This is a genomic window from Pseudomonas sp. GL93 (assembly GCF_003408955.1).
Classification (GTDB): Bacteria; Pseudomonadota; Gammaproteobacteria; order Pseudomonadales; family Pseudomonadaceae; genus Aquipseudomonas; species Aquipseudomonas paracarnis.
On the sequence record NZ_NKRF01000036.1, the window covers coordinates 1 to 57,671 of the forward strand.

Annotated in this window: 44 protein-coding genes, 4 tRNA genes and 1 pseudogene (1 of these 49 running past the window's edge); 24 read left to right on the forward strand and 25 right to left on the reverse strand. The window is 60.2% G+C overall.

Features of this window, described 5'->3' with window-relative positions; translation table 11 throughout:
* Positions 1-460 precede the first annotated feature (460 nt).
* Positions 461-1,324 (reverse strand): MBL fold metallo-hydrolase, encoded by an 864-nt coding sequence (locus CER19_RS06075; protein ID WP_116665755.1) that lies wholly within the window; start codon positions 1,322-1,324, stop codon positions 461-463.
* Between the two features lie 107 nt (positions 1,325-1,431).
* Here CER19_RS06075 and CER19_RS06080 point away from each other — a divergent pair, with 107 nt between their 5' ends.
* The 6 genes from CER19_RS06080 (at position 1,432) to CER19_RS06105 (ending at position 11,113) form a co-directional block, all read left to right on the forward strand.
* Positions 1,432-1,767 (forward strand): helix-turn-helix transcriptional regulator, encoded by a 336-nt coding sequence (locus tag CER19_RS06080; RefSeq protein ID WP_003174875.1) that lies wholly within the window; start codon positions 1,432-1,434, stop codon positions 1,765-1,767.
* A 51-nt stretch (positions 1,768-1,818) separates the two neighbouring features.
* A complete protein-coding gene (locus CER19_RS06085; RefSeq protein WP_116665756.1) occupies positions 1,819-3,063 on the forward strand; it encodes an FAD/NAD(P)-binding oxidoreductase in 1,245 nt (414 codons plus the stop codon).
* The gene (locus tag CER19_RS06090) at positions 3,064-3,870 is read left to right on the forward strand and encodes a sulfite exporter TauE/SafE family protein (protein ID WP_116665757.1); all 807 of its coding nucleotides are present in this window, start codon (positions 3,064-3,066) and stop codon (positions 3,868-3,870) included.
* Between the two features lie 238 nt (positions 3,871-4,108).
* Positions 4,109-8,197, forward strand: coding sequence for an SET domain-containing protein-lysine N-methyltransferase (locus CER19_RS06095; RefSeq protein ID WP_116665792.1), 4,089 nt, complete (start codon positions 4,109-4,111; stop codon positions 8,195-8,197).
* Between the two features lie 130 nt (positions 8,198-8,327).
* Entirely contained in the window at positions 8,328-9,971 is a 1,644-nt protein-coding gene (locus CER19_RS06100) for an MFS transporter (RefSeq protein WP_116665758.1), read from the forward strand.
* Positions 9,968-11,113, forward strand: coding sequence for an HlyD family secretion protein (locus CER19_RS06105; RefSeq protein ID WP_003192298.1), 1,146 nt, complete (start codon positions 9,968-9,970; stop codon positions 11,111-11,113). The genes CER19_RS06100 and CER19_RS06105 overlap by 4 nt, the downstream gene beginning before the upstream one ends.
* Before the next feature lie 103 nt (positions 11,114-11,216).
* On the opposite strand, the pseudogene CER19_RS29010 reads toward CER19_RS06105, so the two are convergent.
* The 9 genes and pseudogenes from CER19_RS29010 to copC all read right to left on the reverse strand — a co-directional run.
* Positions 11,217-11,434 (reverse strand): annotated as a pseudogene (locus tag CER19_RS29010) (hypothetical protein); the annotation flags it as partial.
* Positions 11,435-11,688: 254 nt separating this feature from the next.
* Positions 11,689-12,969 (reverse strand): TRAP transporter large permease, encoded by a 1,281-nt coding sequence (locus CER19_RS06115; RefSeq protein ID WP_116665759.1) that lies wholly within the window; start codon positions 12,967-12,969, stop codon positions 11,689-11,691.
* 1 nt (position 12,970) lies between these two features.
* Positions 12,971-13,498 (reverse strand): TRAP transporter small permease, encoded by a 528-nt coding sequence (locus CER19_RS06120; protein WP_116665760.1) that lies wholly within the window; start codon positions 13,496-13,498, stop codon positions 12,971-12,973.
* Between the two features lie 64 nt (positions 13,499-13,562).
* Positions 13,563-14,525 (reverse strand): TRAP transporter substrate-binding protein, encoded by a 963-nt coding sequence (locus CER19_RS06125; RefSeq protein WP_116665761.1) that lies wholly within the window; start codon positions 14,523-14,525, stop codon positions 13,563-13,565.
* A gap of 45 nt (positions 14,526-14,570) precedes the next feature.
* On the reverse strand, positions 14,571-15,446 hold the full coding sequence (locus CER19_RS06130; RefSeq protein ID WP_116665762.1) for an SMP-30/gluconolactonase/LRE family protein: 876 nt from the start codon (positions 15,444-15,446) through the stop codon (positions 14,571-14,573).
* 26 nt (positions 15,447-15,472) lie between these two features.
* Complete coding sequence (locus CER19_RS06135) at positions 15,473-16,291, reverse strand: NAD(P)-dependent oxidoreductase (RefSeq protein WP_116665763.1); 819 nt, start codon at positions 16,289-16,291, stop codon at positions 15,473-15,475.
* Between the two features lie 211 nt (positions 16,292-16,502).
* Positions 16,503-17,765, reverse strand: coding sequence for an OprD family porin (locus tag CER19_RS06140; protein ID WP_034127961.1), 1,263 nt, complete (start codon positions 17,763-17,765; stop codon positions 16,503-16,505).
* Between the two features lie 276 nt (positions 17,766-18,041).
* Positions 18,042-18,899 carry a copper homeostasis membrane protein CopD gene (gene copD / locus CER19_RS06145; protein ID WP_116665764.1) on the reverse strand — a complete coding sequence of 286 codons (858 nt, stop codon included), beginning with the start codon at positions 18,897-18,899 and terminating at the stop codon, positions 18,042-18,044.
* Positions 18,900-18,902: 3 nt separating this feature from the next.
* Positions 18,903-19,268, reverse strand: coding sequence for a copper homeostasis periplasmic binding protein CopC (gene copC / locus CER19_RS06150; protein WP_116665765.1), 366 nt, complete (start codon positions 19,266-19,268; stop codon positions 18,903-18,905).
* Positions 19,269-19,384: 116 nt separating this feature from the next.
* Between copC and CER19_RS06155 the strand changes: the two genes are divergently transcribed.
* Complete coding sequence (locus CER19_RS06155) at positions 19,385-20,005, forward strand: TetR/AcrR family transcriptional regulator (protein ID WP_014719000.1); 621 nt, start codon at positions 19,385-19,387, stop codon at positions 20,003-20,005.
* Positions 20,006-20,047: 42 nt separating this feature from the next.
* On the opposite strand, the gene preA is transcribed toward CER19_RS06155, so the two are convergent.
* The 3 genes from preA to hydA all read right to left on the reverse strand — a co-directional run bounded on the left by preA (position 20,048) and on the right by hydA (position 24,283).
* On the reverse strand, positions 20,048-21,322 hold the full coding sequence (preA, locus tag CER19_RS06160; RefSeq protein ID WP_116665766.1) for an NAD-dependent dihydropyrimidine dehydrogenase subunit PreA: 1,275 nt from the start codon (positions 21,320-21,322) through the stop codon (positions 20,048-20,050).
* A complete protein-coding gene (locus tag CER19_RS06165) occupies positions 21,322-22,689 on the reverse strand; it encodes an NAD(P)-dependent oxidoreductase (RefSeq protein WP_116665793.1) in 1,368 nt (455 codons plus the stop codon). Before CER19_RS06165 ends, preA begins: the two co-directional genes overlap by 1 nt.
* 154 nt (positions 22,690-22,843) lie before the next feature.
* On the reverse strand, positions 22,844-24,283 hold the full coding sequence (gene hydA, locus CER19_RS06170) for a dihydropyrimidinase (RefSeq protein WP_116665767.1): 1,440 nt from the start codon (positions 24,281-24,283) through the stop codon (positions 22,844-22,846).
* 593 nt (positions 24,284-24,876) lie between these two features.
* Here hydA and CER19_RS06175 point away from each other — a divergent pair.
* Both CER19_RS06175 and CER19_RS06180 read left to right on the forward strand, forming a co-directional pair.
* Complete coding sequence (locus CER19_RS06175; protein ID WP_116665768.1) at positions 24,877-26,364, forward strand: NCS1 family nucleobase:cation symporter-1; 1,488 nt, start codon at positions 24,877-24,879, stop codon at positions 26,362-26,364.
* Between the two features lie 176 nt (positions 26,365-26,540).
* Positions 26,541-27,824, forward strand: a complete 1,284-nt coding sequence (locus tag CER19_RS06180; protein WP_116665769.1) for a Zn-dependent hydrolase — start codon at positions 26,541-26,543, stop codon at positions 27,822-27,824.
* 119 nt (positions 27,825-27,943) lie between these two features.
* On the opposite strand, the gene CER19_RS06190 is transcribed toward CER19_RS06180, so the two are convergent.
* Genes CER19_RS06190 through CER19_RS06200 form a run of 3 tightly spaced genes read right to left on the reverse strand, consistent with a single transcriptional unit; the run spans position 27,944 to position 33,723 of the window.
* Positions 27,944-29,359, reverse strand: a complete 1,416-nt coding sequence (locus CER19_RS06190) for an efflux transporter outer membrane subunit (protein ID WP_116665770.1) — start codon at positions 29,357-29,359, stop codon at positions 27,944-27,946.
* Positions 29,343-30,512, reverse strand: a complete 1,170-nt coding sequence (locus tag CER19_RS06195; RefSeq protein WP_116665771.1) for an efflux RND transporter periplasmic adaptor subunit — start codon at positions 30,510-30,512, stop codon at positions 29,343-29,345. Before CER19_RS06195 ends, CER19_RS06190 begins: the two co-directional genes overlap by 17 nt.
* On the reverse strand, positions 30,502-33,723 hold the full coding sequence (locus CER19_RS06200; RefSeq protein ID WP_116665772.1) for an efflux RND transporter permease subunit: 3,222 nt from the start codon (positions 33,721-33,723) through the stop codon (positions 30,502-30,504). The genes CER19_RS06195 and CER19_RS06200 overlap by 11 nt, the downstream gene beginning before the upstream one ends.
* Before the next feature lie 206 nt (positions 33,724-33,929).
* On the opposite strand from CER19_RS06200, the gene CER19_RS06205 reads away from it, so the two are divergent.
* Positions 33,930-34,340 carry a hypothetical protein gene (locus CER19_RS06205; RefSeq protein WP_034127951.1) on the forward strand — a complete coding sequence of 137 codons (411 nt, stop codon included), beginning with the start codon at positions 33,930-33,932 and terminating at the stop codon, positions 34,338-34,340.
* Here CER19_RS06205 and CER19_RS28740 read toward each other — a convergent pair.
* Positions 34,337-34,498 carry a hypothetical protein gene (locus CER19_RS28740; protein ID WP_165861607.1) on the reverse strand — a complete coding sequence of 54 codons (162 nt, stop codon included), beginning with the start codon at positions 34,496-34,498 and terminating at the stop codon, positions 34,337-34,339. The genes CER19_RS06205 and CER19_RS28740 overlap by 4 nt on opposite strands.
* 211 nt (positions 34,499-34,709) lie before the next feature.
* On the opposite strand from CER19_RS28740, the gene CER19_RS06210 reads away from it, so the two are divergent.
* On the forward strand, positions 34,710-35,372 hold the full coding sequence (locus tag CER19_RS06210) for a cysteine peptidase family C39 domain-containing protein (RefSeq protein WP_116665794.1): 663 nt from the start codon (positions 34,710-34,712) through the stop codon (positions 35,370-35,372).
* 111 nt (positions 35,373-35,483) lie between these two features.
* Here CER19_RS06210 and pbpG read toward each other — a convergent pair whose 3' ends face one another.
* Both pbpG and folD read right to left on the reverse strand, forming a co-directional pair.
* Positions 35,484-36,407, reverse strand: coding sequence for a D-alanyl-D-alanine endopeptidase (gene pbpG, locus CER19_RS06215; RefSeq protein WP_116665795.1), 924 nt, complete (start codon positions 36,405-36,407; stop codon positions 35,484-35,486).
* A 207-nt stretch (positions 36,408-36,614) separates the two neighbouring features.
* A complete protein-coding gene (gene folD / locus CER19_RS06220; RefSeq protein WP_014718989.1) occupies positions 36,615-37,469 on the reverse strand; it encodes a bifunctional methylenetetrahydrofolate dehydrogenase/methenyltetrahydrofolate cyclohydrolase FolD in 855 nt (284 codons plus the stop codon).
* A gap of 275 nt (positions 37,470-37,744) precedes the next feature.
* Between folD and CER19_RS06225 the strand changes: the two genes are divergently transcribed.
* The 10 genes from CER19_RS06225 (at position 37,745) to CER19_RS06270 (ending at position 47,169) form a co-directional block, all read left to right on the forward strand.
* Positions 37,745-37,821, forward strand: a tRNA-Arg gene (locus tag CER19_RS06225).
* Between the two features lie 32 nt (positions 37,822-37,853).
* Positions 37,854-37,929, forward strand: a tRNA-His gene (locus tag CER19_RS06230).
* A 57-nt stretch (positions 37,930-37,986) separates the two neighbouring features.
* Positions 37,987-38,071: transfer RNA gene (locus CER19_RS06235), tRNA-Leu, on the forward strand.
* 77 nt (positions 38,072-38,148) lie between these two features.
* A tRNA-His gene (locus CER19_RS06240) sits at positions 38,149-38,224 on the forward strand.
* A gap of 401 nt (positions 38,225-38,625) precedes the next feature.
* Entirely contained in the window at positions 38,626-39,936 is a 1,311-nt protein-coding gene (tig, locus tag CER19_RS06245) for a trigger factor (protein WP_116665773.1), read from the forward strand.
* Between the two features lie 91 nt (positions 39,937-40,027).
* The gene (clpP, locus tag CER19_RS06250) at positions 40,028-40,663 is read left to right on the forward strand and encodes an ATP-dependent Clp endopeptidase proteolytic subunit ClpP (protein ID WP_003192255.1); all 636 of its coding nucleotides are present in this window, start codon (positions 40,028-40,030) and stop codon (positions 40,661-40,663) included.
* Between the two features lie 112 nt (positions 40,664-40,775).
* Positions 40,776-42,059, forward strand: a complete 1,284-nt coding sequence (clpX, locus tag CER19_RS06255) for an ATP-dependent Clp protease ATP-binding subunit ClpX (protein WP_003192254.1) — start codon at positions 40,776-40,778, stop codon at positions 42,057-42,059.
* Between the two features lie 188 nt (positions 42,060-42,247).
* Positions 42,248-44,644 carry an endopeptidase La gene (gene lon / locus CER19_RS06260; protein ID WP_003192252.1) on the forward strand — a complete coding sequence of 799 codons (2,397 nt, stop codon included), beginning with the start codon at positions 42,248-42,250 and terminating at the stop codon, positions 44,642-44,644.
* A 149-nt stretch (positions 44,645-44,793) separates the two neighbouring features.
* Positions 44,794-45,066: an HU family DNA-binding protein gene (locus CER19_RS06265; RefSeq protein WP_003174819.1), complete on the forward strand. Its 273-nt coding sequence runs from the start codon at positions 44,794-44,796 to the stop codon at positions 45,064-45,066.
* Positions 45,067-45,294: 228 nt separating this feature from the next.
* Positions 45,295-47,169 (forward strand): SurA N-terminal domain-containing protein, encoded by a 1,875-nt coding sequence (locus CER19_RS06270; protein WP_116665774.1) that lies wholly within the window; start codon positions 45,295-45,297, stop codon positions 47,167-47,169.
* 159 nt (positions 47,170-47,328) lie between these two features.
* On the opposite strand, the gene nhaA is transcribed toward CER19_RS06270, so the two are convergent.
* Both nhaA and CER19_RS06280 read right to left on the reverse strand, forming a co-directional pair.
* Positions 47,329-48,672: a Na+/H+ antiporter NhaA gene (nhaA, locus tag CER19_RS06275; protein ID WP_116665775.1), complete on the reverse strand. Its 1,344-nt coding sequence runs from the start codon at positions 48,670-48,672 to the stop codon at positions 47,329-47,331.
* Between the two features lie 117 nt (positions 48,673-48,789).
* Positions 48,790-49,971 (reverse strand): MFS transporter, encoded by a 1,182-nt coding sequence (locus CER19_RS06280; protein ID WP_116665776.1) that lies wholly within the window; start codon positions 49,969-49,971, stop codon positions 48,790-48,792.
* Between the two features lie 116 nt (positions 49,972-50,087).
* On the opposite strand from CER19_RS06280, the gene CER19_RS06285 reads away from it, so the two are divergent.
* Positions 50,088-50,993: a LysR family transcriptional regulator gene (locus CER19_RS06285; protein WP_178088102.1), complete on the forward strand. Its 906-nt coding sequence runs from the start codon at positions 50,088-50,090 to the stop codon at positions 50,991-50,993.
* Positions 50,994-51,075: 82 nt separating this feature from the next.
* Positions 51,076-51,897 (forward strand): DUF2242 domain-containing protein, encoded by an 822-nt coding sequence (locus tag CER19_RS06290; RefSeq protein ID WP_116665778.1) that lies wholly within the window; start codon positions 51,076-51,078, stop codon positions 51,895-51,897.
* A gap of 1 nt (position 51,898) precedes the next feature.
* Here the strand turns inward: CER19_RS06290 and aceE are convergent, their stop codons facing one another.
* Positions 51,899-54,559 carry a pyruvate dehydrogenase (acetyl-transferring), homodimeric type gene (gene aceE / locus CER19_RS06295; protein WP_116665779.1) on the reverse strand — a complete coding sequence of 887 codons (2,661 nt, stop codon included), beginning with the start codon at positions 54,557-54,559 and terminating at the stop codon, positions 51,899-51,901.
* Positions 54,560-54,703: 144 nt separating this feature from the next.
* Here aceE and CER19_RS06300 point away from each other — a divergent pair, with 144 nt between their 5' ends.
* Positions 54,704-55,174: a MarR family winged helix-turn-helix transcriptional regulator gene (locus CER19_RS06300; protein ID WP_116665780.1), complete on the forward strand. Its 471-nt coding sequence runs from the start codon at positions 54,704-54,706 to the stop codon at positions 55,172-55,174.
* Between the two features lie 55 nt (positions 55,175-55,229).
* Here the strand turns inward: CER19_RS06300 and CER19_RS06305 are convergent, their stop codons facing one another.
* The 3 genes from CER19_RS06305 to CER19_RS06315 all read right to left on the reverse strand — a co-directional run.
* Positions 55,230-56,234, reverse strand: a complete 1,005-nt coding sequence (locus CER19_RS06305; protein ID WP_116665781.1) for a pyruvate dehydrogenase — start codon at positions 56,232-56,234, stop codon at positions 55,230-55,232.
* A gap of 328 nt (positions 56,235-56,562) precedes the next feature.
* Entirely contained in the window at positions 56,563-57,597 is a 1,035-nt protein-coding gene (locus CER19_RS06310) for an AraC family transcriptional regulator (protein WP_116665782.1), read from the reverse strand.
* A gap of 4 nt (positions 57,598-57,601) precedes the next feature.
* On the reverse strand, positions 57,602-57,671 hold the end of the coding sequence (locus tag CER19_RS06315) for a carbon-nitrogen hydrolase family protein (RefSeq protein ID WP_116665783.1). 1,061 nt of this gene lie beyond the right edge of the window; the window shows 70 of its 1,131 coding nt (coding positions 1,062-1,131); the start codon falls outside the window, past its right edge; it ends in the stop codon at positions 57,602-57,604.

Consider the following 57,671-nt stretch of genomic DNA (forward strand, 5'->3'; position numbering starts at 1 on the left):
CTTTTTTCTCAAATCGAGCAAGTACATCGGCCCACATCTTTCGGGTATCCCTGACTGAAGTTTCAGAGGATTTTACCTAAGACCTTGAAAGGGATGGCTTTTACAGCGGGTCACTTTTGGAAGGACCCAAAAGTAACCAAAACGCCCTTGCCCCACCACTCGGCACCTCGCCTAGGCTCGGTGTGCCCGTAATCCGCCAGTGATTTGGGGGGCCGCCGCCACGCGCCATCCATGGCGCGGGGCGGCTAAACCGGCATCCCTGCCGGTTTACCCCCCAAATCCCTGTCGAATTCCGGCCAGCGTGGTTTAACGGGGCGCCTTAGATCAAAATCAAAAGCAGATCAAGAGCGACTCGCTTCGCATCGTGGTTACTGTTGGTCGTTATTGAGCTGTATATCGGGCAAATAGGTCAACTGACCCACCGCTATCGCAGGCCAGCTCCCACAGGGGATCGGTGTTTCTAGAGTTGGTTGAGGGGGATCTTCAGGTAGGTCACGCCGTTTTCTTCCGCCGGCGGCAGGTTGCCCGCCCGCACATTTACCTGGATCGCTGGCAGCAATAAGGTCGGCATCCCCAACCCTGCATCGCGAGTGGTGCGCATCTGTACAAACGCCGCTTCATCCACGCCATCATGCACATGAATATTCCCCGCTCTTTGTTCCGCTACGGTCGTTTGGCACTTCGCCTCTCGACCCTCGGGCGGGTAGTCATGACACACGTACAACTTGGTGTCCGAAGGGAACGCCAACAGCTTGCGCATCGATGCGTACAACTGCCGCGCATCGCCGCCGGGAAAATCGCAACGGGCGGTGCCGACGTCGGGCATGAACAGCGTGTCGCCCACCAGGATCAACCGGCCGTCGATCAGGTAAGCCATGTCCGCCGGGGTGTGCCCCGGCACATGCAGGGCCTGGGCCTTCAAGTTGCCGATATGAAAGATTTCATCCGGTGCAAACAGGTGATCGAATTGCGAGCCGTCCACGCGAAATTCCGGCTCCAGGTTGAACAGGTTTTTGAACACACCCTGCACCTTGCTAATGGATTCGCCTATCGCGATCTTGCCGCCCAAGGTGCGACGCAGGTAGGGCGCGGCGGACAGATGATCGGCATGAGCGTGGGTTTCCAGCAGCCACTGCACCTGCAAGCCATGCCCGCGCACAAAGGCAATGACCTTGTCGGCCTGGGCGGTATCGGTGCGCCTCGACGCCGGGTCGTAGTTGAGCACTGAGTCGACAATGGCGCAGGGGCCGCCATCGGCTTCATAGACGATATAGGTGTAGGTCGACGATGCGTCATCCAGAAAGGCTTGAATCAACGCTGGCATGGCGGCCGCCTCTGTTAGGAAAAACTGTTGAAGAAAAAAGTGGTTACAATCAGTTTACGTTTACACATAATGTTTTGAGCTTAAGTGACATAAAGGACCCGAGGCAAATGGAATCTACGTTGAGTGAGGGCGAGGTCGCCCAGTTGCGTGCGTCGGCGTCCAAGGCCTGTGCCTTGCTCAAGGCCCTGGCCAATGAAGACCGCTTGTTGATCCTGTGCCAGTTGACCCAGGGCGAGCGCAACGTCGGCGAGCTGGAGGCCCTGACGGGCGTACGCCAGCCCACCCTGTCACAACAGTTGGGCATCTTGCGCGATGAAGGGTTGGTCGCCACCCGTCGGGAAGGCAAATACATTTTCTACGGGCTGGCCAGCCATGAAGTGATTCAAGTGATGAAGACCCTGTCCGGCCTGTATTGCGGCGCGGTCATAAAAAGCTGGGCGTGACGCCATCCGGCAGCGACCCTTGTGTGCATTGACTCAAAAAGGCAGTAGACAATGACCGAACAACACTGGGGACCCACCATCAGTGGCGATATTGTAGTCATCGGCGGCGGCTCGGCAGGCATCGGCCTGCTGGCCAGCCTCCTCAAGCGCGACCCGCAGTTGAACATCATCCTGATCGAACCCAACGACTATCACAGCTACCAACCAGCCTGGACCCTGGTCGGCGGCGGTGCCTACGACCTGCAAAAGACCCGCCGCCCCCTGGCCGATGTGCTGCCCAATGGCGTCAGTTGGGTACAGGCCGCCGTTAGCGAACTGCTGCCCGATGAAAACACCCTGGTGCTCGACAGCGGCCAGCGCGTCACCTGGAAGAACCTCATCGTCTGCCCCGGCCTGCGCCTGGCCTGGGAAAAAATCGAAGGCCTGCAAGACACCCTCGGCCAACACGGTGTCACCTCCAACTACAGCTATGAGCACGCCGCCTACACCTGGCAGTTGGTGCAGCAGCTCAAGGGCGGCAAAGCGTTGTTCACCCAGCCGGCCATGCCGATCAAGTGCGCCGGCGCGCCGCAAAAAGCCATGTACCTGTCCTGCGACCACTGGCTCAAGCAGGGCGACCTCAAACACATCGACGTCGAATTCAACCTGGCTGGCGCTGCGCTGTTTGGCGTGCCAACGTTTGTGCCGCCGCTGATGAAGTACGTCGAAAAATACAACGCTCGCCTGGCGTTCAATTCCAACCTGGTGAGAGTCGACGGCCCGGCGCGCAAAGCCTGGTTTGAAGTCAAAGACGCCGAAGGCAACGCGACGGTCGAAGAGAAAACCTTCGATATGCTCCACGTCGTACCGCCGCAGGTCGCCCCCGATTTTATCCGCGAAAGCCTGCTGGCCGACGCCGCCGGCTGGTGCGAAGTGAACCCCCACAGTCTGCAACACCTGCGCTACCCGCATATCTTCGGCCTGGGCGATGTGTGCGGCACCACCAACGCCAAGACCGCGGCGGCAGTGCGCAAGCAGATCGTGGTGGTGGCCGAGAACCTGCTGGCCCTGCGCAAACAGGCGCCATTGCCGCTCAAATACGACGGCTACGGCTCCTGCCCGCTGACGGTGGAGAAGGGCAAGGTGGTACTGGCCGAGTTCGGCTACGGCGGCAAGCTGTTGCCGACCTTTCCCCTGGACCCGACTCGGGCGCGCCGTTCGATGTGGTTCCTCAAGGCGACATTGCTGCCGTGGTTCTACTGGAATGGCATGCTCAAGGGCCGCGAGTGGCTGACCCGTCTGAGCAAGGTGGACTGAATGCTGCTGGCCAGTGTGTTGGGTGTATTGATGGGCCTGGTCATGGGACTGACCGGCGCGGGCGGCGGCATCCTCGGGGTGCCGGCGTTGGTGCTGGGGCTGGGGTTGACCATGACCCAGGCCGCGCCGGTGTCGTTGCTCGCGGTGGGCGCGGCGGCGGCGGTGGGGGCCATCGATGGCTTGCGTCATGGCCTGGTGCGTTATCGCGCCGCAATATTGATTGCCTTGCTCGGTGCGCTGTTTTCGCCGTTGGGGGTGTTTGTCGCTCACCAGTTGCCGGAACACCTGCTGATGGGGTTGTTCAGTGCATTGATGATGCTGGTGGCCTGGCGCATGTTGCAGCGCGAAAAGGTCGAGGCCGGGCCGAGTGATCACGGCACCGCGTCGTGGGGCCAGAAGAATTGCATGCTCAACCAGCAGACCGGACGCCTGGCCTGGACCACCAAATGCACGGCCACCCTGGCCGCGCTGGGTGCAGTGACTGGCGCGGTGTCGGGGCTGCTCGGCGTGGGCGGCGGTTTCCTGATCGTACCGGCATTCAAGCAACTGACCGATGTGCAGATGCGTGGGATCGTCGCCACGTCGTTGATGGTGATCAGCTTGATTTCGCTGATTGGCGTCGCCGGCGCGTTTCATGCCGGGGTCAGCATCGAACCGATGGGCTGGATGTTTATTGGCGCGAGCATCGTCGGCATGTTGGCGGGCAGGCGGTTGTGTACGGTAATCCGGGCGCGCACTTTGCAGGTGGGTTTTGCCAGCCTGTGTGTGTTGGTAGCGATTGGAATGCTATTGAGGGCGTTGCTCTGACCCTGTGCCGGCGATCAGTGCGATTGTCGCCCATTGCCAGTGAAGAAGGGCTTTTTGCCTAGTCAGCAGGGCTTCAACATCAGCAAGCAATGATGCACGGGGCGAGCCGCGTACTGTCACGAAATGTCGTACTTGGGCAGGAACCTCCCTATTGAGCTTTGACACTCAGTGAACGGCCGCAAGCGCTGACACGCGCTTTTGCCGGGATGATTCTTTGACCATGGACAGGTTGCTTTTTATGACAAGCATTGCCGCCGCACGCACGCATTCTTCGCATCCACTGCCTACCGTTGAAAATCAGTCAGCGCCTGCGACCGACACCGTCGACACCGCGATGACGCCCCAGCGCCCCAGCCAAGATGTGCCGTTACCCAGCAGTCCGGTTCCCCCGCTGGGTAATCTGGGAGGGGCGTTATCCTGGCCGATGCCCTTGAACGCAGACGAACAACGGCGCTTGCGTCTTATCACGATGAGTCACGCCCACCATCTGGGCGATCAGCCGTTGGTGATGCAAACCAAGGGCGGTGTGCTGGAGTTCCTGCGTTATCGCCAACCCCTTCCGGCATCGGTGCAGAACGACCCTGCCAAGATGCTCGAGGCGCTGGTCCGTTCCCCGCAGGGACAACTGATGGGCAAAGCGCTGCAACAAAGAATGCAAGGCATTGATAGCGAAAGCAGCGTGACCGATTACCTGCTGGCAGGCATCGCGTTGCAGATGGACCCTGAATCGATCACCGCGCCTGATCGCCACACAATAGCCGGCTTCGATCTGGCCAGTGACAAATACTGGGGCCACCACCCCGCTGCAGTCGTGGATGGCCTGGCTGAACACTTAAGCAGCACTGGCAAAACCAGCGTCGCGCTGGCAAAAGTTGGTGCTTACCTGTTACTGGCCAAGTCGACTCCACAGTTTCTGATTAAAGACATTCCCCCGAATGTGAAGATCGGTAGCCTGGCATGGGCCAGCCTGACGATTGCGGCAATGACGATCGAGGCGCAGACGCCGGGCAAAGTCCCCGGCATGACGTTTGCCCAGGTCATGAGCGGGGCCGAAGAGGCGCGGCGGGTTGACCCAGCGGTTACCCAAACGGCACAAACGGCCGCTTTGCTGGATTGGGCAATCGCGAGTGGCGTGCTTGCAAAGAAAAATGATGGCGACTATCTCCCTGCACAACTTGAATCGGTAAAAACCGCATTCAACGCGCAGTTGGATACTCGGCTCACTGCCTCCCAGGCACTGGACATAGCATTGCCCACGCGAAAAGAGATCGCACTGGCCAAGCTCAAGGAACGATTTGGCGACCTTGGCGCATTTTTCGAAGAGAAAGTGTTCGCTGTTGATCAGCACTACGTGGTGATTGAAGGGGGGGTACATTCGCTATTGGATGTCGCCATGAACGACTGGCTCGAATCCAGACCCTTCAAGGCACATGAGCCCAGCAGTTCACTCAAGGCCAATGACCTGCGCAGGGTGCTGACGACGTTGAACGCCAACCCGCAGTTTGGTGTGCCGGCTGAATTCGAGAAGCAGTTCAACCTGGCCATCGAGGAAAAAAAGGCCGCCGTCAATACAACGGTCAGGCACATGATCTCGCAACTACCCTTGGAGGATCGCAAGCACTTCGAGTTTGGAAAAATCAGCTTTTTCCAAGAATGCTCATACGTCATGGATGGTCATTTTAATAATACGTATGATCAAAACAGACCGGGACTGCTGGTCAAAACTGAGCTGCTTGGCAAGTCCCAAGCCTATGTAATCGACTTCAATAAAGGCACGATTGAAAGGGCGGGCCTGTACGACGCGAGGATTAAGCGTTCTGAGGTGGCCAACAAAGTTTTTACCACTAAAGCGTTCACACCTCGTTATCAAGCCGCTGATCTCGGTCGTGAGCGCCCGCTGAATCACTCACTCTGGGATAGCTTTACCAGCACTCGATCCCATGGGATTGCCACGGCCTTTGTTCAACACCTGGATCTCGACGACCCTGCGATCAAACAGCAAGCCCGCGGGCAGACCGCCTTGGACAAGGCCAACGCGCAGTTGAGCGAGTTTTTGTTAAACCTGATCCCGCTCAGGTCCGCCATTGTCAATTTTCAAAATGGCAAGTACGGCGACGGGACTTTCGATCTCTTACTGGATGTGTTCGGCTTTCTTACCGCCGGCACCGCTACCTCCGGCAAATTGCTCAAGGTCGGCCGTTCTGCGCTTTCCGCAGGGGCCAGGGCATTGAAAGCGGCCAAGGTCATCGGCGTGGCAACCATTGAGGTGCTCAACCCTGTGGGTGGCGTCGGTGATCTGGTCAAGCTTGCGGGCAATGGCGGCCTTTATCTGCTCTCCAAAGGCGCCAAAGCCGTCAACAAACTCAGGGGCGCCAACGGCAGCTACGACGTGTTGAAGGCGACCAGCAGGCAGTATGACGCGGCGGCAACAGGGGTGTTGAAGGTGGCCGAGCAGACGGTGGAAGGCGCCGCCGTGCTCAAGAACGGCCATTGGTATGCGTTTGATGCCGACACGATGCGACCTTATGGCAGCCCGCTCGAAGAGTTCAGGATCGCGACCCGGGCCGTCGCCGGTGAGGTGGACACAGCACACATTGATGAGCTGAGTGAGCTGAGCCATGAGCTGTTCGGGCACTTCAAAGTGCCAGACACCAACATTGCGGGGCTGTCACGCAACAGTCAGGGTGTGTACGTGGCGGCCGATGGGCACTTGTCGCACATACGCCATACCGACAGCAGCGGTGAAACAGCGGTGTACGAGGTCCGGCAGGTTTCCCGTACGGAGGATGGTGTTGTGCAGGCGCGGGTGTATCACAACAACCGGCAAACCGAATTGCTGGTCCAGCATGTACAGGGGGATCAGTGGCAGCGCCTGGGGAGCAAGGGCGGGGTGATCATAGACGCCGATCATCTCCGGGCATGGACAGCGCTGCCCCTTCAAGAGCAGCAAAGGATCACTGTCAAAGGTTTCGCCAGGCAACATAAACTTCACCCCCCGACCTTCGAGTATTACCTGGATGGCAGCGGTGGTTTGAGCGTTGCGGGCAAGATCGTACATGATCGACCTAAGGGGACACCGACGATTCCGATCACAACCGCTCACCTCCTTGAATGGCAAGGGATGACACAGCAGGTACGCGACATGGTCACCCTGCAGGGGTTCGCCGGTCGGTACAATCTTGATTTAGGTAGTTTTCGAATCCACGCACGGCAAGATGGAAGTAGGGGGCCCGCCGCTGAGGCGCTATTTTTCACGGCGGCCGGCGGTATCTATACCAAAATTACCGACATGCATTTACTGCAATGGAGCCAGCTTGCCCAGCAGCCAGGCAATAAAGTCACACCAGCGGCTTTTAGGGCTCAACACAATCTCAGTCCGTTAGAATGGTCTTGGACCGTTCGAGTCGATGGGACCCTTACCCAGGATTCGGTGCGACGTGTCGGTCGTGTTCAACCCGCCATTCCATCCACGGGCACGAGTACGGGCACTACCGCGGTCCCGACTCGAAAGCGGCCCGCTTCCGACTCCGTTGATCCACCGCAAGAGGAAGCTCTGGACCTGTCGACGCCCCGCTCCCCAGATGCACAGACACCTGGGCCATCTTCGGCCGTCTCGCCCGTCGTTATCAAGGGAGAAGCCAGCGACTTCCCGACCTTACCTCGCCATCAGATCGATAACACACTGCCGATTCTGCAGGACCCGGCGAACCCCAGGGTCAGCTTGACCCAATCACTTGAAGGCCCCATCGAGGACATCCGCATCGCCTACTGGAATGGCGTACTTGACGGGCTTGATAGCCCGACAAAAGCGCGTGTCTCAGCCCAAATCAAAGCGTCGATCAAAGACTGGCTGCGCACCGAAGGCCAGCACCAGTCCCGGTTTGATGAAGCCTTGGAAGTGGTCACACCGCTGGACGATGGTGGACCGACTCGCGGCGCGTCGGTGTGGGCGCGGCGCGATATTCCCCAATATGAAGTGCTTGGCCCGTATGCAGGCAAATATCACCCAAACGAGGCGTCGTTGTTCGAGGAGCAACGCAAGCAAGGTTCGCGGGCTGTATTGACTTACCTGTTCGGTACCCGTTCGGGCGTGCGTACCGTGAGTGGGCTGCACACGGGAAACACTCTGAGCCTGATCAATACCTCGCAACTGGGCAATGGGTCGGTGTGGAAGTCAAACAATGTGGTCTCCGTCGCGGTCGGGAAAAACCTGACGTTCTATGTGGCGCTCAAGGACATCAAGAAAGGTGATGAATTGCTGCTGGACTATGGGCCGTTCTATGCGCCGGTGCCTGATATAGCGATCAAACCAGATCTTGATAGCTGAGCTCAAGGGCGCGGTGCCCGTCTGAGGAGCAATTGCGCCCTTGGCATGGCAAGATAAACGCTGCTCGGGTTTACTACGGCTTGAGTAGCGGATTCACCGACCTTGCACGTCGGCTCACCAAGGTCACCGAATGGATAAATACACCCCCCACCCCTGGCAGCCCCACGAGCGGCCGAGCCTGCCCGGCTCGCCGTCGACGCCGCTGCACCCCACCCACAAACGCTGGCTGTTTGCGCTGGTGGGCGTGCTGGTAGCAATCACCGGTGGCCTGGGCAATGCCCTGGTTATCGCCAACCTGCAATACCTGCAAGGCGCCCTGGGCGCGACCACCGCGGAAATGGCCTGGCTGCCCGCCGCGTATGTCATGACCAATGTGTGCATGAACCTGCTGCTGGTGAAGTTTCGTCAGCAGTTCGGCCTGCGTGCGTTTACCGAAGTGTTCCTGGTGTTGTATGCGCTGGTGACTTTCGGCCACTTGTTTGTCAACGACCTCAACTCGGCCATTGCGGTGAGGGCGGCTCACGGCATGGTCGGCGCGGCGCTGAGCTCGTTGGGTTTGTACTACATGATCCAGGCGTTCCCGGCCAAGTGGCGCTTGAAAGCCCTGGTGCTGGGGCTGGGCACCGCGCAATTGGCGCTGCCCCTGGCGCGGCTGTTTTCCGAAGACTTGCTGCAAATCGCCGAATGGCGCGGGTTGTACCTGTTCGAACTGGGCCTGGCACTGATTTGCCTGGGCTGCGTGTTCCTGCTCAAGCTGCCGCCGGGCGATCGCTTCAAAACCTTTGAAAAACTCGATTTTCTCACCTTTGCCATCCTTGCCAGCGGCGTAGCCTTGCTCTGTGCGGTGCTGTCCCTGGGGCGCATCGACTGGTGGCTGGAAGCGCCGTGGATCGGCGTAGCCTCGGCCTGCTCCCTGGTGCTGATCATGGCGGGGCTGGCCATCGAGCATAACCGCAGCAACCCGATGCTGATGACGCGCTGGCTGGGCAGCGGCGTGATGATTCGCCTGGCGTTGGCGGTGGTGCTGATTCGCATGGTGCTGTCCGAGCAGTCCACTGGTGCGGTGGGGTTCATGCAGATGTTGAACATGAGCTACCAGCAGATGCACACCCTGTACGTGGTGATGCTGGCCGGGGCGATTGCCGGGCTGGTGGTCAGCGCGTTGACGATCAACCCGGCGCACTTGCTGATGCCGCTGATCATCTCCCTGGCGCTGATGGCGACCGGTTCCGTGATGGACAGTTTTTCCAGCAACCTGACCCGCCCGCAGAACCTCTATATCAGCCAGTTCCTGCTAGGCTTTGGCGGCACATTCTTCCTCGGGCCGACCATGGTGCTGGGCACCAAAAACGTACTGACCAACCCGCGCAACCTGGTGAGCTTCTCGGTGATGTTCGGGATCTGCCAGAACCTCGGCGGCCTGATCGGCGCGGCGTTGCTGGGCACCTTTCAGATCGTGCGCGAGAAGTATCATTCGAGCATGATCGTCGAGCACCTGACCCTGATCGATCCGCTTGTGGCGGCGCGGGTGCAGAGTGGTGGGGCGGCTTATGGCAAGATCGTCGCCGACCCGGAACTGCGCAACCTCATGGGCATCCGCAGCCTGGCTACGGCGGCCACCCGTGAGGCGAACGTCATGGCTTATAACGATGTCTTCATGCTGATCGCGATTATCGCGATCCTGACCATGCTGTGGATCTTCACCCGCAGCCTGTGGCTGATGAGCACTACCAAGGCAACTCCTCCTGTTCAACCCAGCGGCGCGACTTCATGACTGAACCTTCAACCACCACCACGACCGCCATTGCCGCCACGCCGGAAGGCAGCACGCCACCGGGCGCGGTGCCCACCCAATTGCGGCCCTTGCGCGTGCGGATCATCTCGTCCCTGGGCTTTGCCGCCATCGCCATCATCGGTGTGCTGATCGTGCTGTACGCCTGGCAACTGCCGCCGTTCAGCAGCGCGGTGGAAACCACCGAAAACGCCCTGGTGCGTGGGCAGGTGACGATTATCGGCCCGCAGCTCAGCGGCTATGTGTTCGAAGTGCCGGTGCAGGACTTCCAGTACGTCAAGACCGGCGACCTGCTGGTGCGCCTGGACGACCGTATCTACAAGCAGCGCCTCGACCAGGCCCTGGCGCAACTGGCGGTGCAGAAGGCCTCGTTGGCCAATGTGGTGCAGCAGCGCAACAGCGCCGAAGCGACTATCAAGCTGCGCCAGGCCGCGCTGGTCGACAGCCAGGCCCAGGCGCGCAAGAGCACTGCGGATTTGCGCCGCAATGAAGAACTGATCAGCGATGGTTCGGTGTCCAAACGCGAACTGGACGTGACCCGTGCCGCCAACGCGCAGACCATCGCTGCCGTGGCCCAGGCCCAGGCCAGCCTGGAAATTGCCCGCCAGGATTTGCAGACGGTGATCGTCAACCGCGGCTCCCTGGAGGCAGCTGTCGCGAGCGCCGAGGCGGCGGTGGAGCTGGCGCGCATCGACCTGTCCAATACCCGCATCACGGCGCCACGGGATGGCCAGCTCGGGCAGATCGGCGTGCGCCTGGGCGCTTATGTCAATTCCGGCGCGCAACTGATGGCCCTGGTGCCCAAGCAGTTGTGGGTGATTGCCAATATGAAAGAAACCCAGATGGACAATGTGCAGGTCGGCCAGCCGGTGACGTTCACCGTGGATGCGCTGAACCACCGCAAATTCCATGGCACGGTTCAGCATATTTCCCCGGCGACCGGTTCCGAGTTCAGCCTGTTGCAGGCGGACAACGCCACCGGCAACTTCGTCAAGATCGCCCAGCGGGTACCCGTGCGCATCACCGTGGACCCGGACCAGGCCGAGAGTGAGCGCTTGCGGCCGGGGTTGTCGGTGGTGGTGAGTATCGACACGGCGGGGCGCCTGAAAAACAGCCCACCCTGACTGTAGACGCGAGCGTGCTCGCGAAAAACGTCAACGATAACGCGTGTTTCCTGAATGAACGCGGCGCCTGTGAGTTTTTCGCGAGCAAGCTCGCTCCTACAGTTCAGGCAAGCCGGCTCCCACCCTGTATTTCAGGTGGAATTTGGCCTTGCTCCAGCAGCTCAAGGCCAGGCTTGCCCGGCAGGTGATGGGCATTCACCGGATGACTCACCGGTTCGATGCAGAAAAACTCCAACCCCGGCGGGCAGTACAGCAGAAGCCGTTACCCACCAGCCCCTCTGGCAATCCTTTGAGTTGCCGCAAATCCCAGGCTTCGGGAATTGATGGTCTGCTCATTGCTGTGCCGCAACAGAGGCTGGCGCCGATGGCGGGGCGAGCACCAGTTGGGTGAATTGATCAGTTAGCTCAATCACGATTGACCTGCCTCATGAAGTCAAAACAAACACTGAGGATTCAACTGTGGGAGCTGGCTTGCCTGCGATAGCGACCTGTCAGTCAATGCATCCGTGACTGATACACCGCTATCGCCGGCAAGCCAGCTCCCACATTGGTTCGTCTTTGTTTCTGAAGGAGGTTTACAGCACCAAATGGGGCAACCACAGCGACAACGCCGGGATATAGGTCACCGCCATCAGCACCAAGAACAACACCGCATAAAACGGCAGCAGTGCCTTCACGGTTTTCTCGATACTGGTCTTGCCCACCGCCGCACCAACGAACAGCACCGCGCCCACCGGCGGGGTAATCAGGCCGATACCCAGATTCACCAGCATGATCATGCCAAAGTGCACCGGGTCGACGCCGATGCCCAGGATCACCGGCATCAGGATGGGTGTGAGGATCAGAATCAGCGGCGCCATGTCCATCACCGTGCCGAGCAACAACAGCATGACGTTGATGCACATCAGGATCACGTAGCGGTTGTCCGACAGGGTCAGGAACAGCGTGGTGATCTTCGCCGGGATCTGCATCAGGGTCATGATGTAGCCGAAGCTGGCAGCGAAGGCGATCAGGATCATCACGATGGAAATGGTGCGCACCGTGCGATGCATCAGCTTGGGCAGCTCGCGCCATTTGTAGTCGCGGTAGATGAACATGGTCACGAAGAATGCCCACAACACCGCAATCGCCGCCGACTCGGTAGCGGTGAAAATGCCCGAGAGGATGCCGCCCAGGATGATCACCATGGCCATCAAGCCCCAGAGCGCGTCGGCGGCGATCTTCAGCGCCTGCTTCAAGGGGATGACTTCGCCTTTGGGGTAGTCGCGCTTTTTTGCGAAGATCAGGCACAGCACCATCAGGCACGCGCTCATCAACAGGCCCGGCACCACGCCGGCCATGAACAGCGAGGCGATGGAAACCGTGCCGCCGGCCGCCAGGGAGTACAGCACCGAGTTATGGCTGGGCGGCGTCAGCAGCGCTTGCACCGAACCGCTGACGGTCACTGCGGTGGCGAATTCGCGCGGATAACCACGTCGTTCCATTTCCGGAATCAGCACCGAGCCGACCGAGGCGGTATCGGCCACGGATGAACCGGAAATCGCGCCAAAAAACGTCGAGGCCATGATGTTGACCAGTGACAACCCACCGCGCACAAAGCCCACCAGCACTCCAGCAAAGGCCACCAGGCGCCGCGACATGCCGCCCTCGGCCATGATCGCCCCGGCCAGCACGAAGAACGGAATCGCCATCAGCGAAAACTTGTTCACCCCACCGGCAATCTGAATCATCAGGGCCTGGAACGGGATGTCGATCCACCACGCGCCAATCAACGCCGACAGCCCCAACGCATAGGCCACCGGCATGCCGATCAGGATCAAGGCAATAAAGCTGCCCAATAGAATCAATGCGTCCATATCAGGCGGCCCCTTCGTTTTCTTCAACCACATCGAAACGCACCACCTTGCGGTTGCTCTGGTCACCGAGCAGCAGCTTTTCGACCACGAACACCAGGGTCAGCACGCCGCCAATCGGGATCGGCATGTAAGTGATGCCCACGCGCAGGGTAGGGATGGCGCTCATGAATTGGTTCCAGGTGGACAGGCATAGCTTGGTGCCCCAAATCGTCATGAATACGCAGATGGTGCCCATCAGCAGTTGCGAGAGAATGCCGACGAGACGGCGTTGGGCAGGTGGCAAACGATCAGTGACCATCGCCACCGACATATGCGCGCCGGCACGATAACTGGCGGCGGCGCCAATAAAGGTGAACACCAGCATCAGCAGGATGGCGGTGGGCTCCGGCCAGCTGGAACCGGTACCGAGGACATAGCGGGCGAAGATACCCCAGGGAATGATCAAGGCGACTCCCAGGACCGAAAGGCCGGCGACCCAGATGCAGGTCATGTAGAGGCGGTCGTTGAAGCGCAGCAGTAAAGTCTTCATGGCGTTCACCGTGACCGGGCGCGTCGATGCAGACCGCGCCGGGCCTTATGCAGGGCAGGGGAGGTTATTGAACCGCGTCGATGCGCTTGATCATGTCTGCATACGGCGCACCGTACTTGGCACGCACCTGGGCGGTGGCCTCATAGAAGGGCTTTTTGTCGACCGTGATGAACTCCACGCCGGCCTTCTTGAGTTTCTCTTCACTGCTGGCGGACTTGGCGTCCCAGAGCACGCGCTCATCGGCCTGGGCGGCTTTGGCTGCGGCCTTGACCATGTCTTGCTGGGCGGGATTGAGCTTGTTCCAGGTGATTTTCGACATCACGATAGGTTCAGGCAGAATCAGGTGTTCGGTAAGGGTGTAGTACTTGGCGTTTTGGTAATGGTTGTGTTCCAGCAAGGTCGGCGGGTTGTTTTCCGCGCCGTCGATGACCCCGGTCTGCAGGGCGCTGAAGATCTCGCCGGTGTCCATGGCAATGCCGTTGGCGCCCATGGCGTTGAAGGCTTCGATGAAGATCGGGTTGCCTTGCACGCGGATCTTCATGCCCTTGAGGTCTTCGATCTTGCGCACCGGCTTCTTGGTGTAGAGGTTGCGCGTGCCGCCATCCATCCAGGCCAGGGCCACCAGGCCGAACTCGGAGTCGGTGATCTTGGCGAGGATCTCGTCGCCGATCTCGCCATCGATGACCTTGCGCATATGCGCCTGGTCGCGGAACACGAACGGCAGGTTGAACACGTTCACGTCCGGCACCACCGGGCCGACGATGCCGAGGCTGACGCGGGTCATCTGCACGGCGCCGACCTGGGCCTGTTCGACCACTTCCTTCTCGGAGCCCAGCACACCGCCGGGGAAGTACTTGAAGGTCAGTTCGCCGTTGCTCGCCTTGGTCAGGGCCTTGCCCATGTTCTCTTCGGCGACCACGGTGGGGTAGCCGGCGGGATGGATGTCGGCGAACTTGATTTCCAGCGCGTGGGCGGCGCTGCTGAGGGTGAAAATTGCAGCGGCGAGCAAGGTGCGTTTGAAGTCCATGGAAGTCACTCCTGTCTTGTTATTGTTGTATTCAAGGCACAGCGATTAAGCGATGAAGTGGGGTTCTGGCAGCCCTTGGACGCCGGGGTTGAGGGCGAACACGCCGCCGGACAGCGACTGTTCACTCGGGTCGTCACGGATGGAGGTGACGTACAGAGTGTCCAGGCGGCTGCCACCGAAGGCGCACATGGTGGGTTTTTTCACGGGCACGCTCAGGGAACGGTCCAGGCGGCCGTCGGGGCTGAAACGGTGAATCAGTCCGGCGTCGTTGGCGCAGATCCAGTAGCCGCCCTCGGCGTCCACGGCTGCACCGTCGGGACGTCCGGGGAAGTTGTTCATATCAATGAACAGGCGGCGATTGGACGGTGTGCCGGTCTCGATGTCGTAGTCGAACGCCCAGACCTTTTGCACCTTCGGGTGCGAATCGGAAGCGTACATCGTGCGGCCATCGGGGCTGAAAGCCAGGCCGTTGAGGGTGATGAACCCGTCCAGTTGCGCGTGGGGCGCGGCCCCGGACCCATAGCGATAAAGGACGCCCTCGGCGGCGTTCAAACTCATGTCCAGCACCATGCTGCCGGCCCAGAAACGGCCCTGGCGATCGCAGCGGCCATCGTTCAAACGCATGTCCTTGCGCGAATGCTCGATGCTGGCCAGCGGCGTGGTGTCGAGGCTGCCGTCGTTGTGGGGCGTGAGTTGGAAGAAGCCGGTTTGCATGCCGGCGACCCAATTGCCTGTGTCGGTGCGCGCAATACAGGCCAGCATTTGCGGGGCTTTCCACGCCGCGAGGTGACCGGTGGCGGCGTTCCAGCGTTGCAAGCCACCGTTGGGGATATCCACCCAATATAGGGCGTTTTCTTGCGCTACCCACACCGGGCATTCGCCCACGGCATTGCGGGCATCGACAATCAATTCAGCAGGCATAGTCATTCCCTTGGGTTGCGGGGCACTCAGTCACCGAACGGCCCCGCCGCGCAGAACGCACCGCCCTGGTAGACCTTGGCCGGGTCATCGGCGGCCACGGGCGGCTGGGCTTCGACCTGGGCGCGGAACACTTCGGAGCTGTCCTTGGGCGCAAAGCCCAGGTGCGCGGCGTAGCGGTTGTCCCACCAGGTATCGAGGTTGGCCGACATGCCGTACACCACGGTATGGCCGACGTTGGGCGTGTACAGCGCGCGTTCGAGCAGTTGGGTCAGGTCGTCGAAACTCAGCCAGGTGTGCATCATCCGGCGGTTCTGCGGTTGCGGGAACGAGGAGCCGATACGAATGCTCACGGTCTCGATGCCATAACGGTCGAAGTAGAAACTGGCCATGTCTTCGCCGTAGGACTTGGACAGGCCGTAGTAACTGTCCGGGCGGCGCGGGGAGTGGGCGTCGAGTTGTTCGCCCTGCTTGTAGAAACCGATCACGTGGTTGGAACTGGCGAAGATCACCCGCTTGACCCCGTGGCGGCGGGCGGCTTCGTAGATATGGAAAATGCCACTGATGTTCGCGCCGAGCACCTCTTCGAACGAGCGCTCCACCGACACGCCGCCAAAGTGCAGGATGGCGTCGACGCCCTCTACCAGCTGGTGCACGGCGTGTTTGTCGGCCAGGTCGCAGGTTTGTACCTCTTCGCGAGCATCGGTGGCGGGGGCCATTTCAGCGATATCCGAAAGGCGCAGCACCTGGGCATAAGGACGCATGCGTTCACGCAGGACTTTGCCCAGGCCGCCAGCGGCACCGGTGAGTAACAGGCGGTTGAAGGGAGCGGGGGCGGTGGTGGTCATGGGCCTTCCAGATTTTTGTTGTAGGTTGTCGTATGACTATAGGGAAATAGTGTTAGGGATTCCTGGTGTTGTCAACGTCCGGTCCTCTGTAGGAGCGAGCTTGCTCGCGAGAAACCCATGGGCGCCGCGTTTAATCAGGAACACGCGTTATCGTTGACGTTTTTCGCGAGCAAGCTCGCTCCTACAAAAACCTGACCAAGCCCTCCCACATTCAAAGCAACGAAATCGGATAGCTGATAAAAATCCGGTTCTCATCGAACTCGTTATTGCTGAAGTCCCGACGCATGGTCGAGTTGCGCCACTTCACATTGAGGTTCTTCAGCGCACCGCTCTGCACCGTGTAGGCCAACTCCGACTCACGTCCCCACTCCTTGCCGTCGGTGATCGCCCCAGTGTGTACGTTGCTGCCGCTGATATAGCGGTTCATCAGGGTCAGCCCCGGAACGCCGAGCACCACAAAGTTGAAGTCGTGGCGCACCTGCCAGGACTTTTCCTTGGCGTTGTCGTAGCTGGCGTTGTAGCTGTCGTTGGCCAGGGTGCCGCCGCTGGTGCCGTTGATGCGCATCCAGGCGCTGTCGCCGCTGAGTTTTTGCAGGCCAACGTAGAAGGTGTGGCCGTTGTATCTGGCCGAGAGCAGGGCGAACAGGGTCTTGTTATCGAGGTCGCCGGCCAGGGCGCTGCCGTCTTCCTTGCCGTTGAAGAACCCGAGGTTGGCGCCCAGGGTCCAGTCGCCCAGCGGCTGGCTGTGGGTGAGGTTGAGGTACTGCTGTTGGTAGATATCAGTCAGTTCGGCGTACCACAGGCCGACCTGGGTACGTTTGTCGTTGAAGGTGTATTCGCCCCCGCCGAAGTTGAAACGGTCCGAAGTGAACGCGGCTTTGCCGTTCATGAACATGTCTTCCATGCTCGCGTCGTTGCGTGGGCTATTGCCGCGAAACTGGCCACCGTAGAGGGTCAGGCCGGCGATTTCATTGGACGTGACCTGGCCGCCACGAAAGGTCTGGGGCAGGGAGCGGCCATCGTCGGAACGCAGGATCGGCAGCACCGGCATCCATTCGCCAACCTTCAATTCGGTCTTCGACAGCCTGGTTTTCAGCGCGACACCCAGGCGCCCGAAATTGTCGGCGGGGCGGCCATCGTCATGCACCGGCAACAGTTGCGTACCGGCGGTGCCTTTGCCGCCATCGAGTTTTTGCGAGTACAGCCCCAACACATCAATCCCGAAACCGACCGTGCCCTGGGTAAAGCCGGACTTGGCATCAAGGATAAAATTCTGCGTCCACTCTTCGGCCTTGCCCTGAGGGTTGGTCGGGTTGGTGAAGTTGCGGTTGAAGTAGGCATTACGCAGGTTGAGCGTGGCCTTGGCGTCGTCGATAAAGCCTTCGGCGTTGGCACCCAGCGGCAGGGTGACGGCCAGGCTGCCGAGACCGAGAAGGCCCAGGCGCGTGCAGGAATGACGGGCGGATTGACTCACAGTGAGGCTCCCTTTGTTTTGTTGTTTTTATTATTTGTCATACGTCGTCGTACAACATTGGGCGCGATATTTGCGAGGTTTTGAGGGTGTGTCAAGCAGAAGTTATACGATGACTTGGGTGAAACGATTCAACGTAGCGGCACGGTCGCCCCCTGTAGGAGCGAGCTTGCTCGCGAAAAACTCACAGGCGCCGCGTTCATTCAGGAAGTACGCGTTATCGTTGGCGTTTTTCGCGAGCAAGCTCGCTCCTACATTGATTGTATTGCCACGCAGGTTTCAGCCAGCCATGACCATCGGCGGCAGGGTGCCAAGCAGGGAAACCGCAGCCACTGCTGCAATGCCCAACAGCCACTCCATCATCACGCTGGCTCTCAAACTGGCCAGGCGTTGCTCGCAGCGTTTGATACGCAACCGGTTCAACAACGCCAACCCCAGCATGCCCAGCACCAGCCCCACCTTGATCAGCAAAATCAAGGCAAACCCTTGGAAGAGCGGCGTGGGCCACAGTTGCCCGGTGAGCACGCGCACGTTGATCAGCCCGGTTACCAGCAGGCCGCCGACCAGGCCATATCCCACACCACTGAAGCGACGCAGAATCGGTTCCAAGCGCTGGTCTTGCGCCTGCCGGAGGATCAGCACCAACACCAGCAACCCCCCGAGCCAGGCCCCCACGCACAACAGGTGCACCACCTGGTTAAGGATCAGCAACCGCCCACTCAGCCCGTCGAGCATGGCGCCGTGGCCTACGGGGGCCAGGGTGGCCAGCAGCAGGGCGAGCAGCGGCAAGCGCAAGGCCGGCCAGGGCTTGATCAGCACGATCACCAGCAACAGGTTCAGCAGCAGATGCCAGGCCCATACCTGGCCAAAAAAGGTCTTGCCCAGCACCAACTGCACGGTGGCCGGTTGCAGCGCCGCGTCCCAACTGCCGGCCATGCTAGCGGTGATCAACAGCAGCCACGCAACCCCGGTGAACAGCCCCAAGCCGGCCAGGCCACGGGTGATGCGCAGCAATTGCCGGTCCAGTGTCGGCTGCACGTGAGCGCCGAGCAGCCAGGGCCTGAACACCCAGGCCCCGAACATCAGCAACACGACGCAAAAGTGCAGGAAGCGGCACAGCACCAGCAGGGTTGCCATGGGTTATTGGCCGACCTTGAAGCTGTAAGTGCCTTCGCTTTTGTGAGTGTCGACGGACACCGCATGCCATTCGACCTTATACGTGCCGCTTGCCAACGGAGCGGCAGGCGTGACCACCAGGGTTTTCTTGTCGGCGTCCGGGGTTTGCAGGCCCTTGATGGCGATTTCGGTGCCGTCCTTGCTCAGGGAGACCTTGGTGAAGGTGGCTTCGACGCCTTCGCTGAAGGTCAGGCGCAGGTCTTTGGGTGCGGCGACGTTGCTGTCAGCCGCAGGCTCCGCGCGCTTGAGGTGGGCGTGGGCAAAAGCCGTGGAGGCGCCCAGCAGGGCAGTGAACAGGACAGCAGCGGTCAGGGACTTCTTGAGCAACATTGTTCAATACCGATCAGAGGATAGGAGCCGGCAGTGTACGAAGTTTCGGCTTGGCCTGTCGCCCCGATCTAGAGCCGGTGGTAGTCTTTAGGCCGTGTTGTTGTCAGGGAGCCCTTATGGGCAATCACAAGATCGGAATTCGTCGGGTCAACGTCGAGAAAATCCTGCTGGCGGCGGAGAAGGTCTTCGCCAACAAAGGCTATGGCAGCACCGCCATGGCCGACATCGCCGAAGAAGCGCAACTGCCGCGCTCCAACCTGCATTACTACTTCACCACCAAGAGCGAGCTGTACAGCGCGGTGCTGTTCGACCTGCTGGAGTTGTGGAAGCAGGACGCCCTGAGCTTTGAAACCTTTGACGACCCCCGTGTGGTGCTCAGCAGCTACATCCGCGCCAAGATGCAGCGCTCGCGCACGCGCCCGTATGGCTCTAAGGTCTGGGCCAATGAAATCATCCACGGCGCGCCCACACTCGGCGAGGCCTTGGATGAAAGCCTGTACGACTGGGCCAAGATGAAGGAAGCGAAGATTCGCCAATGGGTGCAAGACAAACGCATCCTGCCGGTGGAGCCCTCGAGCCTGCTGTACATGATCTGGGCCTCGACCCAGCACTATGCCGACTTCGACCACCAGGTGAAGATTTTGAATGATCACCAGCCGTTGTCGGATCGGCAGTTCGAGAAGGCGATACAGACCGTGACCGGTGTAATTTTGCGCGGGATTGGGTTGGAACCTTGAGCTGATCGTTCCCACGCGGAGCGTGGGAACGAGGGGCAAGGATTACACCGCTTCGCGGTAAGGATTGCGGGGGTCCTGCGTCCAGTTCAAAAACGGCTTGCCGGTATCGATCGGCACCATCTCGATGCAGTCGGCCACCGGGCAGGTGATCTGGCACAGGTTGCAGCCCACGCACTCATCGTCGATCACCTCATACCGATGCGTGCCATCGGCCTGCTTCAAGCTGGCAATGGCCTGGTGCGAGGTGTCCTCGCAGGCAATATGGCAACGCCCACAGCCAATGCACGCCGCTTGATCAATCTTGGCGATGACCTGGTAGTTGATGTCCAGGTACTTCCAGTCCGTGGTGTTGCCCACCGCCCGCCCGGAAAACGCCTGCAGGTTGGCATGGCCCTGGCTGTCCATCCAGCGCGACAAGCCGTCCTTCATCTCTTCAACGATGCGAAACCCATGCAGCATCGCCGCCGTGCACACCTGTACCGCGCCGCAGCCCAGGGCGACAAACTCCGCCGCATCCCGCCAGGTACCGATACCGCCGATGCCGCAGATCGGCAGGCCGTTGGTCTGTGGGTCGCGGGCGATTTCGGCGACCATGTTCAACGCAATCGGCTTGACCGCTGAGCCGCAGTAACCGCCATGGGTGCTCTGGGTGCCGACCACCGGCAGGGCGACCATGCGTTCCAGGTCCACGCTGGTGATGGAGTTGATGGTGTTGATCAGCGACACCGCATCCGCGCCACCGCGATAGGCCGCCCGTGCGGCCACGCGGATGTCGGTGATGTTCGGCGTGAGTTTGACGATCACCGGCAGCGAGCAATACGTTTTGCACCAGCGCGTCACTTGCTCCACGTACTCCGGCACCTGGCCGACGGCAGCGCCCATGCCCCGTTCGGGCATGCCGTGAGGGCAGCCGAAGTTCAGCTCGATGCCGTCGCAGCCGGTCGCCTCCACCAAGGGCAGGATGTTTTTCCAGGACGCTTCGACACAAGGCACCAACAGCGAGACGATCAGCGCGCGGTCCGGCCAGTCCTTTTTCACCTGGGTGATTTCCCGCAGGTTGATCTCCAGAGAACGGTCGGTGATCAGTTCGATATTGTTGATGCCCAGCACTTCGCGGTTGGCGCCATAGTGCGCGGAGTAACGCGACGACACGTTCACCGCCGCCGGGTCTTCCCCCAGGGTTTTCCACACGACGCCACCCCAGCCGGCCTCGAAGGCGCGCACCACGTTGTAGGCTTTGTCGGTGGGCGGCGCGGAAGCCAGCCAGAACGGATTGGGCGCTTTGATTCCGGCGAATACAATCGAGAGATCGGCCATTACGCAGCCTCCCCAGTCAGCATGAGTGGGGCATGCATGGCTTCGGCGGCCCGCTTGCCATGTTGTACCGCCTGCACGGTGAGGTCCTGGCCGAGGCTGACGCAATCGCCGCCGGCATACACCCCAGGGATGCTGGTACGCAGTTGCTCATCGACGAAGATACGCTCGCCCACGCGGTGCAGTTGCTGGGCCAGCGGGTCGTGCAGGGCGTCGTTGTCGAAGCCTTGCCCGATCGCCTTGAAGATCGCATCGGCGGCCAGTTCGAAGGTTTCCCCGGTAGGCAGCAGGCGACCGTTTTCCAGGTGGGTGCGGGCAAAGCGCATACCGCGTACGCGGCCTTGGTCGTCGAGCAGAACTTCGTCGGGTTGGGCCCAGGTCAACAGTCGTACTTGATTGGCCTTGGCGATGTCCTGTTCGTGGTGGGTCGCGCCCATGTCGGCCAGGCCACGGCGGTACACCAGGTTGACATCGCGGGCACCGAGGCGGGCCATTTGCACGGCCATGTCGATGGCGGTGTTCCCGGCGCCGAGCACAATGCAACGGTCGGCCAGGGGCAGTTGGGTGAGGTCGTCGGCCTGGCGCAGTTCGCGGATATAGTCGGTGGCGGCGAGCAGGCCGGGGGCGTCCTCAAAAGGCAGACCCAGCTGTTTGCTGGCAGCGAGACCCAGGCCGAGGAACACCGAATCGAACTGCTGGTGCAGTTCGCTCAAGGTCAGGTTGTCGCCCAGGCGCTGGCCGTGGCGAACCTCGATGCCGCCAATCTGCATGAGGAAATCCAGTTCCTTCTGGGCGAAGTCGTCCACCAGTTTGTATTTGGCGATCCCGTATTCATTCAGGCCGCCGGCTTTTTCCCGCGCTTCGAAAATCACCACGTCATGACCGTGCAAGGCGGCACGGTGAGCGCAGGCCAAACCCGCTGGCCCGGCGCCGACCACGGCGATGCGTTTGCCGGTGGGCGCGGCGCGTTGGAACGGGTGTTCGCTGAAGTGCGCGTTGTCGATGGCGTAGCGTTGCAACAGGCCGATCAGCACAGGGGCGCATTCTTCGGCGTTATTGCGTACGCACGCTTGCTGGCAAAGGATTTCTGTCGGGCACACCCGTGCGCAACTGCCACCGAGGATGTTGGCCGAGAGGATTTTCTGCGCGGCACCTTGCACGTTCTCGGTGTGGATATTGCGGATGAACGAGGGGATATCGATCTCGCTGGGGCACGCATTCACGCAGGGTGCGTCGTAGCAGTACAGGCAGCGCGAGGCTTCCAGTTGGGCCTGGCGGGCGTTGAGGGGCGGTGCCAGGTCGGTGAACTGGCTGGCGAGGGTGGCCCCGTCTTCACGGGGGTGGGGGAGGTGGGTCAGGGTCTGGATCACGGTGTTGGCCTCACGGTTCTGTGCCTCTGCCGGGCACTGGTTATTTGTGGCCTGGGCTGGCCTCATCGCAGGCAAGCCAGCTCCCACATTCCACCGCATTTGTCCTGTTGAAATGGGATCAAATGTGGGAGCGGGCTTGCTCGCGAAGGGTGGTTTAGCGGTTCACAGCCACTGGCTTGGAAAGCGCTGCCCGCTTGCTCAATTGCTCGAATACCGACGGATACGCCGGCCGCTCCACATACCGTCCGGCCCCTCGCTCGGCGCGCAGGTCACCATCGGCCCACACCAGCTTGCCCTGGCTGATGGTGTGGCTGGGCACGCCGCGCACGGTCTTGCCTTCGAAGATGTTGAAGTCCACCTGCTGATGGTGGGTCTTGGCGGAAATCGTCCGCGTGCCCTCGGGGTCCCATAGCACCAGGTCGGCATCGGCGCCTACGCGTATCGCGCCTTTGCGTGGGTAGAGGTTGAAGATCTTTGCGGTGTTGGTGGAGGTCAGTGCGACAAATTCCTGCATCGACAAACGCCCGGTATTGACGCCTTCGTGCCACAGCAGCGCCATACGGTCTTCAATGCCGGCGGTACCGTTGGGGATCTTGCTGAAGTCGTCACGCCCGGCGGCTTTTTGCTCGGCGCAGAAGCAGCAGTGGTCGGTGGCGGTGGTGTGCAGGTTGCCCGCTTGCAGGCCGTGCCACAGCGCCTCTTGGTGCCCGCGTGGGCGGAATGGCGGGCTCATCACATAACCGGCGGCGGTCTGCCAGTCGGGGTGCTGGTACACACTGTCATCGAGCAACAGGTGGCCGGCGAGCACTTCACCGTATACCGCCTGGCCCTTGCCCCGGGCATAGGTGATTTCATCCAGGGCTTCCTTCGTCGACACATGCACCAGGTACAGCGGCGTGCCGATGGTCTCGGCAATCCGGATGGCACGGCTGGCCGCTTCGCCTTCCACTTGGGACGGGCGCGACAGCGGATGGGCTTCTGGCCCGGTGATGCCCTGGGCCATCAGCTTGCGTTGCAGGTGATACACCAGTTCGCCATTTTCAGCATGCACAGTGGGCACCGCGCCGAGTTCCAGGCAGCGTTCGAAACTGGCGACCAAGGTGTCATCGGCAGCCATGATCGCGTTCTTGTAGGCCATGAAATGCTTGAAGCTATTGATGCCGTGATGGCTGACCAACTCAGCCATTTCCTCGCGTACCTGCTCGCTCCACCAGGTGATCGCCACATGGAACCCGTAGTCGGCGGCGGACTTTTCGGCCCAGCCGCGCCACTGGTGGAAAGCTTCCATCAGCGACTGCTGCGGGTTGGGAATCACAAAGTCGATGATCGACGTGGTACCACCGGCCAAGCCTGCCGCCGTACCACTGAAAAAGTCTTCACTGGCCACGGTGCCCATGAAGGGCAGTTGCATATGGGTATGGGGGTCGATGCCGCCCGGCATCAAGTATTGGCCGCTGCCGTCGAGTATTTCAGTGCCTGCGGGAATATCCAGATTCGTGCCAATGGCGCGAATTAGACCCTCTGCGCATAACACATCGGCACGGTAACTTTCATCATGGGTAATAACGGTGGCGCCACGGATCAACAGCGACATGTCGAGTTCCTCACAGGCTTGACCGGCTTGTGCCAGTTCTAAGTGTTGTAATACTGCGTACCGAGGATTGGTTAATTCCTGTCATCGGTGACAGGAATAGAAACTAGCCCGAGTTTTTCGAATGAGCAAGAAGATTTTTCGCAAACTTTCGTGTGTTTTATATTGTTGATATTTATAGGAAAAATCCTATTTTCACCAAAATGAAGCACACCCACCCTGTTTTGACGCACTTGACAGGTTCTTGTTCTGGTCAATATTTCTTATTGCAAATCAGGCGCTTGAGATATGCCGCTTGACGGCGCCGAGAAATAAAAATAATTGTGATGCACCAGTTTGAGACCTGCAGGTTCGGGCAACTTGCATATTGTTTAGCCTGACGCGTGCGGCAAGTACCGTAGGCTCAATTGGAAAGCTGATAAACATCAGCAAGTTATACAAGCGGTGCGGGTTCAGAGGCGGTTGTCGGCACGGTTATTGAGTGCACGGGCAGTTGGCCGGAACCCTGGATGGCATGTTGTTGATGCGGTACTCCGGCCACCTGAACCTAGCGTGCAGGTGAGCAACAATAATTTTAAAAAAACCGTGGAGCGGCCATGCAACAGAACAGATCGCAAGTCATCGAGCGCAACGGCCTGTACGAACTCGACGCCGGCCCCGACGTCCTCGACAGCCCTCGCTACAACCACGACATGGCACCTACCAAAGTGCACGAGCGCACCTGGAACAAATGGCACATCACGGCGCTGTGGGTCGGCATGTCGATCTGCGTGCCCACCTACACCCTGGGCGGGGTGCTCACGGCGTATTTCGGGCTGTCGGTGGGGGAGGCGCTGATGGCGATCCTGCTGGCCAATATCGTGGTGTTGATCCCGCTGACCCTCAACGCGTTTCCCGGCACCAAGTACGGTATTCCGTTTCCGGTGCTGTTGCGTTCGTCCTTTGGCATCCTCGGCTCCAACGTACCGTGCCTGATCCGCGCGCTGGTGGCCTGCGGCTGGTTTGGTATCCAGACGATGTTCGGCGGGCTGGCGATCCACCTGTTCCTGGGCTCGATTTTCGACGGCTGGAAAGCCCTGGGCGGTACCGGTGAGGTGATCGGATTCATGCTGTTCTGGTGCTTGAACCTGTGGGTGGTGCTGCGCGGCGCCGAGTCGATCAAGCGCCTGGAAACCTTGTCGGCGCCGCTGCTGGTGGCGGTGGGGGTTGGGCTGCTGGTATGGGCGATGCCCAATGTGTCCCTCAGCGAGTTGATGGCGATCCCACCCAAGCGCCCCGAAGGCGCCAGCCTCACCGGTTACTTCATGGCGGGGCTTACGGCGATGGTGGGCTTCTGGGCCACCTTGTCACTGAACATTCCCGACTTCAGTCGCTACGCCAAGAGCCAGAAAGATCAGATCCTCGGGCAGATCTTCGGCTTGCCGTTGACCATGTTCCTGTTCGCCGCCCTCGGCGTGGTCATGACCGCCGCCTCGGTGAAACTGGTGGGGGTGAGCGTCTCCGACCCGGTGAGCCTGATCGGCCATATCCAGAGCCCGGTGTGGGTGGCCATCGCCATGGCGCTGATCATCGTCGCGACCTTGTCCACCAACACCGCGGCGAACATCGTCTCGCCCACCAACGACTTCCAGAACATCGCGCCCAAGCTGATCAACCGCACCACGGCGGTGATCCTCACCGGCCTGGTAGGGCTGGCGCTGATGGCCCATGAACTGCTGAAAAAACTCGGGCTGATCGTCTCGGACGTCAGCCTGGAAACCGTGTATTCCAATTGGCTGCTGGGCTATTCAAGCCTGCTGGGGCCGATTGCCGGGATCATGGTGGTGGACTATTTCATAACCCGCAGACAACAGTTGGACCTGGCCGGCCTGTACCGCGACGACGTGTACCCGGCCTGGAACTGGAGTGGCTTTATCGCCTTTGGCGTACCGGTGGTGCTGACGCTGCTGTCGCTGGGCAGCGATGCGTTCAGCTGGTTCTACAGCTACGGCTGGTTCACCGGCTCGGCGTTGGGCGGGGTGTTGTATTACGGCTTGAATGCCAAACGCGGGGCGAGCCCGATCACCGCCAAGGCCCCGTTGTAATGCGTTGAAATGCAATCCAAATGTGGGAGCGGGCTTGCTCGCGAATGCGGTAGTCCAAGCGACATTTTCGGTGACTGACACACCGCTTTCGCGAGCAAGCCCGCTCCCACATTTTTGACTTCTTTACACCGTTGGATCGAGCCGACTCATAAGAAAATCAGCCTGAGGAGACCCCCATGAACGCTGCCCTCGACGTTCTGCAATCGCCCCATCAGCACATCAACCGCGACCGACTGTGGCAATCGCTGATGGACCTGGCCAAACTCGGCGCCACGCCCAAGGGCGGTGTGTGTCGCCTGGCCCTTACCGACCTCGACCGCAAGGCTCGCGATCTCTTCGTGCAGTGGTGTGAAGCGGCGGGTTGCACCGTGACCATCGACGGCATCGGCAATATCTTCGCGCGTCGTCCCGGCCGCAATCCCGACCTGCCACCGGTGATGACCGGCAGCCATATCGACACCCAGCCAACCGGCGGCAAGTTCGACGGTTGCTTCGGCGTGCTGGCCGGTGTGGAAGTGCTGCGCACCCTCAACGACCTCAAGGTGGAAACCGAGGCGCCGCTGGAAGTGGTGGTGTGGACCAACGAAGAAGGCTCGCGCTTCCCGCCGTGCATGATGGGCTCAGGGGTGTTTGCCGAGAAGTTCACCCTGGCCGATACCCTGGCCAAGGTCGATGCGGATGGCGTCAGCGTGGGGGAGGCGTTGAACGCGATTGGCTATGCCGGAACGCGGCCAGTCAACGGGCATAAGGTCGGCGCGTATTTCGAGGCGCATATCGAACAAGGGCCGATTCTGGAGGATGAACACAAAACCATCGGCGTGGTGCTCGGCGCCCTCGGGCAAAAGTGGTTCGACCTGAAGCTGCGCGGTGTTGAAGCCCATGCCGGCCCTACACCCATGCACTTGCGCAAGGATGCCTTGGTCGGCGCGGCGGCGGTGGTGGCTGCCGTGAACGCGGCGGCGTTGGCGCATCAGCCCCATGCGTGCGGCACGGTGGGTTGCCTGCAAGCGTATCCGGGATCGCGCAACGTGATTCCCGGTGAAGTGCGCATGACCCTGGATTTTCGTCATCTGGAACCGGCGCGGTTGGATTCGATGATTGCCCAGGTGCGTCAGGTGATCGAAGACACCTGCGCCAAACATGGCTTGAGTTTCGACATGCAGCCTACGGCGGACTTCCCGCCGCTGTACTTTGACAAAGGCTGCGTGGAGGCGGTGCGCAATGCCGCCAATGGCTTGGGCTTGTCGAACATGGACATCGTCAGCGGGGCAGGGCATGACGCAATCTTCGTCGCTGAGCTGGGCCCGGCGGGGATGATCTTTGTACCGTGTGAAGGGGGCATCAGCCATAACGAAATCGAAAATGCCGCGCCGGATGACCTGGCGGCAGGGTGTGCGGTGTTGTTGCGCGCGATGGTGGCCGCTTCAGCGGCCATCGCCAGCGGCAAACTCGCGGCCTGATCGTTCCCACGCTCCGCGTGGGAATGCACCCTGTGACGCTCCGCGTCACGATTTTAGAGGCAGACGCAGAGCGTCCGGAGCGGCGTTCCCACGCAGAGCGTGGGAACGATCAGTGGGTATTAACCCGGCTGCCAGCCGCCGCCGAGTGCGGTCAAAAGTCCCACACTCGCTTGCAAATGCCGGGTCTGCACCGCCTGCAACGTTCTCTGTGCCTGCAACGCGGCGGTTTGGGCGGTGACCACGTTCAGGTAACTCACCGCCCCGGCCTGATAGCTGTTCATCGCCAAGGCCTGGGTATGTTGCGCCGCCTCTGCCGCCGCTTGCTCGTCCTCGGCTTGCTGCTGCAGATCCCGCAGTTGTGCGAGGTTATCTTCCACCTCACGCACGGCTTTCAATACGTGGCTACGGTACTGTGCCGAGGCCTCCTCGAACTCGGCCTTGGCCTGGCGCTCGTTGGCGCTCAAGCGTCCGCCGTCGAAGATCGGCAGGTTCATCAGCGGCCCCAGTGCCCAATACCGGTTGTCGGCGGACAGCAGGTTGCCAACGCCTTGGGTCTGCCCGCCCAGCACACCGGTCAAACTGAAATCCGGAAACCACGCTGCCTTGGCCACGCCTATAGTTGCATTGGCCGCAAACACCCGTCGTTCAGCTGCGGCAATGTCCGGACGACGCTGCAGCAGGTGGCTGGGCAACTGCGCCGGAATGCCTGGCAACGCCAATAACTGCGAGCTGGGCGGCAGTGAAAACTCACTGGCCGTCACGCCCACCAATTCGCCGATGGCATGTTCGGCGAGGTTGCGCTGGCCACGCACTTCGTCCAGCTGCGCCTTGGCTTCGGCCAGTTGGTTCTGCGCACGGGTCAGGTCCAGTTCGGACGCAATCTGGCCTTCATAACGGCTTCGGGTCAGTTGCAGCGCCTGGCGCAAATCCTGCAACGAAGTGCTCAGGATTCGGCGCTGCGCATCCAGCCCATTGAGCTGCACATACAGACTCGCCAACTGCTGTTGGAGGCTCAAGCGCACCACCGCCAAATCATCAAAGGACGCTTGTGCCTGGGCATCGCCCGCAGCGACCTGGTTGCGGATTCTGCCCCACAGGTCGAGGTCGTAACCCAGGGCGAACCCGGCGGTATTGCTGTTATACACCGACGGCTGTGTAGTGCCGCGTAACGGTCGTGAATCCGATTGACGCTGGCGCAGCGGTTGCGCGCTGGCGGTGATTTGCGGGAAAAGGCCCGCGTGCAGTTGACTGGCATAGGCCTGGGACGCATCGAAGTGCGCCAGCGCCGCGGCCAGGTCCGGGTTGGCCTTGAGCAGTTGCTGTTGCAGCGCGTTCAGGCGCGAATCGTTGTAGAGCTGCCACCACCGGGGCGCCAGTTGATCCGACGGTTGCGCGCTGTGCCAGGGGCCATCGCTGGTTTGTTCGCGGTAGTGGGCGGGCAGGTCAATCGACGGCACTGTATAGCTGGGCGCCATCGAGCAACCCTGCAACGCCAGCAGCATCAACGGCGCCAGCGGTTTAAGCCTTGGGCGCATGCGCACCTCCCGAGGCGTCAGCCAGTTGCACCGGGTCGCCTTCGCGCAGGGCGTCGGGCGGGTTGTCGATGATGCGGTCAGCAGGCTTCAAGCCCTGGTCGATCACCAGGCGCTCGCCGAGGTCCAGGCCAATATGAATGTCTTGCAGGTGCACATGGTTGCGACCGTCCAGTACCGCAACCTGGGTGCCCTGGGCCCGGAAGATCAAGGCGCTGGCGGGGATGCTCACGCCATGGGTGTCAGCCGGAATCGGCAGGGTGACTTCGGCGTAATCGCCCGGCAGCAGTTCGCCGTTGGGGTTGTCGGCGACGAACTGGGCGAGCAGGGTGCCGGAGCGGCGGTCGATGGCGGTGGAGTCACCGAGCAGCCGCGCCTTGAAATGCTCACCGGGATGCTCGGGGACGGTCAGTTCGGCCTCAAGGCCCGCATGAATGACCGCTGCATAGTTCTGCGGCACTGGCACGTACAAGCGCAATTGGTGGGTGTCGGCAATGTTGAACAGTTCCGGATCGCTGGCGTTATCGGCCTTGATCAACTGGCCGATGTCCGTGTTGCGGGCGGTGATGGTGCCGGCGAACGGCGCGCGCAGGGTCTTGTAGCCTTCCAGGGCGAACAGTCGCGCGTAGTCTGCTGCCGCGGCTTCGGTGTTGGCCTTGGCGGCTGCGGCATTGGAAGTTTTTTCATCGGCGTCCTGGCGCGATACCGAATGGCTGGCCAGCAGGTTTTGCCAGCGGGTCGCCGTGGTGGCTGCCAGGTGTGCATTGGCTTGTTGCTGGATCAGGTGCGCATGGGCCTGGGCCAGTTGTTGGTCGAGGTCGGGGCTGTCGATTTCGGCGAGGATTTGCCCGGCCTTGACCTGGGCGCCGATGTCGACTTTCCAGTCCTTCAAGTAGCCGCTGACCCGCGCATGGATCGCCGCCTTGCTCCACGCCTCCAGGTGAGCGGGCAGGCGCAGGGTGTCACCGCCGGCGTTTGGCTTGGGTTGGAACACCATCACCTGGGGGACGGCGGCGGCTTCGGTCCAGGCGGTGACCGACTGCTCGTGCAGCGTACGCGCGTGCAGGCCGCTGGCGACTAACAGGGCAGCCAACGTCAGGCCACCGACACCCAGGAGCATCAGACGCTTGCGCGAGGGTTTTTGATCAGGCGACATGGGGCGTTTCTCCAGCAGTTACGCGAGTAGGATGACGGCCGTGGACCAGGCTGAAGACCACGGGAACAAACAACAAAGTGGCGATGGTGGCGAAGATCAAGCCACCGATGACCGCTCGACCGAGCGGGGCGTTCTGCTCCTCGGAAATGGCCAGGGGCAACATGCCGATGATCATTGCCAGGGCAGTCATGCACACCGGGCGAAAGCGCGTGTAGCCAGCTTCCAGCGCGGCTTTCAACGCATCGCCATGTTCGGCCAGGCGCTCACGGCAGAAGCTCACTACCAGGATCGAGTTGGCGGTGGCCACGCCCATGCACAAGATGGCACCGGTGAGTGCTGGCACCGACAACGAGGTGCCACTGAGGAACAGCATCCACACGATGCCCGCCAATGCTGCCGGCAACGCCGTGATGATCACAAAGGGGTCGGCCCATGACTGGAAGTTGACCACGATCAGCAAGTAGATCAGCACCACCGCGCCGAGCAGCCCGAAGCTCAAGCCACTGAACGCCTCATGCAGTGCATCGATCTGCCCGTGCAGGCTGATGGTCGCCCCTTTGGGGCGCATGGACGCAGTGTCATCCAGCCCCTTTTGCACATCGCGGGCCACACCGCCGAGGTCGCGACCTTGCACGTTGGCGTACAGGTCCAGGGTCGGCTCGATGTTGTAGTGGGTCACCACGGCCGGGCTTTGTACCCGGGAGATGGTGGCCACGCCGCCGAGAATTTGCGCCTGCCCATCGGCACCGGTCACCGGCAGCGCCTCCAGCGACGGCAGGCTGTCGAGGCGGTATTGCGGGGTGGCGGCGACGATGGAGTAAGACACGCCGTTGGCCGGGTTGAGCCAGAAGGTCGGTGCGGTTTGCGAGCTGCCGGCGAGGGAGGCAACCATGCTGTTGGTGACGTCACGCTCGGTGATGCCCAGGCCATTAGCGCGCATGCGGTCCACGTTTACTTGCAGCGAGGGGTAGCCGGTGGACTGCTGGATGCGCAGGTCGGCAATCCCCGGTACATGCTGCAAGCGCCGTTCAAGTTCGACGGCATAGGCGCGGTTTTCTGCGTCACTGCGCCCGGAGATTTTGACGTCCAGCGGGGCGGGAGCGCCGAAGTTGAGGATCTGGCTGCTGATGTCGGCGGGCAGGAACGCAAAGTGGCTGCCGGGGAAACTTTGCGGCAGGGCTTCGCGCAGTTTTTTCACATAGTCGGCGGTGGGCGCGTGGTGCGTTTTCAAGCTGACTTGAATATCGCCATCCTGCGGGCCGATGGTGCCGCTGCTGCTGTAGGCCATGTCGATGCCGCTGAGCGGAATGCCAATATTGTCGACGATGGTGTCCAGTTCTTCGGCCGGGATGACCTCGCGGATCCGCGCTTCGATGCGGTCGAACGCCGCGGCGCTTTCCTCGATGCGCGTGCCCAGCGGCAAGCGCACATGCAGGGCCAAGGCACCCGCATCGGTGGCCGGAAAAAAGTCCTGGCCCAGGCTGGGCAACAACAGGAACGACGCGAGTACGCAGGCCAGGAAGCCGACAATGAAGCGCTTGCGTGCGCCCAGTGCCAGCGTCAGCAGGCCATGGTAGGTGTCGCGGATATTGGAAAAGTGCTGCTCGAATCCCTGTTGAAAATTCAGCACCGATTGCAGCAACGCATTGCGTGGTTTCAGGTGTTGTTCACCCTCGTGGTGGTTGATGAATGCATCTTCCGGATGATGCCCCGCGCCTGGCTCCGGCCTATGCGGTTTGAGCAAAAACATCGCCAGTGTCGGCACCAGGGTGCGCGAGAGAATGAACGAGCTGGCCATGGCGAAGATCACCGCCAATGCCATTGGGCGGAACAGGTAACCGGCGATGCCCTGCAGCAAAAACATCGGCACGAACACGATGCAGATGCACAGCAGCGATACGAACGCCGGGCCGACGATTTGTGCGGCGCCGTCGAGAATTGCGGTCTTCACCGCCTTGCCTTGCTCCAGGTGCCAGTTGATGTTTTCGATGGTCACCGTGGCGTCATCCACCAGGATGCCCACCGCCAACGCCAGCCCGCCCAACGTCATGACGTTGAGGGTTTGCCCACTGACAGCCAATAGCGCGATGGCCGAGAGCACCGCCAGGGGAATCGACGCGGCGATGATCAAGGTCGAGCGCCAACTGCCGAGAAACAGCAGGATCATCGCACTGGTGAGCAGTGCGGCAATAATGCCTTCCTGGGCCACGCTGCCCACCGACTGCTTGACGAACACCGAGGCATCGCCCAGCAGCGAGGTTTTCAGCGACGGTGGCAGGGTTTCGTTGATGCGCGGCAGCATCTGGCGGATACCGTCGATGATCGACAGGGTGGAGATGCTGCCGTTTTTCAGCGCCGGCATCAGCACGGCGCGATGGCCGTCGACCCGCACGATGTTGGTTTGCGGCGGTGAGCCGTCGCGCACATGGGCCACTTGGCCGATGGTGATCAGCGCACCGTCGACGGTCTTGATCGGCAGGTCGTTGAGTTCATCGATGGCCTTGGGGCTGTTGTTGAGCAGGATCGTGTATTCATTGGAGCCCAGCTTGGCGGTGCCCACCGGGATGATCTGGTTCTGCAGCGCCAGGGCATTGCCCACATCCTGGGCCGACAAGCCTTTGGCGGCCAGTGCCTGAGGGTCGAGGTCGAGGGTGATCTGCCGTTGCTTGCCGCCCATCGGTGTAGGCATGGCCAGGCCGGGCAGGGCGCTCAAGGGCAGGCGGATATTGTTCTGCACCAGGTCGCGAATTTTGGCTTCCGAAAGGCTGGGGCTGGAGAACGCCATTTGCAGGATCGGCACCGTGGAGGCGCTGTAGTTGAGGATCAGAGGTGGGGTGATGCCCGGTGGCATTTGCTTGAGCACGGTTTGTGACACCGCCGTGACCTGGGCATTGGCGGTACGGATATCCACGCCGGGCTGGAAGAAGATCTTGACGATGCCCATGCCGGGCAACGATTGCGACTCGATATGTTCGATGTCGTTGACGGTGGTGCTCAGGGAGCGTTCATAGGTGTATATCACCCGGCCGGCCATGGCGTCCGGGGACAGGCCGTTGTACTGCCAGACCACGGCGACCACGGGAATGCCGATATCGGGAAAAACATCCGTGGGCGTGCGCAAGGCTGCCATCGGCCCGATGATGCAGATGAATATAGCCAGCACGATGAAGGTGTACGGCTTGTGCAGTGCGGTCTTTACCAGCCCGAGCATGCGTGAGTCTCCGAGAAGAGCAGGATTGCAAACCCCGGCAGTCTTGACCGACCCACCTAACACGCACCTTTCAGCCAGGTGAAGGAAGTTTTAGTTAACGGCTGAAGATACTTTCATAGGGATTCATTTGTTCCAGGAAGGGCGGCTCATCAAGCTTGTCAGCCATCGGATACGACCTTTTAACATCTGCCCTTTGGAGCCTTGTCATGTCACTCAAACCACTGTTGTTAGTTCCCGTCCTTGGCTTTGTCTGTTTACTGTCGGCCTGCGCCGGCCCGATCCCCAAGGCCGACCCCAGCGAAGCCTGGATCGGATTGCAGGAAGAAGCGCCGAATGACCTGATGGCCGAGCGTGTCGATGGCAAGCGGGTGGACGATGGGCGCTATTTTGAAGTGACCCCGGGGGACCATCGCTTGGACGTGACTTTATTTGAAGACGAGCCGGGTGATGACAACCAGCAGGACTGCCAGGGCCGCATCGAGTACAAGCATTTCAAGGCGGGGGAGCACTACACCCTGGTGGAGTCGAGCCTGGGCACTACCGTGCGCGCGTCCCTTGAGGACGGCCACGGCAAGGAAATTGCCGCGACCCAGGACTTCAATTGCATGCCTGGCTAGGCGTGATGCGCCGTCGCCTTGCGCGGCTCGGCGGGTGCAGCAGGTTTGACGTGGGGGTGATGATGCCGGCGCGTCACGCGCATGACCCCCCACAGCATGGCGGCGGCGACGGCCAGCCAACCGCAGATCAACAGGAAAATCGTTGTCGCAAGGCTCATTCGGGCCTCCTTTCGCCCACTTGGGGCACACACAGTCTTCTCAATGGACAGTCTAGCCAGCCGGCGGTTGCCTGCTATTGACCAATGGTCGAGTCTGTCCAACTTGTTTGCTCTATCAGCGCCGCTTTACTGGGCCAATGGGCTATACCGGCGAGGCGGGGCGCCCTATGATCGGGGCCTTTACCGGCAGTTGATCAAGAGAGTGAAAAAATTGCGCTTACGGTCGAACCTTAAAACTTCTTTGCTGCTGGCCGTTGCCCTTGGGCTGGCGGCCTGTTCCAGTACCCCGTCGAAACTGCCAGGTTTGCCGGAGCGCGTTGAGCTCACTGGCGTGCCGACCTTTCGCAGCGAGGCTTATCAGAGCGGTCCTACAGCACTTGCCAGCATGCTGTCGCAACAAGGCATTGTCATGACACCGGGTTTGCTTGATAAACCACTGCGCCTGCCCGGCGCCGAGGTGGACCTTGAGCGCAACATGCAGGTGCTGGCGCGTGAGTACGGGCTGATGGTGTACCCATTGGACGCCAAGCTGACCGCCGTGTTTGCCCAGGTAGCGGCGGGTTACCCGGTGATGGCGCGGATCAACGCCAGCTATTGGTCCGGGGCGCGTTATGTCGTGGTGGTGGGGTTCAACCAGCAGAAAAGTACGGTGCTGTTGCGTTCAGGCAAGGAGCGTCGATTGAGCATGAGCTTCAGCGACTTCGAGTCGGCGTGGCAGGGCGCGGGCCATTGGGCGATCCTCACCCAGCGCCCGAGCCAGTTGCCGGCCAACGTGGATGCGCAGCGCTGGCGCGATGCGGCCAATGCCACCGCGCAGGCGGGACAGGAGCAAGCGGCGGCCCAAGCGCTCAAGGTGTTGGCAGAAAAGAAGTGAAACTCAAATGTGGGAGCGGGCTTGCTCGCGAAGGCGCAGTGTCAGTCGCTGAATGCTTAGGCTGACCCACCGCATTCGGGAGCAGGCCCGCTCCCACACTAAAATCGTTGTTTATCGACGTACTTCCGTAGCGGTCGCTCGATTCTTGAGGTTTTTATCGGCCTTGTAACGCAGCGCTACGTCCGGCACTGCGCCGCCTTTGCCGGTCTCGACCCAGCTACGAATACGGCTGGCATCGGCAAAATGGGTGAACTTGCCAAAGGCGTCCAGGATCACCAGCGACACCGGGCGATTGCCCATGCTCGTCACCAGCACCAGGCAGTGGCCGGCCTGGTTGGTGAAGCCGGTCTTGGTCAGCTTGATATCCCAGTTGGCGCGGTTGATCAGGTGGTCCGTGTTGGAGAACCCCAAGGTGTAGTTGGGCTTGCGGAACGACACAGTCTTTTCCTTGGTGGTGCTCAATTGGCTGAGCATCGGAAACTTGCGCGCATAGGCCAGCAGCTTGCTCAGGTCGCGGGCGGTCGAGACGTTATGGATCGACAGGCCGGTGGGCTCCACGTAGTGGGTGCTGGTCATGCCCAAGGACTTGGCCTTGGCGTTCATCGCGGCAATGAAGGCCGCATAACCGCCTGGATAGTGGTGGGCCAGGCTGGCGGCGGCGCGGTTTTCCGAAGACATCAGCGCGATCAGCAGCATTTCCTTGCGCGGCATCTGGCTACCGATCTTCACCCGGGAGAACACGCCTTTCATCTCGGGCGTGTCGGTGATGTTGATGTCGATGTACTCGTCCATATTTTGCTTGGCTTCGAGGACGATCAGGCCGGTCATCAGCTTGCTCACCGAAGCGATGGGTACCACCACGTCGGGGTTGCTGGAATAAATGACTTTATTGGTCTGCAAGTCGACCAGCATGGCGCTGCCGGAGGCGATCTGCAGCTTGGAGGCGTCACGCGGGGCCAGGGTGGTTTCGGCGGCGTGGGCGAGGGTGCCTGTCAAAGCAAAAAACAGGCTGACAATAGAAAGACGAATTTTCACGCGGATGAACTCGCTAAAAAGTAAGGAAATGCCGTTGTGAAACGGATCTTGTGACAAATGGCGTTACATTTTAGGAGTATGGATGAAGAACTGTCGAATGTTCTTCTAGAACCAGACGAAAGTGCTTAAAAACTAAGAAAAAACGGTTTTTTTACGTGCAATAAAAAGCCCTGCGCTAAGGCAGGGCTTTTTCATTACGCCTGGTTATTAACCGTGCAGGGTTTCCGCTGCATATAAGGTGTTTTCCAGCAGGCAGGCCCGGGTCATCGGCCCGACACCGCCTGGCACTGGTGTGATCCAGCCTGCACGGGGCAGGGCGGTTTCATACACCACATCGCCCACCAACTTGCCGTCTTCCTGGCGGTTGATGCCCACGTCGATGACGATGGCGCCTTCCTTGATCCACTCACCCTTGACCAAGCCTGGCTTGCCGGCGGCGACCACCACCAGGTCAGCGCGGCCAACATGGCCGGCGAGGTCCTTGGTGAAGCGGTGGGTGACGGTCACGGTGCAGCCGGCCAGCAGCAGTTCCATGGCCATTGGGCGACCGACGATGTTCGATGCGCCCACCACGACGGCGTCAAGACCATATAGATCGACACCGGTGCTTTCCAGCAGCGTCATGATGCCTTTAGGGGTGCATGGACGCAGCAGGGGAATGCGTTGGGCCAGGCGGCCGACGTTATAAGGGTGGAAACCGTCGACGTCTTTGTCCGGGCGGATGCGCTCCAGCAGTTTGGAGGCGTCCAGGTGCTCGGGCAATGGCAGCTGCAGCAGGATGCCGTCCATGTTCGGGTCATCGTTGAGACTGTCAATCAGGTCGGTCAGGGCCTGTTGAGTGGTATCCGAAGGCAAGTCGTAGGCCTTGGAAATAAAGCCGACCTCTTCACAGTCTTTACGCTTGTGCGAGACATAAACCTGAGAGGCAGGATCGCTGCCGACCAGGATCACCGCGAGGCCCGGCGTGCGCAGGCCTTGCTGGCTGCGCTCGGTGACTCGTTTGGCGATCTGCTGGCGCAGGCTGGCGGCGATTGATTTGCCGTCGATAAGTTGTGCAGTCATTACGCGTGATTAACCATCGAGAGGGGGAAGAAAAGTGCGCGCATTCTCGCATGCCAAGGCGCGAGGGCAAAGGCGCTTGGTCTGCAAATTGCCCTAACCCCTTAAATAAAATCAGTTTTTTTCAAAAAAGATTTGACGGGTTTCCGGGGCATCTATACTATTCGTCGCACTTGTCGGGCACAGCCTAGCACTGGTTAAGAAGGTCGAGCAGAATAGTTGTACTGCAAGGCTGGAAGCACTTAGTTTGTAATCCTCCAAGAGTACAGATTAATAAGGCGCCCGTAGCTCAGCTGGATAGAGCATCCGCCTTCTAAGCGGATGGTCGCAGGTTCGAGTCCTGCCGGGTGCGCCATTAGGCAGCTTTGGCACAAGTAGCGCTATATGGTGGGCGTAGCTCAGTTGGTAGAGCACGGGATTGTGACTCCCGTTGTCGAGGGTTCGATCCCCTTCGTCCACCCCATATTCTGAAAGGCGCCAGATTTAACAGTCTGGCGCCTTTGCTTTAAGAGCTTCAAGCGCGGATGTGGTGGAATTGGTAGACACACTGGATTTAGGTTCCAGCGCCGCGAGGCGTAAGAGTTCGAGTCTCTTCATCCGCACCAATTAAAGCTTTTCCCGGTCGTCAGGCGGGGCAGGGCTCAACAAAGAAGTGGTTTGGTTTCTTTGTTAACGCAATATGGTGGGCGTAGCTCAGTTGGTAGAGCACGGGATTGTGACTCCCGTTGTCGAGGGTTCGATCCCCTTCGTCCACCCCATATTCGAAAGGCGCCAGATTTAACAGTCTGGCGCCTTTTTTGGTTTTGGCGGTTTGAGATTGGGTGGTCGCAGGTGCTGGGCTGCCCCGGCAGGGCGTGTCGTCGTATTTGTGTATCTCGATGATGCCGCTTTGCTTGCCTGCTCTGTTCGCGGGGCGGGTCGTCAGGGAGATGGATGCTTGTTCCTTCTATATATAGAGAGGGGCGGCGCAGAGCCCTGGCGCAATTTGGCTGTATTTGTCACCGGGGCGAGGTACTTCAGTGCTTTCGTACCGATAAATTGCCGGCTGTTTTCCGCTGTGTTTTCAGTAGGGTGACTTCTTGAGTTTGACCCACTAGAATGCATGCCCTTGATTGGGGTCGGAAATGGCCGGCTAATGTCTGTGCAACGAGGAATATCCATGCAAGTTTCTGTTGAAAATACTACTGCTCTCGAGCGCCGCCTGAGCATCACCGTGCCGGCAGAGCGTATCGAGACTGCGGTCAACAAGCGTCTGCAGCAGACTGCCCAAAAGGCCAAGATCGCTGGTTTCCGTCCAGGCAAAGTGCCGATGAGCGAAATCAAGCGTCGTTTTGGTGCCGATGCGCGCCAGGAAGCTGTAGGTGACGTGATCCAGGCTTCTTTCTACGAAGCCGTTGTCGAGCAAAAGCTGAACCCGGCTGGCTCGCCTTCGATCGAGCCCAAGTCCCTGGAAGCAGGCAAGGACCTGGAATACGTTGCCGTATTCGAAGTGTTCCCTGAATTTGAAGTGGCCGGTTTCGACGGTATCGAAATCGAGCGTCTGAGCGCCGAAGTGGCTGATTCGGACCTGGACAACATGCTGGAAATCCTGCGCAAGCAGAACACTCGTTTTGAAGTGGCCGACCGTGCCGCCCAGAACGAAGACCAACTGAACATCGATTTCGTTGGCAAGGTTGACGGCGAAGTCTTCGCTGGCGGCTCCTCCAAGGGCACTCAGCTGGTGCTGGGCTCCAACCGCATGATTCCTGGTTTCGAAGACGGCCTGGTTGGCGCCAAAGCCGGCGAAGAGCGCGTTCTGAACCTGACGTTCCCTGCTGACTACCAGAACCTGGACCTGGCCGGCAAAGCCGCCGAGTTCACCGTTACCGTCAACAGCGTTTCCGAGCCTAAGCTGCCAGAGCTGAACGAAGAGTTCTTCGGCCAGTTCGGTATCAAGGAAACCGGCATCGAAGGCTTCCGCACCGAAGTTCGCAAGAACATGGAGCGTGAACTGCGCCAGGCCATCAAGTCCAAGGTCAAGAACCAGGTCATGGACGGTCTGCTGGCCGCCAACCCGATCGAAGTGCCTAAGGCCCTGCTGTCCAACGAAGTGGATCGCCTGCGCGTTCAAGCGGTTCAGCAGTTTGGTGGCAACATCAAGCCTGACCAGCTGCCGGCCGAGCTGTTCGAAGAGCAAGCCAAGCGCCGCGTTGTGCTGGGCCTGATCGTGGCTGAAGTGGTCAAGCAGTTCGACCTCAAGCCAGACGAAGACCGCGTTCGCGAAATGATCCAGGAAATGGCTTCGGCCTACCAGGAGCCTGAGCAGGTCGTGGCTTGGTACTACAAGAATGAGCAGCAGATGAACGAAGTACGTTCGGTTGTGCTGGAAGAACAAGTTGTGGATACTGTTCTGCAGAAGGCTAAGGTGACCGATAAAGCGGTCTCTTACGAAGAAGCAGTCAAACCGGCGGAAGCAGCACAAGCCGACTGATTGTCCAACTCGTTGGAAATTCAACCATAAGCCAGCCTCGCGCTGGCTTATGCGTTTTCAAGACATGACTATTTGGGAGTAACTGCAGAGCATGTTCCGTAATTCCTATATTCAGCAGAACTCTGATATCCAGGCCGCAGGCGGCCTGGTCCCGATGGTTGTCGAGCAGTCCGCTCGTGGCGAACGCGCCTACGACATCTACTCGCGCCTGCTCAAGGAGCGAGTGATCTTTCTGGTTGGCCCGGTAGAGGACTACATGGCTAACCTGATCTGTGCGCAATTGCTGTTCCTTGAAGCGGAAAACCCGGACAAGGACATCCATCTCTACATCAACTCGCCGGGTGGTTCGGTGACTGCGGGCATGTCGATCTACGACACCATGCAGTTCATCAAGCCAAACGTGTCCACCACCTGTATTGGCCAGGCGTGCAGCATGGGCGCCTTCCTGCTGACCGCGGGTGCCGAAGGCAAGCGTTTCTGCCTGCCGAACTCGCGCGTGATGATTCACCAGCCACTGGGCGGTTTCCAGGGCCAGGCGTCGGACATCGAAATCCACGCCAAGGAAATCCTCTTCATTCGTGAGCGTCTCAACACGCTGATGGCCAAGCACAGCGGGCGCACCCTGGAAGAAATCGAGCGCGATACCAACCGTGACAATTTCATGAGCGCTGAAGCCGCCAAGGAATACGGGTTGATCGACGCAGTGATCGACAAGCGCCCCGCTTAATATAAGCCGCTCAAAATAGGGCTGGTCGGCATGTCCGACCACTGGCGGGCTTGAAAAAGCCCGCATAAGCCTTCATCTTGTGTTGCAAGCCTATCGGATTTGGATCGAACGAATGACTGACACCCGCAACGGCGAGGACAACGGCAAGCTGCTCTATTGCTCCTTCTGTGGCAAAAGCCAGCATGAAGTACGCAAATTGATTGCCGGCCCCTCGGTGTTTATCTGCGACGAATGCGTCGACCTGTGCAATGACATCATCCGTGAGGAGGTGCAGGAAGCCCAGGCCGAGAGCAGTGCGCATAAATTACCTTCGCCTAAAGAAATCAGCGGCATCCTTGACCAGTACGTCATTGGTCAAGAGCGTGCAAAGAAGGTTCTGGCCGTAGCGGTGTACAACCACTACAAGCGCTTGAACCAGCGTGACAAGAAAGGTGACGAGGTTGAACTCGGCAAGAGCAACATCTTGCTGATCGGTCCTACAGGCTCGGGTAAAACCCTGCTTGCAGAAACCCTCGCTCGCCTGCTGAACGTTCCGTTCACCATCGCCGACGCCACCACCCTTACCGAGGCTGGTTACGTGGGTGAAGATGTCGAGAACATCATTCAGAAGTTGCTGCAGAAGTGCGACTACGACGTAGAGAAAGCCCAGATGGGTATTGTCTATATCGACGAGATTGACAAGATCTCGCGCAAGTCTGACAACCCGTCGATCACCCGGGACGTTTCCGGCGAGGGCGTGCAGCAGGCCCTGTTGAAACTGATCGAAGGCACGGTTGCGTCCGTACCGCCGCAAGGTGGTCGCAAGCATCCGCAGCAGGAATTCCTTCAGGTTGATACGCGCAACATCCTGTTCATTTGTGGCGGTGCGTTCTCCGGTCTGGAGAAGGTGATTCAGCAGCGTTCCACCCGTGGCGGCATTGGTTTCAGTGCGGAAGTGCGTAGCAAGGAAGAAGGCAAGAAGGTGGGCGAGTCCCTGCGTGAAGTCGAGCCTGACGATCTGGTCAAGTTCGGTCTTATCCCGGAATTCGTTGGCCGTCTGCCGGTCCTGGCCACGTTGGACGAGTTGGATGAGGCGGCTTTGATCCAGATCCTCACCGAGCCGAAAAACGCCCTGACCAAGCAATACGGCAAATTGTTCGAGATGGAAGGTGTAGACCTCGAGTTCCGTACCGACGCACTGAAATCGGTGGCCAAGCGGGCACTGGAGCGTAAGACCGGTGCACGTGGCCTGCGCTCTATCCTCGAAGGCGTGTTGCTCGACACCATGTACGAAATCCCCTCGCAGTCTGAGGTGAGTAAAGTGGTGATCGACGAAAGCGTGATCGAAGGCAAGTCCAAGCCACTGTATATCTACGAAAACAGTGAGCCGGCTGCCAAGGCTGCACCCGACGCGTAAGCGTTCAGCAGTTGCGGTACAAGCAAGGGGCCTCTAGGGGCCCCTTGTTTTTTGGGGGCGTTTCTCGGGGCGGAGGTTAAATTCGCGTGTATTCATGCGTTTAACTACTGGCATTGAGCTTGTTTTTTTTGCATGTAACCCCCATCTTGGTTTCAAGCTTATTTTTGAACTGTCATAGAGGCGAAATCATGAAGACAACCATCGAATTGCCTCTCCTGCCGTTGCGTGATGTCGTCGTCTATCCGCACATGGTTATCCCGCTGTTCGTGGGGCGCGAGAAGTCTATCGAAGCCCTCGAGGCCGCGATGACGGGCGACAAGCAAATCCTGCTGTTGGCCCAGAAGAATCCTGCTGATGATGATCCGGGTGAAGATGCTCTGTATCGCGTCGGCACCATTGCCACTGTCCTGCAATTGCTCAAGCTGCCCGATGGCACCGTCAAGGTGCTGGTCGAAGGCGAGCAGCGCGGTGCCGTAGAGCGCTTTATGGAGGTGGACGGCCACCTGCGCGCGGAAGTGGCGCTGATCGAAGAGGTGGAAGCCCCGGAGCGTGAATCCGAGGTGTTCGTGCGCAGCCTGCTGTCGCAGTTCGAGCAGTATGTGCAGTTAGGCAAGAAAGTCCCGGCTGAAGTCCTGTCGTCCCTCAACAGCATTGATGAGCCAAGCCGCCTGGTCGACACCATGGCCGCGCACATGGCGCTGAAGATCGAGCAGAAGCAAGACATCCTCGAAATCATCGACCTGTCGGCCCGTGTCGAACACGTACTGGCGATGCTGGATGGCGAAATCGACCTGTTGCAGGTTGAAAAGCGCATCCGTGGCCGCGTGAAGAAGCAGATGGAGCGTAGCCAGCGCGAGTACTACCTGAATGAGCAGATGAAGGCCATTCAGAAGGAGCTCGGCGACGGCGAGGAAGGCCACAACGAAATCGAAGAGCTGAAAAAGCGTATCGATGCCGCTGGCCTGCCCAAAGACGCCCTGACCAAGGCCACCGCCGAGCTGAACAAGCTCAAGCAGATGTCGCCGATGTCGGCCGAAGCCACCGTGGTGCGCTCGTACATCGACTGGTTGGTGCAAGTGCCGTGGAAGGCCCAGACCAAGGTGCGCCTGGACCTGGCCCGTGCTGAAGAGATCCTCGACGCTGACCATTACGGCCTGGAAGAGGTTAAGGAGCGCATCCTTGAGTACCTCGCCGTGCAAAAGCGCGTGAAAAAAATCCGCGGTCCGGTGTTGTGCCTGGTCGGGCCTCCGGGTGTGGGTAAAACTTCCCTGGCGGAATCGATTGCCAGCGCGACCAACCGCAAGTTCGTGCGCATGGCCTTGGGTGGCGTGCGTGATGAGGCGGAAATTCGCGGTCATCGCCGTACTTACATCGGTTCGATGCCAGGAAGATTGATTCAAAAGATGACAAAAGTGGGTGTACGCAACCCGCTGTTCCTGCTTGATGAAATCGACAAAATGGGCAGCGATATGCGTGGCGACCCGGCTTCGGCCTTGCTCGAAGTGCTGGACCCCGAGCAGAACCATAATTTCAACGACCATTACCTGGAAGTCGACTACGACTTGTCTGACGTAATGTTCCTGTGCACCTCCAACTCCATGAACATTCCGCCAGCCTTGCTGGACCGGATGGAGGTGATTCGTCTGCCGGGCTACACCGAAGACGAGAAGATCAACATCGCGGTCAAGTACCTCGCGCCCAAGCAGATTTCGGCCAACGGCCTGAAGAAGGGCGAGATCGAATTCGAGGTCGAGGCGATCCGTGACATCGTGCGTTACTACACCCGCGAGGCCGGTGTGCGGGGCCTTGAGCGCCAGATCGCGAAGATCTGCCGCAAGGCTGTGAAGGAGCACGCGCTGGAAAAGCGCTTCTCGGTGAAGGTAGTTGCCGATTCCCTGGAACACTTCCTGGGCGTGAAGAAATTCCGCTACGGCCTGGCCGAGCAACAGGACCAGGTCGGGCAGGTGACTGGCCTGGCGTGGACCCAGGTGGGTGGCGAATTGCTCACCATCGAAGCCGCGGTGATTCCGGGCAAAGGCCAGTTGATCAAGACCGGCTCCCTGGGTGATGTGATGGTCGAATCCATTACCGCCGCGCAGACCGTGGTGCGCAGCCGCGCCCGCAGCCTGGGCATCCCGCTGGACTTCCACGAGAAGCACGACACCCATATCCACATGCCGGAAGGGGCGACCCCCAAAGACGGCCCTAGCGCTGGCGTAGGCATGTGCACGGCGCTGGTATCAGCGTTGACCGGCATTCCTGTGCGCGCCGATGTGGCGATGACCGGCGAAATTACCCTGCGTGGCCAGGTATTGGCGATTGGTGGTCTCAAAGAGAAATTGCTTGCCGCACACCGGGGTGGAATCAAGACCGTGATCATTCCTGAAGAGAATGTTCGCGACTTGAAGGAAATTCCTGACAACATCAAGCAGGATCTTCAGATTAAACCGGTTAAATGGATTGACGAGGTCCTGCAAATTGCGCTGCAATACGCGCCGGAGCCCTTGCCGGATGTGGCCCCGGAGATTGTCGCGAAGGATGAAAAACGCGAGTCCGATTCCAAGGAAAGAATTAGCACGCATTAATGTGTTGGAGCCTGGGGGGCTTCCTTGACAGCTTTTTAGAGCCCTTGTTATAAAGCGGCTCTTAAGTGTCTGTAGGCCATTCAGCACTGGTTTTGCTTTTTACCAAAAAACTTAGAATCATACTCAATAGATATATAAGGGGACTTAGAGTGAACAAGTCGGAACTGATTGATGCTATCGCTGCATCCGCTGATATCCCGAAAGCTGCTGCTGGCCGTGCGCTGGACGCAGTAATCGAATCCGTCACTGGCGCTCTGAAGGCCGGCGACTCCGTGGTACTGGTAGGCTTCGGTACTTTCTCTGTGACTGACCGCCCAGCTCGCACTGGCCGTAACCCACAGACCGGCAAAGCATTGCAAATCGCTGCTGCCAAGAAACCAGGTTTCAAAGCCGGTAAAGCCCTGAAAGAAGCCGTTAACTAAGCTTCGTTCAAGCCTTTGCTTACCCGGGTCGGACGCAGGTCTGGCCTGGCAGCGGAGCGGTAGCTGACCCACGTATCGGGTCGCCACGCCGGGGGTGCAGATTCGAACCCCCGTCCGCTCCGCCAGTTACGAGAAGGCGCATCCTCGGATGCGCCTTTCTTCTATCCGGACTCTACCCACGCTCCACGGTTGCCTAATTTTTGAAGTTCAACCGTTTCTGGGGGACGCATGCTGCAAAATATCAGGGACAATTCACAAGGCTGGATTGCCAAGACCATTATCGGGATCATCGTCGCTTTGATGGCGTTCACCGGTATCGAAGCCATTTTCCAGGCTTCGGGTAATAACAAGCAGGACGTGGCCAAGGTCAACGGTGAAGAAATCACCCAGACCGAGCTGAGCCAGGCTGTCGACATGCAACGGCGCCAGCTGATGCAACAGCTGGGCAAGGATTTCGATGCTTCCCTGCTGGACGAAAAACTGCTGCGCGATGCTGCCCTCAAGGGCCTGATCGACCGCAAGCTGCTGCTGCAAGGTGCTGCCGATTCCAAGTTCGGCTTCTCGGAAGCGGCGCTGGACCAGGTGATTCTGCAAACGCCTGAATTCCAGGTGGACGGCAAGTTCAACGCCGAACGCTTTGACCAGGTGATCCGTCAGCTGGGCTATAGCCGCATGCAATTCCGTCAGATGCTGACCCAGGAAATGCTGATCGGCCAGGTTCGCGCAGGCATCGCCGGCAGCGGTTTTGTGACCGACGCCGAGGTGCTGGCATTTGCCCGTCTGGAAAAACAGACCCGCGATTTCGCCACCGTCAACATCAAGGCTGACCCTGCGGCGGTGAAACTCACCGACGACGAGGTCAAGGCCTACTACGACCAGCACGCCAAAGAGTTCATGACCCCGGACCAGGTGGTCATCGACTATCTGGAATTGAAGAAGTCGTCCTTCTTCGACCAGGTTACTGTCAAGGACGATGAGCTGCAGGCTGCCTACGAGAAGGAAACCGCCAACCTCGCTGAACAGCGTCGTGCCGCGCACATCCTGATTGAAGTCAACGACAAGGTCACCGAGGCGCAAGCCAAGGCCAAGATCGAAGACATTCAGGCGCGCCTGGCCAAAGGTGAGAAGTTCGAGGCCCTGGCCAAGGAGTTCTCCCAAGATCCAGGTTCGGCCAACAATGGCGGTGACCTCGGCTTTGCCGGCCCTGGCGTTTATGACCCGGACTTCGAAACCGCGCTGTACGGCTTGAAGCAAGACCAGGTGTCGGCGCCAGTGCGCACTACCTTCGGTTGGCATCTGATCAAGTTGCTGGGCGTTGAGGCGCCTGAAGTGCCATCGTTCGCCAGCCTGAAAGACAAGCTGACCCGCGAGCTCAAGGCACAGCAGGTTGAACAGCGTTTTGTCGAAGCGACCAAGCAATTGGAAGATGCGGCATTCGAAGCCTCTGACCTGGCCCAGCCGGCCTCTGACCTGAAGCTGACCGTCCACACTTCCGCGCCGTTTGGCCGCGAAGGTGGCGAAGGTGTCGCGGCCAACCGTGCCGTGGTCACTGCCGCATTCAGCCCGGAAGTGCTGGATGAAGGTGCCAACAGCAGCGCCATCGAACTGGACCCGGAAACCATCATCGTGCTGCGTGCCAAGGAGCATCTCAAGCCGGCCCAACTGCCGCTCGAGAAGGTCGAGGCGGCCATTCGCACCCAGATGACCAAGGAGCGCGCGAGCGCTGCTGCCAAAGCCCGTGCCGACGAGTTGATCGCCAGCCTGCGTGATGGCAAGACCGCGCTGGACCAGCCGGTTGACGGTCAGGCCTGGAAGGTGACTGAGGCGGCTACCCGTGGTCAGGAGTCTATCGACCCGGCCGTGCTGCAAGCCTTGTTCCGCATGCCTAAGCCTGCGGCCAAGGACAAGCCGACCTTCACCACCGTGACCCTGCGCGATGGCAGCCTGATGATCGTGCGCTTGAACGGCGTCAACGAAGCGGCGGCCCCTACGGACGAAGAAAAGGCGCAATACCGCCGCTTCCTCGCTTCCCGCATTGGCCAGCAGGACTTCGCGGCCTACCGCAAGCAGCTGGAAACCCAGGCAGACATCAAGAAGTATTGATGCCGGCCTGAATAAAAAGACCCCGACCTGAAAAGGCCGGGGTCTTTTTTTGCCCTTGATATTGTAGCGAGGAAGCTTGCTCCCGTTGACTGCGCAGCAGTCCCTGCTTTTTGGGGCCGCTTCGCGGCCCAGCGGGAGCAAGCTCCCTCGCCACAGGTGTCAGGAATTCCTGGCTGCAAACTTGAGCTTGCCCCACGTCAACCCGATCACCGCGGCCAGGGTTGAAGCGGCCAATACGCTCAGCTTCGCAGCCGACAGCAGGGCCGGGTCGGAGAATGCCAGGGACGAAATAAAGATCGACATGGTGAAACCGATCCCCGCCAACAGGCCGACCAGGCCAACGCCCGTCCAGGTCACACCTTCCGGCAGCTTGCAGATGTTGAGCTTGACCAGTGCCAAGCTCGCCAGCATCACGCCCAGAGGCTTGCCGAGCACCAGGGCGAAGATGACGCCCATGAACACACCGTGGGCCAGCGGGTCATCCAGATTGAAACCGTCCAGGCTCACACCGGCGTTGGCCAATGCAAACAGCGGCATCACGCCGAACGCTACCCAAGGGTGCAACGCCGATTGAACACGCTGCACCGGCGGCAGTATGTCCCGCTGAGCTTCGCGCAATTGCTTGAGGGGCGTGGCGACTTGCTGGGCCCCTTCGGCTGGCTGCGAGAACCGGTCCATCAGCTCGTTGAAGGTGCGTTCGATGGTTTCCAGCGGGCGTTCCCTGGTGGGTTTGGAATTGACGGGGGTCATCAAGCCCAGGATCACCCCGGCCAGCGTTGGGTGCACGCCGGTCTTGAGCAGGCCAAACCACACGATAGCACCTGGCAGCAAGTAGATCGCCGCCTTGCTGATGCCCATGCGTTGGAACACCAGTACCAGGGCCAGCCCGCCTGCGGCAATCACCAAGCCCATGTAGTCGAGGCTGGCGGTGAAGAAGATCGCGATGATCAGGATCGCCACGATGTCATCAATGATCGCCAGGGCCAGCAGCAGGATACGCACGCCACTGGGGATCGACTTGCCCAGCAGCGCGAGCACGCCCACGGCAAAGGCGATGTCGGTCGCGGTGGGCACCGCCCAGCCACTCGCGGCGGCGGTGCCGTGGTTGAGCAGGATGTAGATGAGTGCGGGCATCAGCACACCGCCCAACGCCGCGCCCAACGGCAGCGTGGCCAGCTTCAGGTTGGCGAGGGCGCCGTCTTTGATTTCCTGGCGGATTTCGGCACCGACCACCAGGAAGAAGATGGTCATCAGCCCGTCATTCACCAGAAAATGCAGGGAGCGCGACACGCTGTAATCGCCCAGCCCGAGGGTGATGGGCGTGTTCCAGAAATGCTCGTAGGTCGCGGCGGCGGGGCTGTTGGCCCACACCAGCGCAACGATGGCGGCCAGCAGCAGCACGATACCGCTCACGGCTTCGATGTGTGAAAAACGCTCAAGGGCGGACAGCGCGCCCTCAGTCAGACGCTGGGGGCGGGGGATGGCGGGGTGTTTATCAGGCACGACAAATCTCCATTGGCGGCCCGACCAATGCTTGGCGTTTAACCTGCGCCGTGCTTTATGCAGCAACGCACCCAGGGCGATGATAGGAAGGTGAGGAATAAGTTGTAAACAAACTTGTCATCGCGCGGGCAGCGCTTTGCCCCGGATTGCGCCCAGCGCCAACACGATTAAACCTAGAACGGCCCATGGAAACACCACGACGCCCCAACGTTCGAGCAAGAGCCCGCCCGCTAACCCACCTCCGGCGATGCCCAGGTTCCATACCGTAACCAGCATCGATTGAGCGGCATCGGCCGAGTTGCCAGCCGACTTGGCCAGCGCGGTTTGCAATAGCGCCGGTAGGCCACCGAAGGCCAGCCCCCATAACGCTACGCTGGTGTAGAGGACTGCTGCCGAATCGATCCACAGGCCCAGTAGCAGGGCGGCCACGGCGAACAGCGCGCAACTGACGAAGGTCAATAGCCGCAGGTGTTGGTCAATCCACATGCCCACCAGCCAGATACTCAGCAGCGCCATCAGCCCGAACACCAGCAATACCCGGTCGATGTCGTTGCCGATACCAGAGGGCACCAGCAAAGGGGCGATGTAGGTATAGAGAATGTTATGGGCCAGCACGTAGGTAAAGGTCACCCAGAGCACAGGACGGATGCCTGGCAATGCGAGTACCTGACGTAAGCCGAGGCGTTTGCTTGGCGGTTCACCGGCAAAATCCGGCAGTTGCCAACGCGCCCATACCAGCAGTAACAGGGTCAGGCCGGTCATGATGGCAAAACTGGCGCGCCATCCGACAAGCGTACCCAGCAGGGTGCCGGCGGGTACGCCGAGGGACAAGGCCAGCGGCGCTCCGAGCATGGCCACGGCAATCGCCCGACCCTGCAGGTGGGGCGCGACCATACGGCTGGCGTAGCCTGCCAGCAAGGCCCACAGCAAGCCAGCGAATACACCGGCGAAAAATCGCGCAGCCAAGGTCAAGCCATAGTGGCTGGAGAACGCGGTGACGCTGTTAACCAAGGCAAAGCCGCCGATGGCGATCAACAGCAACGGCCGCCGGCGCCAACCCCGGGTCAGCAATGTCAGCGGGATAGCGGCAAGCAACGAGCCGAGCGCGTAGAGGGTCACCAGTTGCCCGACCAGGGCCTGGGAGACCCCAAGCCCAGCACTGATTTGCGGTAACAAGCCGGCGGGCATTGCCTCGGTGAGGATGGTGATAAAGCCGGCGCAGGCCAACGCCAGCAGACCGGCCAGCGGCAGGGGCTCAGCGTGGGGTGCTGTGTCGACCAATAGGGGACTGTCGTTCATGAGGTTTCTCCTTGAAAGAGCAAGGAGCCAGGGTAGGAGGCTGCGAAGTGCGGAAAAACAGGCTAAGGTTCCGAACTTATCGGACGTTGATGTCCGTAATCGGCAAAGGCATCACCATGGACAATCTGGGCAGCCTCTCGGTTTTTGTGCAGGTCGCGCAAACCCTTAGCTTTACCGCTGCGGGCCGCGTCTTGGGCGTGTCATCGTCTGCGGTGGGTAAAAGCATCGCGCGGATGGAAGAGCGTCTGGGCGTCAGGTTGTTTCATCGCAGCACCCGCAGCATCACCCTGACCAGCGAGGGCGCGTTGTTCCTGGAGCGTTCGCGGCGCATCCTGGCGGAATTGGAAGCGGCCGAACAGGAGTTGACTGAGGTCACTGCCAGCCCTCGCGGCAAGCTGCGGATCAGTGTGCCCCAAGTGCGCGGGTTGCTGATGCCGGTGATCAGCGACTTTATGCGTGCTTATCCGGACATTGAGTTGGATGTGGATTTTTCCGACCGCATGGTGGACGTGATCGAGGAGGGCTTCGACGCGGTGATTCGCACTGGCAAGCCAGAAGATTCGCGCTTGATGGCACGCCATCTAGGGCATTACCAGTTAGTCCTTGTCGGTACGCCCGGCTACTTCGACCAGCACGGCACCCCCCATCGGCCACAGGACCTGAATCATCACGCCTGCCTGCGGCACAAATTCTGCGCCACCGGCAAGCTGGAGCCCTGGCCGCTGCGCCACGTGCCTGGAACCGCAGAGCTTAATTTGCGTGCACCGCTGATCAGCACCACCATCGAATCCCTCAATCATGTGGTGCAGGAAGGTCTGGGCATTGCGTGCCTGCCGGACTACATGGTCAACCAGGCCGTACGGCAAGGGCAGTTGCGGCGGGTGCTGGATGAGCACCTCGAGCATCGCGGCAGTTTCTGGTTGCTGTGGCCAGCCAGTCGCCATGCGTCGGCCAAGCTGCGGGCCTTTATCGATCATATGCGCGCCGGGCTTTTTCCTACTGACACTGCTGTCCAAGCTTGAGATGTTTTACCGACAGGAATCGCGCTTCAATGTCGCGTTCTGTTGCACAATACCGTCCGGACCGTTTTCTTCAGGATTTTCAATGTCGACATCATTTCACTTGCGCACTCTCGGGGTGGCGCTGGTGCTGGCGGGCGCCGCGGGCTGCTCGTCACCCAAGACCGCTATCTATGAACATGAGAATTTCGACGATTCCGGTACGTTTTCCCGCGATTACCCGGTCAGCGATGTGGCGGCCTGTGAAGCTGCGCGCCGTGCCCTGCTGAGCCAGGGTTACATCATCACCAGCAGCGATCCCAAATTGGTGGCCGGCAACAAGAGCTTCCAGCAGACCGGCGAGACCCACCTGCAGATCAGTTTCAATGTGGTGTGCGCTGCTGATGGCAAGGGCAGCAATCATTCGACGATGTTTGCCAACGCCTTGCAGGATCGCTATGCGCTGAAGAAGGTCAACAACTCCGCGAGTCTCGGTGTGGGCGTGCTGGGCTCGGTGTCGATGCCGATTGGCTCCACCGACGACTCGATGGTGAAGGTGGCAAGCGAGACCGTCTCGGCACCGAAGTTCTACGAGCGTTACTTTGCGCTGGTGGATGTGTTCCTGCCGCAGGAGGTCAAGCAGGCCGAGCATATACCCGAGCAGCCCAAGGCTGACCTGGGCGTGCCTGAACCCAAGGCCGCTCCGGCAGCCGAGAAGGTCGAGGCGCCGCAGGACACACCGCAGCCTGCCGCAGCGCAACCGCTTGCACCGCCACCTGAGGCCGCGCCGATCGCGCCGGCCCCAGAGGCGAACCCGCAACCTGCGCCGGCCTCGACGCCAGCAACCGAGCCTGCGCCTGCGCCGACCAATCCCAGCCTGCCTGCGCCGACAGAGGCAATACCGCCCTTGCCAGCGCCTGCACAGTGACTCAGACCGCTACGGGATCTGCCTTGTCGACGTTGATCCCGTAGCGGCTGATAGCTTCGACGACTTTTTCACGACCTATCACACCGTCATCTGCCAACGCCTTCAAGGTCGCTAAAGCGATAAAGTGCCGGTCTACCTCGAAGAACTCGCGCAATGTTTCGCGGGTGTCCGATTGACCAAAACCGTCAGTGCCCAGTGCGACAAAACGGCGGCCATGCACGAAGGGGCGAATCTGGTCGGCGAACAACTTCATGTAGTCCGTGGCCACCACCACGGCTCCGGTTCTCCCGGCGAGGCAGGTTTCGACGTAGCTTCGGCGCGGCTCGCTTTGCGGGTGCAGCAGGTTCCAGCGTTCGGCGGCGTGCCCATCACGGCGCAATTCGGTCAGGCTGGTGACGCTCCAGACATCGCAGTGCACGGCGAAATCCTTGGCGAGCAACTCGGCTGCGGCGATCACTTCGCGCAAGATTGAACCGCTGCCCATTAGCTGCACCTTTGCCTGCGGGTGGGTGCTCAGCGGATACATGCCCTTGAGAATGCCTTCTTCAACGCCTTCCGGTATCGCCGGGTGCGGATAGTTTTCGTTGAGCAGGGTGATGTAGTAATAGATGTCCTCCTGCTCGACATACATACGCCGCATACCCTCGCGAATAATCACCGCCAGTTCGTAGGCAAAAGTCGGGTCATAGGCCACGCAGCATGGAATCACCGAGGCCAGGATATGGCTGTGCCCGTCGTCGTGCTGCAAGCCTTCACCCATCAGCGTGGTGCGCCCGGCCGTGGCGCCCAGCAGGAAGCCCCGCGCTCGCGCATCGCCCGCCGCCCAGGCCAGGTCGCCGATGCGCTGAAAGCCGAACATCGAATAGAAAATATAGAACGGCACGGTCATCAGCCCATGGTTGCTATAGGACGTACTTGCCGCGATCCAAGATGAAATAGCGCCGGACTCATTCAGCCCTTCCTGCATGATCTGTCCGTCTTTGCTCTCTTTGTAGTAGCTCAATTGCCCGGCGTCCTGTGGGGTATAGAGCTGGCCGACGGCGGAGTGGATACCGATCTGGCGGAACAGGCTTTCCATGCCAAAGGTGCGCGACTCATCCGGCACAATAGGCACGATCAGCTTGCCCAAATGCGGGTCCTTGAGCAGCGTGCCGAGGATGCGCACAAAGGCCATGGTGGTGGAGATGGCGCGCTCACCGGTGTCTTTGAGTTGAGTGGCGAAGGCGCTCAGCGCGGGGATTTGCAACGGCGCAGTGCCGGTGTAGCGCGCCGGCACATGGCCTCCCAGTGCCTGTCGTCGTGCGGCGAAGTAGCGGGCCTCTTCGCTGTCGACGGCGGGTTTGAGGTAAGGGATTTCTTCGAGTCGGTCATCGTCAACCTCCAAGCCGAAGCGGTCGCGGAAAGCTTTTACCGCGTCGGCCCCCATCTTCTTCAACTGGTGGTTGATGTTTTGGCCTTCGCCAGCTTCACCCATGCCGAAGCCCTTGACTGTCTTGGCCAGTATCACCGTAGGCTGGCCCTTGTGGCGCACCGCGGCGGCGTAGGCGTTGTAGACTTTGTCCGGGTCATGGCCGCCCCGCGAGAGTTTCCAGATGTCGTCGTCGGACATGTCCGCAACCAGCGCCAGCAACTGCGGGTATTTGCCAAAGAAGTGTTCACGCACATAGGCGCCATTCTGGGATTTGTAATTCTGATAGTCGCCGTCCACGCATTCCATCATGCGTTGGCGCAGTAGGCCGCTCTGGTCCTTGTCCAGCAGTGCGTCCCAGCCGCCGCCCCAGATCACCTTGATCACATTCCAGCCGGCGGCGCGGTACAGGCTCTCGAATTCCTGGATCACTTTGGCATTGCCGCGCACCGGACCATCCAGGCGTTGCAGGTTGCAGTTGACCACGAAAATCAGGTTGTCGAGTTTTTCGCGGCCCGCCAGGGAGATCGCCGCCAGGGATTCGGGCTGGTCCATTTCGCCATCGCCAAGGAATGCCCAGACCTTGCGACCCTGATGCTGCTTGAGGTCTCGGAACTCCAAGTACCGCATAAAGCGCGCCTGGTAAGCCGCAGTGATGGGGCCCAGGCCCATGGATACCGTAGGGAATTGCCAGAAGTCCGGCATCAACCGTGGGTGAGGATAGGAGGACAGGCCCTTGCCATCGGCCTCGCGACGGAAGTTATCCAGCTGCGCTTCGCTGATACGGCCCTCCAGGTAGGCGCGACCATAAATGCCTGGTGAGGAGTGGCCCTGGATGTACACCAGGTCGCCGTCGAATGTGTCGGTTCGGCCACGGAAAAAATGATCGAAGCCTACGTCATACAGCACGGCGGCTGACGCGTAAGTAGCTATATGCCCACCCACGCCTGAGTGTTTGCCTGCGCGCAATACCATCGCCATGGCGTTCCAGCGGATAAAGGCGTTGGTGCGTCGCTCGATAGCCTGGTTACCGGGGTAGGGCAACTGGCGCTCGACCGGGATGGTATTGACGTAGGGGGTGGTCACCCGCCCGTAGAAGTCACCATGCCGCGCCACGTCGAAATCCAGCAACTGATCGATCAGGTAATGAGCGCGGGGCCGGCCTTCGGTGGACAGCACCGATTCGATGGACTCCAGCCATTCGCGGGTTTCCTGTGGATCATCGTCGAGTCTTACTGCGTCATTCGGGGTCATGTGAGGCTCCAGGGTAGGCGGATTCAAGCAGCGAGCTCCTCGTGGGAGAGATGCAAATGTAATTGCAATTGCAACGAAATGTCAGAATCTAGCGCGGGATGAGCTACTATTGCAACCTTCTTGAAATTCCCCGGATGGTGTTGCATGTCGTCGAAAGAGCCGGATGTATGGTTCCGTTTTGTCAGGGCTCACAGGACGGTCATCCGTGAAATCGAGCGGCGGCTGGCTGCAGCAGGCCTGCCGCCGTACGCCTGGTACGACGCGCTGTGGGGCCTGGAAAGCGGGCCCAGCGGCACTCGGCGTATGCACGAACTGGCCGATGTGCTGGCCATTGAGCGCTATAACCTCACGCGCCTGGTGGACCGTCTGGAAAAGGACGGCCTGGTAGTGCGTTCCCGCTCCGATGGCGACGGTCGTGCGGCGTTTGCCTCGATCACGGACACGGGTCGAGCACTGCGCAAGAACATGTGGAATATCTACGAAAGCACTGTGGACGAGCTGTTCCTGTCACAACTTGAACCCGAGCAGCGCCAGGCATTTGCCGATGCCCTGGAGCGCACGGCGGGATTGGCGATGGATGCGGGTGCGCAAGTGCGTAGCCGGCGTAAATCGTAGGTTCGAAAAAAGACTCAGTGTGGGCGGGGGCTTGCTTGTGCATTTGCGTTCCCGCTCACTTCAGGTGATAGCGCTGCAGTGCGTTTTCCACCTGCTGCATGTCGGTACGCCCTTCATCGGCCAGCGCTCTTAACGCCGACGCCACAATCCAATAGCGGCTCGGCGCGCACGCCTGCACCGAGCCTGCCCCCAAGGCGATAAATCGTGCATCCACATGCGCGGCTAATTGATCGACTATCACCTGCGGATAACCGGTGACGGCAATGACGGGTGCGCTATTCCCCGCCAGGCAATCACGCAAATGGCAGCTTCGCCTGGGGGCCAAGGGGTGCAAGCGGTTCCAGCGCTCTGTGGCCGCCGCCTCACGGGCCAGTCGTGTGTAACTGGGGCAGCTCCATACCTGCGCCGTCATATTCCAGTCCTGTTCCAGTAACGCTGCGGCGTGCATGACCTCTTCCAGTGCCCGGCCAGCACCGAGCAGGCGCACATCTCCCGCTTGGCCACGCTGGGTCGGATACATGCCTTTGTGGGCATCTTCTCGGTCTTGGGCAGCCAGTGTCGTGTTGGTGTCCTGGTCATGCAGCGCCAGATAATAGAACCCCTGCTGGCCGTCGACGTACAGCGTGCGTAGCCCCGCCAGCACAATCGCCCGTGCTTCGTCTCCCGAGGCGGGATCGTAGGGCGTGCAGCGTGGATGGGTCGCCAGCCATAACGGCAATGATGAGTGCGTGCCCTTGGGCCATACAGAGGGATGGTTTTCGATGTCGTTGCACAAGATGCCACGCTGGGCGGTCTGTTGCGACAAGGCGCACAGCTGTGCGGACGACGTGGCGCTGTGCAGGTAAAGCAGGGGTTTTTCGCCGCTATCGCGCGCAAACCAGATGGGCCAATTGCCCACGCGGCGGCTGCATGACTGGCCATGGATCACCCAGGCGTGCCGGCTCGATTCCAGGGTTTCGGCCATGCTCATCACCGTATACAACGGCGAGCTGCCCGGGCAAGTGGCGGTGTTGAGTGCATCGATGCATCTGTACGCAGAATGCGCGGTAGAAGCAGGCATGGGTCGAAGCTCCTTTCAACGGATGCCTGTACCCTACGGGAAATATGATTGCATTTGCAATGATTGCAATCGCGCCTAAAAAGGCCCTGCGACTAAATCATCCCGCGCCTGCCGCGTTTAACCTTCAAGTGCAGGAATGTCATCACGTCGACATTTTTTCGTCATGACGGCACTTTAGGCTGGGTTCGCAGGTCATTAATCTGCAACCGCTTTGAACTTTAAAGGAGTCCACCATGGACGATTACCAGGAAGAACTGCTGGAGTACCAGGCATTGGAGCTAGACCCACTGGACCCTGTCGACGATGCCACCGAGCTGTAACACCGACTTCAGGCGGAGTGTCGCTGACTGCGGCGAAATTCCCCTGGAGTCTGGTTGTTCCAGCGCCTGAAGGCCCTTTGGAAGGCTTGGGCCGAAGCAAAACCGAGCAAGTAGGCGATCTCGCCGAACGCCAGTTCCGTATCGCGAATGTAGGTCATGGCCAGGTCGCGACGGGTGTCATTGAGAATCGCGCGAAACTGCGTGCCTTCCTCGGCCAGTTTGCGCCGCAATGTCCAGGTTGGCAGTTTCAAGCGTGCCGCCACTTCTTCCAGGTCGGGTTCCCGGCCGCCATTGAGCATCGGCCCGAGCAACCGGGTAATGCGCTCGCGCAGGCTGCGGGTGCGGGTCAACTGCTCTAATTCCCTTTCACACAGCTGTAGCAACAGGTGCCAGGTGCTTGGGCAATGCTGTGGGTTGCGCAGCGCCAGGGTGGGTTGGCTGAGGCGCAGTTGATTGGCCTCGGCGCCGAAGTGGACCACGCCCTCTCCCAGCACCCTGTAGTGGTCGTGGTAGTCCGGCGCGTCGAATTCGATTTCAATCCGCTGGGCCTGCAGCGGCTGTTGCGCCAGGCCGGACAGTTGCTGCAGCCAGCCGGCGATGATCGAATCCACCACAAAGCGGTTGTAGGCGTTATAGGGGCTGATGGAGTAAAACCGCAGCCACGCGCCTTCAGCGTCTTCATGAAAGCTTGATTGCCCGCGATAGTTGGAGCCGTACAGCGCTTCAAAGCGTGTGAGCGTGCGCGCCGCTTCGCGCACTGTGGGCGCTTGGGCGGCGGTGACCCCGGCAAGACCGGCTTGGCTCAAGCGGCTGAGCTGGCCCATGCGCAAGCCCAGGCCAGGGTTGCCGGTCAGTTGGATGGCCGCGTGGCCCAGGCGCATGTAGCGCGGGATCGACAAGCGTGCGCCGGCCTCAGCCAGGCGCGCTGGATCGAGGCCGTATTGCAGCAGTAGGGGCTGTGGGTCCAGGCCGTGGCTGTGGATGGCGTCGGCCAGGGTGTGCACGAAGCCCACCGACAGATCCCCCAGGCGCACCGGCTTCAAGGTGCTACAGCCAGATATTCAGCAGGCGCGCACCACGGGCGTCGCCATCGGCGAAGACTTGCCCATTGCGGCTG

What these genes read in the sequence shown, in the direction of transcription:
- copC (WP_116665765.1), bottom strand. Translation starts at nt 19,268, where the DNA reads ATGTTGCTCAAGAAGTCCCTGACCGCTGCTGTCCTGTTCACTGCCCTG.
- CER19_RS06080 (WP_003174875.1), top strand. Translation starts at nt 1,432, where the DNA reads ATGGAATCTACGTTGAGTGAGGGCGAGGTCGCCCAGTTGCGTGCGTCG.
- copD (WP_116665764.1), bottom strand. Translation starts at nt 18,899, where the DNA reads ATGGCAACCCTGCTGGTGCTGTGCCGCTTCCTGCACTTTTGCGTCGTG.
- CER19_RS06105 (WP_003192298.1), top strand. Translation starts at nt 9,968, where the DNA reads ATGACTGAACCTTCAACCACCACCACGACCGCCATTGCCGCCACGCCG.
- CER19_RS06100 (WP_116665758.1), top strand. Translation starts at nt 8,328, where the DNA reads ATGGATAAATACACCCCCCACCCCTGGCAGCCCCACGAGCGGCCGAGC.
- clpP (WP_003192255.1), top strand. Translation starts at nt 40,028, where the DNA reads ATGTTCCGTAATTCCTATATTCAGCAGAACTCTGATATCCAGGCCGCA.
- tig (WP_116665773.1), top strand. Translation starts at nt 38,626, where the DNA reads ATGCAAGTTTCTGTTGAAAATACTACTGCTCTCGAGCGCCGCCTGAGC.
- CER19_RS06095 (WP_116665792.1), top strand. Translation starts at nt 4,109, where the DNA reads ATGACAAGCATTGCCGCCGCACGCACGCATTCTTCGCATCCACTGCCT.
- CER19_RS06200 (WP_116665772.1), bottom strand. Translation starts at nt 33,723, where the DNA reads ATGCTCGGGCTGGTAAAGACCGCACTGCACAAGCCGTACACCTTCATC.
- CER19_RS06115 (WP_116665759.1), bottom strand. Translation starts at nt 12,969, where the DNA reads ATGGACGCATTGATTCTATTGGGCAGCTTTATTGCCTTGATCCTGATC.
- CER19_RS06085 (WP_116665756.1), top strand. Translation starts at nt 1,819, where the DNA reads ATGACCGAACAACACTGGGGACCCACCATCAGTGGCGATATTGTAGTC.
- CER19_RS06120 (WP_116665760.1), bottom strand. Translation starts at nt 13,498, where the DNA reads ATGAAGACTTTACTGCTGCGCTTCAACGACCGCCTCTACATGACCTGC.
- CER19_RS28740 (WP_165861607.1), bottom strand. Translation starts at nt 34,498, where the DNA reads ATGAGCCTTGCGACAACGATTTTCCTGTTGATCTGCGGTTGGCTGGCC.
- CER19_RS06285 (WP_178088102.1), top strand. Translation starts at nt 50,088, where the DNA reads ATGGACAATCTGGGCAGCCTCTCGGTTTTTGTGCAGGTCGCGCAAACC.
- preA (WP_116665766.1), bottom strand. Translation starts at nt 21,322, where the DNA reads ATGGCCGATCTCTCGATTGTATTCGCCGGAATCAAAGCGCCCAATCCG.
- CER19_RS06305 (WP_116665781.1), bottom strand. Translation starts at nt 56,234, where the DNA reads ATGCCTGCTTCTACCGCGCATTCTGCGTACAGATGCATCGATGCACTC.
- clpX (WP_003192254.1), top strand. Translation starts at nt 40,776, where the DNA reads ATGACTGACACCCGCAACGGCGAGGACAACGGCAAGCTGCTCTATTGC.
- CER19_RS06130 (WP_116665762.1), bottom strand. Translation starts at nt 15,446, where the DNA reads ATGCCTGCTGAATTGATTGTCGATGCCCGCAATGCCGTGGGCGAATGC.
- CER19_RS06125 (WP_116665761.1), bottom strand. Translation starts at nt 14,525, where the DNA reads ATGGACTTCAAACGCACCTTGCTCGCCGCTGCAATTTTCACCCTCAGC.
- CER19_RS06280 (WP_116665776.1), bottom strand. Translation starts at nt 49,971, where the DNA reads ATGAACGACAGTCCCCTATTGGTCGACACAGCACCCCACGCTGAGCCC.
- lon (WP_003192252.1), top strand. Translation starts at nt 42,248, where the DNA reads ATGAAGACAACCATCGAATTGCCTCTCCTGCCGTTGCGTGATGTCGTC.
- CER19_RS06190 (WP_116665770.1), bottom strand. Translation starts at nt 29,359, where the DNA reads ATGCGCCCAAGGCTTAAACCGCTGGCGCCGTTGATGCTGCTGGCGTTG.
- hydA (WP_116665767.1), bottom strand. Translation starts at nt 24,283, where the DNA reads ATGTCGCTGTTGATCCGTGGCGCCACCGTTATTACCCATGATGAAAGT.
- CER19_RS06270 (WP_116665774.1), top strand. Translation starts at nt 45,295, where the DNA reads ATGCTGCAAAATATCAGGGACAATTCACAAGGCTGGATTGCCAAGACC.
- CER19_RS06175 (WP_116665768.1), top strand. Translation starts at nt 24,877, where the DNA reads ATGCAACAGAACAGATCGCAAGTCATCGAGCGCAACGGCCTGTACGAA.
- CER19_RS06180 (WP_116665769.1), top strand. Translation starts at nt 26,541, where the DNA reads ATGAACGCTGCCCTCGACGTTCTGCAATCGCCCCATCAGCACATCAAC.
- folD (WP_014718989.1), bottom strand. Translation starts at nt 37,469, where the DNA reads ATGACTGCACAACTTATCGACGGCAAATCAATCGCCGCCAGCCTGCGC.
- CER19_RS06090 (WP_116665757.1), top strand. Translation starts at nt 3,064, where the DNA reads ATGCTGCTGGCCAGTGTGTTGGGTGTATTGATGGGCCTGGTCATGGGA.
- CER19_RS06075 (WP_116665755.1), bottom strand. Translation starts at nt 1,324, where the DNA reads ATGCCAGCGTTGATTCAAGCCTTTCTGGATGACGCATCGTCGACCTAC.
- CER19_RS06205 (WP_034127951.1), top strand. Translation starts at nt 33,930, where the DNA reads ATGTCACTCAAACCACTGTTGTTAGTTCCCGTCCTTGGCTTTGTCTGT.
- CER19_RS06135 (WP_116665763.1), bottom strand. Translation starts at nt 16,291, where the DNA reads ATGACCACCACCGCCCCCGCTCCCTTCAACCGCCTGTTACTCACCGGT.
- CER19_RS06300 (WP_116665780.1), top strand. Translation starts at nt 54,704, where the DNA reads ATGTCGTCGAAAGAGCCGGATGTATGGTTCCGTTTTGTCAGGGCTCAC.
- CER19_RS06290 (WP_116665778.1), top strand. Translation starts at nt 51,076, where the DNA reads ATGTCGACATCATTTCACTTGCGCACTCTCGGGGTGGCGCTGGTGCTG.
- CER19_RS06155 (WP_014719000.1), top strand. Translation starts at nt 19,385, where the DNA reads ATGGGCAATCACAAGATCGGAATTCGTCGGGTCAACGTCGAGAAAATC.
- aceE (WP_116665779.1), bottom strand. Translation starts at nt 54,559, where the DNA reads ATGACCCCGAATGACGCAGTAAGACTCGACGATGATCCACAGGAAACC.
- CER19_RS06195 (WP_116665771.1), bottom strand. Translation starts at nt 30,512, where the DNA reads ATGTCGCCTGATCAAAAACCCTCGCGCAAGCGTCTGATGCTCCTGGGT.